This window comes from Salmonella sp. SG203 (assembly GCF_013350575.1).
In the GTDB taxonomy this organism is placed as follows: domain Bacteria; phylum Pseudomonadota; class Gammaproteobacteria; order Enterobacterales; family Enterobacteriaceae; genus Salmonella; species Salmonella enterica.
Genome location: NZ_SNMT01000001.1, coordinates 1 through 56084, shown reverse-complemented (window position 1 = coordinate 56084; position 56084 = coordinate 1). Strand labels below are relative to the sequence as shown.

Below are 56084 nucleotides of genomic sequence, written 5' to 3'. Positions count from 1 at the left end.
TGGAAGCAGGAATTCACATTCGCCGTTTAAATACGCCTCCCGCGCCCTACGGTTCTGGTGAATTAATCGTTCACCCTATTACGCCGCAGCCGATAGGCGTAGTGACGATTTATCCGGGGATTTCCGCCGAGGTAGTACGTAACTTTCTGCGTCAGCCGGTAAAAGCGCTGATTCTGCGCTCTTATGGCGTAGGCAACGCGCCGCAAAATAAAGCGTTTTTACAGGAGCTGAAAGAGGCCAGTTCGCGCGGCATCGTGGTGGTTAACCTGACGCAATGCATGTCAGGGCGAGTCAATATGGGCGGGTACGCTACCGGTAATGCGCTGGCGCACGCTGGCGTGATTGGCGGTGCCGATATGACCGTCGAAGCCACCTTAACCAAACTGCATTATTTGTTAAGCCAGGGTCTGGACACTCAGGCGATTCGTAGCGCGATGGCGCAAAACTTGCGTGGTGAATTGACGCCGGATGATTAAAAAATCCCGACGACAAGGAGAAGATAATGACAAACCGGGCCTTATTACTGGTCGACTTGCAAAATGACTTTTGCGCCGGCGGCGCGCTGGCTGTAGCGGAAGGCGACAGCACCATCGACATCGCCAACGCTCTTATTGACTGGTGCCAGCCCCGGCAGATTCCGGTGCTGGCCAGCCAGGACTGGCATCTCGCGCAGCATGGCAGCTTCGCCAGCCAGCATCAGGCGGAACCCTATAGTCAGGGAAAGCTGGATGGGCTGCCGCAAACGCTCTGGCCGGATCACTGCGTTCAACATACCGACGGCGCGGCGTTACATCCCCTGCTTAACCAACATGCGATTGACGCCTGCATCTATAAGGGTGAAAACCCGCTGATTGATAGCTACAGCGCGTTTTTTGACAACGAACATCGGCAGAAAACTACCCTTGATACCTGGCTTCGCGAGCATGACGTTACCGAGCTTATCGTGATGGGGTTGGCGACCGATTACTGCGTAAAATTTACGGTGCTGGATGCGCTAGAGTTGGGCTATGCCGTTAACGTTATCACCGATGGCTGTCGCGGCGTGAATATTCACCCGCAGGATAGCGCACACGCGTTTATGGAGATGGCGTCGGCAGGCGCGACGCTGTATACGCTGGCAGACTGGGAAGAAACGCAGGGCCAGGCTGTCGCCAGGTAGCGGAGCAGGTATCGTATCCGGTCAATACATCACGCAACGGTGAGACCATTGCACAGATCTTTGGGCCGGATACGTCACGTCAGCGTCGCTACCAGGCAAAGCTCAACGCAGGCTGGAGAGCGCTTCTAACGAAACTCTTCTCGTTTCAATGCCAAAACAAAATAATATCAGCGCGCACGCCGCCAGCAGCATACCCAGCACAACAAAAACGGTGACAGATCCATAGCGGGTCAATAAAACCGCCACGCCGTAGGGGGTAAAGACAGCGACGATCCGCCCTACCGCATTCACAAAACCCGATCCACGTAGTCTAAGGTGCGTAGGCCATAATTCGGGAACGTAAACCGCCGAGGCGAAGCAGACGTACATATACAGAAAGGAAATCATTACTAGTCCATAAAGCAGAATGGCCCATTCCTCAGTCTGTATTGAGTAAAAATATCCTACTACCGCAATAACGATAAGCAACAGCGAACCAAATAACCGTCTGGGGAAATGGTCAATAATGAGCGCGGCGATAAATATGCCCACCGGCGCACCAATCATAATGATGGCGGTCATGAAAATGGATTTTGTAACATCAATTCCTGAATTAACAAAAATTGTCGGGATCCATACCGTAATGGTATAAAGCGAAATGTTCATCGCAATCAATACAGTGATCGCCACTAACGTGCGCCGCAGCATTTGTCCTTTGAATAAGAGCCAGAATGTACCGTTTTCAAAGCGCGATTCCGTGGATTTATTGCTTTCCTGATGCGGCGGCAAAACAATACTTTTTTCTTTTTCTATTTGCGATTCAATCATGAGAAGCTGCTGTTCAGCCTCGCGTTGCCGCCCTTTACCTGCTAACCACCTGGGCGATTCGATAAAGTACTTTCCTGAAAGAGACCACGCCAGCAGCATCCCTATCCCGCCAAGAAGAAACATCATCCGCCAGCTTAAAAACGCAATGACCACTACGCCAATCCCCGCAGACAGCATCGGTGACCAGTTCCCTACAAAAGAGAGACGCGCGGACCATTTTCCTCGTACAATGGGAGGGATAAACTCGGTAAAAGAAGCATACCCTACCATAATCAATGCCCCCATGCCTGTCCCCATCAGACAACGAAAGAAAATCAGCCAGTACATATTGGGAACAAATGCGGCGGCCGTTGCGGAGATGCCCACAAGCAACAAATTAATGCGAAACGCTTTTCGACGCCCCAGGTAATCCCCAATAAAACCGCCGGTAAGCGAACCAATAAAATAGCCAAGCATCAGTGCCGATGTGAACGCGGCATTAAGATAATTATTCGACCAGCCATTGTTTATCAATTTGGCCAGAACCACATTTCCTGAATAACTCAAAAACCCCGTTAATAGCAGGCCAAAACTAATTATTCCAAAAATACGAAAATGAAACCGGGATAAAGGTAAGCGGTCTAGTCTGGCGCCGATATGATCATTGTCTTCCATCTGGATGGCCTCTAACGCAGCAAAATAATAAATTATTGTCTCGCGGCAAAGGGGTATTTGCCGCACTTGCTATCATCTGCCGTTTTTTTTGGCATAGTCCAGGCGAAAACAATCCAGGCAAGGATAATCTATCGATTAATAGACAAGCTGGATATTATTTTTATCGCAAAATGCGATCCATTCATCACCTGGCGTTTTATTCGTTATCAGGTAATGGATATGACTAAAATCGACCAACCGCACGAACGCTTTACGATCAAATTTTGAGTGGTCCACCAATAACGCCACCTCTGTGGCCTGGCGAATCATCGTTTTTTTGATTTCAGCTTCCGCCTCGTTAGAATCAAGCGCCCCGCTCGCCATATCCAGCCCTTTACAACTCATTACCATAATATCAACATGATAACGGCTGATTATTTCTTTAGTGATACGCCCCTGCAGCGATAGCGTATTTTTATTTAACTCACCGCCCGTAGAAACAAGATTAATGTCCGATTGCGCCAGTTCATGGAAAGCTTCCGCTGAATTAGTTAACAAAGTAAGATCGTTTCGGTCTTTCAGGAGTTTTAGCAATTCCATTACCGTACTGCTGGAGTCGGCGGCCATCGTTGTTTTGTTTTTAATAAACGGAAGCGTATTACGGGCTATAATTTGCTTCTCTTCATAGAACGATTTTGCACGCTTATAAAAATGGATATTGTCAGCCAGCACCGCCGAATTTAATACCGCACCGCCATAAGTTCGAGTCAAAAAGCCTTCATCTTCGAGTTTTTCCAGATCGCGTCGAATTGTCTCTTCGGTTACCTGAAAAATTGAACTCAAGTTAGAGACTGTTACTTTTTTATCATTAGCGACCATTTGTTTGATCGCCTGAATCCTGTCTTTCGCCGCCACGATTACACCTCTGTTTTCGACGTCATGATAAACGTTGAGTATCTCACAGACTATGTTTACTTTCAAAATAAGCCGTTTGAATAACAGATTTTATCTGCATTTCGCCAAAAAAGAGGTGTAATGTATTGCTTATGGATTGTCCAGCGCTTCCGCCATTTGTCTCATCAATAACGCATCGTCATCCGTTAAGGTGATGGACAGCGCAGCGATATTCTCTCGTACCTGCTCCGGCGACGTGGCGCCGCTCAGTATCGAAATCAGTTCGCTTTGTCGCAATATCCACGCCAGCGCCAGCGTCGGGACGGCGCAATGGTATTTGTCGCACAATGGCTGCCACTGCTCCAGCATATCAATAACCCGCAACATATTCTCACGCTGGAACCAGAGTTTATTCGCTCGTGCCCCGCCGGGAACATAGTCACGGGTAATGGTGCCGGTTAACAATCCCTGCTCCAGTGGCGAATAAACCTGTACCACGATGCCGTGCTCGCGGCATAGCGGCAGCAGCTCCGTTTCCAGCGCCCGGTCAAGAATGCTGTATTTCGCCTGTATGATGTCCAGCTCGCCATGTTTAAGGTATTCGCGGATATGGCTGACATCTACATTCGCCGCCCCGATAGAACGGATTTTCCCCTCTGCTTTCAGCTCATTGAGCACGCCAACGGTTTCCGCAATCGGCGTAAAAAACGGCGGTACCGACTGCCAGTGGGTCATATAGATATCGATATAATCAATCCCTAGTCGCTGGAGACTGGCATCAACTTCTTTACGAATAGAGTCCGGAGAAAGATTTTTATAAAGCTGGCGATCGCCGACTTTATTGAACAGGCTCCCTTCCCGCTCCCAGACGATCCCGCATTTGGTCTCCACCACCATCTCGTTACGCGGTAATTTTTTCAGCGCCTGGCCGACAATCACTTCGCTATTGCCAAAGTTATAGCCCGGCGCCGTATCAATCAGGTTAATACCGCAACGGTGCGCCTCAACGATAGTATCGATGCAAACCTGCATATCGAGGTTGCCATTCCATGCCGGACCGCCGCCGATAGCCCAGGTGCCGAGTCCCATACGGGAAAGCGTTATATCTGTATTACCTAAAGGTATCATTTTCATCTGCCGCTATTACCCTTCGTATTCATTCAGGAGTTGTTCCACTAGCATTCTGTTTTTCACGCCCGTTGTGGCGCCCACGCTGAGTACCGATATCGCGGCCGTCGCATTGGCGAACCGTGCGCATTCACGCAGCGTTTTTCCCTCCAGCAGCGCGGCGATAAATCCCGATGCAAAATTATCGCCGGCGCCAATAGTGTCGATGGCGGTAATGCCTGCCACCGCAGGCACCTCCATTTTTATATCGGCGCTTTTGATAAAGCAGCCTTTCTTGCCAGTTTTAATCACCACCGTTTTTACGCCACATTGCAAAAAACAATCGGCAATATCATCCAGCGTCTCTTTCCCGGTCAGCTTTTTGGCTTCATCAATATTAGGAAACAGATAATCGACAAAACTTAGCGCTTCGCGAATATCGTCCAGAGTTTCATTCAGCCGCGGTTTGATCATGTCAGCGCAGATAACCAGTTGATGCGCTTTCGCCTGCGTAAAAATAGCCGTTAATGCTTTGCCATCCAGCAGCGGGCTGTTAAAGATACTTGCCAGTGATAACAGCCTGACCTGAGAAAAACGGTCAAAATCGACATCGTTAATATTTAGCTTCCACAGACTGCCGTTACGGTTAGTGACAAAGGTGCGCTCACCATCATCAGTCACCAGCCCAACATTAATTGAGGTATCAATATCAGCATCCTGCTTCAGGCTCTGAATATCGATATTCTCCTTTCGACAGTGGTCGAGAATAAAATATCCTGCCGCATCGTCGCCAACGCGACTCATTAGCGCAGTGCGATGCCCGAGACGCGAAATAATCGTGGCTTCATTAATCGCATCTCCCCCTGTGGTCATGGCAATTCGTTCTAATGGATACGAATCGACATCAAAGATATTTTTACTAACCGGTTGCAAAGGAATGTCGACAATGGCCGCCCCTATGCAAAGAACTTCGATTTCGTCCATATCATCATTCCGCTTTACCATCTGAACCAAACAGTTTGATTTTTTCCAGCGCGCGGGCTTTTACCGCTTTGCGTACTTCGCGTTCCAGATGCAGGAACGGCTGATCCTGATTCTCTTTTACCGCAACCATCGCGGCCTGACACAGTTCGGTGTGGATATTGATTTTCGAGATGCCCAGCGAAATGGCTTTTTTGATATCCGCGTCGCTAATACCGGAAGCGCCGTGTAACACTAGCGGTACGGAAACTGCCTGGCGCACGCGCTCCACGACCTCAAAATTCAGTTTTGGTTCAGAGGTGTACACGCCATGCTGGTTGCCGATGGCGACCGCCAGCGAGTCACAACCGGTGCGCGCTACAAATTCCGCCGCCTGATCCGGGTCGGTATAGTGATACCCCGCCAACGCCTCTTCATACACCGTTTCGTTCCCTACGTGCCCTAACTCCGCCTCTACCGGAATACCCAGCGGATGAAAGAAATCAACGGCTTCTTTGGTCAGGCGAATATTTTCTTCAAAATCAAAGGATGAAGCGTCACGCATCAGCGAGTTCATGCCGTGCGCCCAGGCATTATGGATAATGTCCATGCTACGTCCATGATCCCAGTGGGTAATTACCGGCACAGAGGCTTTTTTAGCCATGGAAACCATCATATGAGAGAAGTCTTCAAATGAAGTATTGCCCACAAATCCGGTACCAAAGGAGATAATAACCGGCGAATTTGCCTCTTCCGCCGCATCAATCACTCCCATCAACATTTCCGCATTCCACACGTTAAAGTGCGCAATCGCGTAATGTTTATTTTGTGCATCATTTTCCCAATATTTTATATCTGCCAACATCGCTGTTTCTCCCGTTTTTTATTAATCGCAAACTTTAATAACGCCTTTAATAATGTCGCGTTTGTTATTCACCGATTCTTCAAATGCACGTTGCACGTCTTTGTAATCGTAAATATGCGTCACCATTGATTTCACATCGAAACGCCCGGAGGAGATGGCATCAATAGTCACCGGATAGCGGTTGGCATAGCGGAATACCGTCTGGATGGAGACTTCACGGTTAATTTTGAGGAAATTAATCGCTGAATCTCCCGCGACAGTGCCAACAATCATGATCTTCCCGCCGCGCATGACCAGATACGGCGCTTGCTGAGTTGTGACGGCGGAACCGGCGGTTTCAAACACAATATCGGCGCCCATATCGTCGGTGAACTGCTGGCAGCGCGCGACAGTATCTTCTTTCGCCCCATTGATAACGGTTGTCGCTCCCAGTCGTTCAGCCATTGCCAGCCGTTTTTCCAGCACATCCACTACCGCGATATTGGTCGCCCCCAGACACTTACACGCTTGCAGGGTCATTAAACCAATGTAGCCCGCGCCGAGAATGACGATTTTCTTACCCGGTTTAACATCCGCCAGCATTGCCGCGTGCATTCCAACAGCAGCAGGTTCCACCAGCGCACCTTCCATAGTGTCCATATTGTCCGGAAGCTTGTACGTAAAACTTTCCGGATGGCACAGATAGTGCGTTAAGGCCCCGCGATAATTCGGCTGCGTCGCCATAAAATCAACATCCGGACAAATATTGTATTTTCCTTCCAGACAATAGCGGCAGTGGCCGCACGGCACGCCCGGCTCGATATTAACCCGATCGCCTGGCTTAAATTTGCTTACCCGATTGCCGACCGCAATGACCGTTCCGGCACACTCATGCCCCAGGCCAATTTCCTGATTTGGATCCTTCGGCGGAATGAATGGCCCGGATTCAAAACCGTGAACATCTGAACCGCAAATACCGACATATTCCACTTTGATCAGCACTTCGTTATCTTTTGGCACCGGAATATCCGCTGCGATAATTTTCATGGTGCCCGGCGTTTTTAATATCGCTTTTGAATTTTTCATTTTTATTCCTTTATTTACTCGTGACCTTATCAATGCCCAGACTTTCGACCGAAACACCCTTGGTCTCGATTCCGATAGTCGCTATTGCGACGGCGACGATAATCGAGACAGCGCCCAGCAGGACGAAAACGCCCGTCACGCCATAACCGTTGAGTAATACCGCCACCGCATAGGGGGCAGCGATACCGCTGATTCTGCCGACAGCGTTCGCCAGGCCGGAACCGCGAAGTTTCGCTTCTGTTGGCCAGATCTCCGGCACATAGACTGCCGAGGCATAACAGACATACATATAGACAAAGGTAATCAGGAAAAAGCCAATTAAGGTGATGAGCAACATGCTGGTTTGCAGCGAATAAATATATCCCAGCACGGCAATCAGAATTAATAAACCGACACCCATGGTTTTGCGCGGAATTTTATCCATTACCAGCATAGCGATAAATATGCCAAACGGTGCGCCGAACATACTCATGGTATTTAAAACGATCGAATCTTTGAGGTTGATGCCCTGTGTCATAAAGATGGTGGGCAGCCAGTTAATTAACGTGTATTGCACAACGTTCATGGCAATCAGCACGCAGGAACCCAAAATAACGCGTTTCAGTAATACGCCAGTGAGCAACGCTGAATACGGTACGGAACGCGGCGGCTTGCCGCTGCTTTCAATAACAACCGGCGGCAGCGGTTTTCCTGTCTGACGTTCGATGCCTGCTTCAATGGCCTGCATAACCTTTTCGGCTTCCTGATAACGCCCGCGCGATTCCAGCCAGCGGGGAGATTCAGGGAAGTATCGCCAGGCAAGCGCGGTAGCAATCAGCGACAGCACAGCCGGGATCAGTAACTGCACGCGCCAGTTCCATTCCGCGCTAATTAGCGGCGTCAGCCCCATTGCAATCAGGGAACACAATGGATATGACCAGTTGCCAATAAACGAAACACGACTCGACCAGGTGCCGCGATTTCTGCCGGGCATGTACTCGGTAAATCCGGCGAACAGCGTGACCAGTAGTGCCCCTAATCCCACGCCCATCACAAAACGACAGGCAATCAGGAACATCATATTCGGTGAAAATGCGCCCACGACCATCGAGGCAATGTGAATCGCTTCATAAAGAATAAAGGCGTTCCTGCGTCCGGTTTTATCGCCGATAATGCCGCCCACCAGCGCGCCGAGAAACATCCCCGCCGTGGTAATGGCGGAGAAGGTGGCTGTCGTGGAATTATCGGTCCAGCCTAACTCCTTGAGCTGGGCAAGAATTAATCCGCCGACGGCATTACTCCAGCAAACAAGCAGACCAAAGGCGACGACGGCAAACATTGATGAATGCCAGCGGCAATCCGGCAGGCGATCCAGCCGGGCGCCGCAGTGCGGTTTTGTTATCTGTTCCATGCGATAACGTTCCTTTAGCAGAAGGGTTATTCATCAAAGTCGTAGGTCATGATCACTTTAATGGCTGTCTTATCGACCATTGCGTCAAAGCCTTCGCGCCACTGAGAAAGACCGATACGATGGGTGATCATTGGTTTTACTTTGATAGCGCCGCTGGCAAGCAGGCGAATCGCATTGCGCCAGGATGTGGAGTCATAGGCCATATGCCCAATGATGCTTTTGTTCCAGGAAGTAATGTCGTTAATGGAGAAATCGAGCGGCTTAAATCCCATACCGACGCGAACCACTTCACCATTTGGCCGCAGCATGTCGATGGCCTGTTTAAGCGCAATGTTGGCACCGGAGCATTCGATCACCAGACCGAGGTTGTCTTTGCCGCAAATCTCCTGGCAGCGTGCGACGACATCTTCCGTGGAGCCGTTAACAAACGCCGTCGCGCCGAGTTCTTTGGCCACAGGGAAACGGACAGGAACATCCTCATCCAGGCCAACCACCACGATATTTACCGCCCCCATAATGCGGGCCATTTGGACCGAAAACAGACCTAACGGACCGGTGCCGATGACTACCACGTCCTGGCCGGGTAAAAATTTGGATTGCTGGGCGATAGATTTATAGGCGTTGCAGATAGGGTCCAGTACTGCGGCTTCCTCGTAATCCACGCCTTCCGGGATCTCCCACAGGGCATGGCGATGGATTTTCAGGATTTCTCCCGGAACCAGGCAGTATTTGGAAAATCCACCGCCCCAGGTGTTGTTATCCAGACCCAGATTCACTTTTTCTGTACAACACAGAAAATCGCCTTGTTCACAGGCAGGGCAAACGCCGCAAACGTGTCCGCTGTTGTCAGAAACCACGCGCTGGCCGACTTTCCAGTCTTTCACTTTTTCGCCCACCCGCGCGATACGTCCGGCGAATTCATGACCGCGAACGGAGTTAAATTCGTCGGACCCGCTGTCAACGTTATAGTGCTTCATATCCGCGCCGCAGATCGCCGCCGCTTTGATTTCGATAATCACGTCTTCCGGACCGCATACCGGCTCCGGGACATCAATCATTTTGTAGCCGCCAAAGGCCTTGCCAAATCTCGCCAGTGCTTTCATTGCATCTTCCTTTGTGTTTGGTGTGCATCAATGCTCATCATACTTAACCATAAAATCTTTAAGGTCAACGACAAATCTTTAAAACACAGATAATGATCTGTATTTGCCAACCAAGATCACAAACTCAACGAAACAAACGGCGATAAAACCAAAAAGATGGAAGCCGTATCGCGAAAGACGGCGTGAACGCCTGCGCAGGTTTCCATGGATGAAGATGCTAATCTGCTGCGGTTATTTTTTCGCCACCCCATTCTGTGGCGTGTTTCTGTTTTAGATGTCGAAGAGGATCGTTAAAGAAGCCTGTGCGGTGTTTATTCAACCAGCGCAGAAGATTGTCGACAAATATGGTCTCGATGGGATCGATCTTGACTGGGAATATTCGTTTAACGTCGCATTTAAAAGCGCTTCGTCAGCTAATGGGCCCCAAAAATGGGTCACCCTCGTCGTCGGCGCGAATGCGGAAAGTCCGAAAAGCTGTCTGGACGTGAAAGCTATAGCCCCGTAGCTCGATTTTATCAATCTGATGACTTACGACATGGCCCTATGGCACACAGTATTTCAACGCCAATACGTATGACTCAAACGCCTGGCCTGCTGCTGTCAGTGAAGTCTGCCGGAGGAAGGCACTGCTTGCCCTCTCTTATGAAAATCCGCGCTCGGTGGCGATCGATCAACGCGGACCAGATTAAAAAGCGCGGGCTGGCTGGCGCAATGTTCTGGGAATAGGCCACCGATGACAATAATCTGTTAGCGAAACAGCTGGCGGACTCGCTGGGCATTAAGCGTTAATGGGTAAAAATATGGCGGGCCTGTGCCTGACAGCAATGTGCAGGCCCGGTAAGCACAACGCATTGGCAATGAAACCGCCGGATGGCGGCTACCTCTTATCCGGCTGCCGTTACTACATTTTCAATGTCGCAATCGGCTTTGACGTAATACCGAAATCCGCTTTGAGCTGCTGCTTGCTTTTCATCACCATCTGACCGTGAGTATCGATCGTCATATGTTGCGCTTCGGTATTGTGCCGCGCCTGCCATAGCATCACCAGTTGCAGGCTGTTTTCTTTCTGTTCCGGCGTCAACGCCACGCCATCCGGCCATTTACCCAGCTCAACGGCGGTGGATAAACGTTGATACACTTCCGGCGTCATGCTGTTAATGATCTCATCAAGATTCATGATGTGTCCGCTCCTGTGGAATAATTTGCTGAATCGTTTTTTCAGCCTTTCAGTTGATCGCCGTTTTTCTCGTCAGAAAAGGCCAGCGAGGCCGAGTTAACGCAATAGCGCTCACCGGTTGGCTGCGGACCGTCCGGGAAAACGTGTCCGAGATGCGCATCGCAGTTACCGCAACGAATTTCGACACGCTGCATGCCATGAGAAAAATCGTCTATGTAACGAATCGCCTCTTCGCTGACAGGCTGGTAAAAGCTAGGCCAGCCGCAGCCTGAATCGTATTTGGTGTGGGAGTGAAAAAGCGGCGTATCACAGACCAGACAGTGATAAACCCCATCGCGTTTATTATGTAGCAGGCGTCCGGTAAATGGCGGTTCTGTGCCACGATCCTGCGTCACGTAGAATTGCATTTCGGACAATTTTTTCTTGAGTTCTTCTGCTGAAGGTTGGTTAGCCATTTGCTCACATCTCACTTTAAACGTGCTCACATTGCCTGACCGATTCTAACAAAACATTAACACCTCAGTACCAACTTTTGTTCTAAACTTGATCATTGCGAAATGGCGGCTCACGAATCGTGACTGATGTCACATTATTATCTCGGTTGCCCTTTAAAATTCAGGGCGGCGCCCCCATGTGGTTTCAAGCCGAAAGGAAGAGTGAGGCGAATCAGCCGCGCAAAGGTTGTGCAGAGGATTGATTTGTCGCAATGATTGACACGATTCCGCTTGACGCTGCGTAAGGTTTTTGTAATTTTACAGGCAACCTTTTATTCACTAACAAATAGCTGGTGGAATATATGACTATCAAAGTAGGTATCAACGGTTTTGGCCGTATCGGTCGCATTGTTTTCCGTGCTGCTCAGAAACGTTCTGACATCGAGATCGTTGCAATCAACGACCTGTTAGACGCAGAGTACATGGCATACATGCTGAAATATGACTCCACTCACGGCCGTTTCGACGGTACTGTTGAAGTGAAAGACGGTCATCTGATCGTTAACGGTAAAAAAATCCGTGTTACCGCTGAACGCGATCCGGCTAACCTGAAATGGGACGAAGTTGGTGTTGACGTAGTGGCTGAAGCTACCGGTATCTTCCTGACTGACGAAACCGCGCGTAAACACATCACCGCTGGCGCGAAAAAAGTGGTTCTGACGGGTCCGTCTAAAGACAACACCCCAATGTTTGTTAAAGGCGCTAACTTTGACAAATACGAAGGCCAGGACATCGTTTCCAACGCTTCCTGCACCACCAACTGCCTGGCGCCGCTGGCTAAAGTTATCAACGACAACTTCGGCATCATCGAAGGTCTGATGACCACTGTTCACGCGACTACCGCAACCCAGAAAACCGTTGACGGCCCGTCTCACAAAGACTGGCGCGGCGGCCGCGGCGCATCTCAGAACATCATCCCGTCCTCTACTGGCGCTGCTAAAGCGGTAGGTAAAGTACTGCCGGAACTGAATGGCAAACTGACTGGTATGGCGTTCCGCGTTCCTACTCCGAACGTATCCGTTGTTGACCTGACCGTTCGTCTGGAAAAAGCGGCTACCTACGAGCAGATCAAAGCTGCTGTTAAAGCTGCTGCCGAAGGCGAAATGAAAGGCGTTCTGGGTTACACCGAAGACGACGTTGTATCTACCGATTTCAACGGCGAAGTATGCACTTCCGTGTTCGATGCTAAAGCAGGCATCGCGCTGAACGACAACTTCGTGAAACTGGTCTCCTGGTACGATAACGAAACCGGTTACTCCAACAAAGTACTGGACCTGATTGCTCACATCTCCAAATAAGTTGAGATGACACAGTCATTGGTAAGAGCGACTCAGGTCGCTCTTTTTTTTGCTTAAAGATATACCCGTCATACTTCAAGTTGCAGGTGTGTTGGCTATGCTTTCTCACCCGAATCACTGACGGAAGTCGAACTTATCGGGATGAATCAGGGATGTCCATGTCCCTGGCCGAAGGTTACCTACGGTTGTTCAAATTCGTTCCCGATGAATTTGTCGTCACTTGCCGCGTTACTCGGCCTGCGGCCTCGCCTCTACGGGCCAGCGCAAGCACTGGTCAAGGCACAAGCGCCTTGTCATGCAACTCGAATTATTTAGGGTTAAGAGGATTGCGTAATGATTAATAAAATTTTTGCCCTCCCGGTTATCGAACAGCTTACCCCTGTCCTTTCCCGTCGTCAGCTTGATGACCTGGATCTGATCGTCGTTGACCATCCGCAGGTTAAAGCCTCTTTTGCATTACAGGGCGCGCACCTTCTCTCCTGGAAACCCGTTGGCGAGGAAGAGGTATTGTGGCTCAGTAATAATACGCCTTTCAAAACCGGCGTGGCGCTACGCGGCGGCGTACCGATCTGCTGGCCCTGGTTTGGACCTGCGGCTCAACAGGGTCTGCCGTCACACGGCTTTGCGCGTAATCTTCCGTGGGCGCTAAAAGCTCATAATGAAGATGATAATGGCGTAATGCTGACATTTGAGCTGCAAAGCAGTGAGGCCACCCGGAAATACTGGCCGCACGATTTCACGCTGCTGGCACGTTTTAAAGTGGGTAAAACCTGTGAAATTGAACTGGAAGCGCATGGCGAATTTGCAACCACATCCGCGCTCCACAGCTATTTTAACGTTGGCGACATCGCCAACGTTAAGGTCAGCGGACTCGGCGATCGGTTTATTGATAAAGTTAACGACGCTAAAGAAGATGTCCTGGCCGACGGTATACAAACCTTTCCGGACCGTACCGATCGCGTTTACCTCAATCCTGAAGCATGTAGCGTGATCCACGATGCGACATTAAACCGCACGATTGATGTAGTTCACCACCATCACCTTAACGTCGTAGGCTGGAACCCTGGCCCGGCGTTGTCCGTCAGCATGGGCGACATGCCGGATGACGGCTATAAAACGTTTGTCTGCGTTGAAACGGTTTACGCTACTGCGCCGCAACAAGCCACAGAAGAAAAACCCTCTCGTCTGGCGCAGACTATCTGCGTCGCTAAACGCTAAAAGTGAATGGATAACGGCGTTGCTATAGGATCTGAAAGGCGTCAGCCGCCATCAGGCATGACCTGCCGGATGGCGGCGCTTACACATTTTATCCGGCGTCACACCATATCCAACGCGGTTTTCCCTTTTGGCGCAGGCCAGGCGTTGTCCAGTAAGGCAAGTTCGTTTGCTGACAAGGTAATCTCAAGCGCCGCCGCATTTTGCTTCACGTGTTCTGTACTTCCGGCTTTCGGGATCGCCATCACGCCCGGATGCGCAATCACCCACGTCAGTAAGATTTGCGCCGCCGTTGCGTTATGCGCTTGCGCAATTTCATTCACCACCGGATGATTCAGTAAACCGCTACGTAACCGGCCAGCCTGCGCCAGCGGGCTATAGGCCATCACTGGCATTCGCTGTTGTTGACACCACGGCAATAAATCATACTCAATACCGCGTGACGCCAGATGATAGAGCACCTGATTTGTCGCGCATTGCTGTCCCCCGGGGATGCGCCACAGCGCCTGCATATCGTCATAATCAAGATTAGAAACTCCCCAACGGCGAATTTTCCCCTGCGCGATTAGCCGCTCCATACCTTCAACGGTCTCTTCGAATGAAAAGTTTCCGGCCCAGTGCAATAGATAGAGATCGAGATAATCTGTTTTCAGACGACGCAGGCTTTCTTCACAGGCGGCAACTATCTTCTGGCCGCCAGCGTTCCACGGGTACACTTTTGACACCAGAAATGCCTCATCGCGTCGCCCTGCCAGCGCCTCGCCCACGACCTTTTCCGCCCCGCCGTCGGCATACATTTCCGCCGTATCAATAAGGCGTAACCCCAAATCCAGCCCCGCGCGCAGCGCCGAAACCTCGCGCTGACGTTGATCCGCGCGCTCGCCCATATACCATGTTCCCTGTCCGATGGCAGGAAGCGTCACCTGCCCGCAAAACGTTACGTTTTTCACTGATTTCATTTCCTTTTCAATGTCACTCGACGGTAAAACAATACAGGACTCTTAGACCCTACGGTAATGTCCGGCATCATACCGCGCAAGGGGGCGATTTTCTTGTCACTGACGAACGTCATCCGCAATCATGTCGACGATGCGGGTAATATGCGCGGCGGGTCGCTGATTCAGTAATAATTGACGCATCACATTCATATAGGGCGTCACATGTTGAAAGAACTCCAGATATCCTTTACAGAGATAATTTTGCCGTTCGCCGCCGTCCATACAAATTCGATGTTTCGGACAACCGCCGTGACAGGCAAAGCGCCACGTACAGTTCTGGCAGCGTGAGGAAAGGTTTGCTTTAGCCGCGCCAAACTGCTGCTGAAAAGGAGAGGCCGCCATTTCTTCTAAAGAGTGTTGCTGCAGATTGCCCAGTTTATAGGCGGGAAAAACAAAATGGTCACAGCTAAACACGTCGCCATTCTGCTCCACCAGCAAACTTTGCCCGCAGGTCGACTGCATCGTACAAAGCGTGGCGGGCTCCCCCATCCAGACGCCAAGTAAGTTGTCAAAAAGCTGTACGAATATGTGTCCGACATCGTGACGTATCCATTGTTCAAAAACATCGCACATAAAGGCGCCCCACCCTTCAGGCGTAACGGAAAAGGGCATCAGCGAAGGCGAATCCTCATTGTCAGATAACGTCAAAGAACGCTGCGCTTTTTGCGCGAGCGGCTCAACAATGGGAATAAATTGCAGGTGTTTACTTTCCAGTTCCTGCGTCAAAAAATGATAAATAGCGTTGCCATGACGGCATGACGCATCATTCACGACAGTGAGCGTGTTGAACTCGACATCATTTGCCTGCAGAAGGCGGATAGCATTAACGACTCGGGAAAAAGACGCCCGCCCTGACGGCGTTTTCCGGTAATTATCATGAACGACTTGCGGCCCATCAATCGATATACCAATCAGGAACTGGTGCTGCGCAAAGAAAGCCGCCCACTCTTCATTGATTAATACGCCATTGGTTTGCAGACTGTTGTAGATAGTTTTGCCGTTGGCATAGCGTTGCTGCAAGCGCACCACTTTTTGGTAAAAAGAAAGACCGCATAGCGTCGGCTCTCCTCCCTGCCAACAAAACGAGACCTCTGAGGATGGCGTATCATCAATTACCCGGCGGATATACGTCTCCAGCACATCGTCAGACATGACGCGCTGTCCCCGGGGTTTATCAAGATAGAAACAGTACTTGCAGGATAAGTTACACAGACTGCCGCTGGGCTTGGCTACGGTATTGAATACTATGCTCATTCGTCTTACTCGCTGTGAAGAATGGGTATAGCATAAGCGGGACGTGACAGGGCGATATCAGCCAGCATTGCAACAATTATTACGCTAATTGTTAGCGCAGTTGTAATCACCTGGATTTTTCATATAAAAGGCTAGTTTTTTAAATTGATGTAACAAAGTATAAATCACGTAAGGCTGTGCCATACCCGGTCAACAGCGCATTTATGCAAGCCGCCATGTTCGCGTTTCAGACAGCACAAAGCCTGCATAACGCAGGCTTTGTCATGGTCTTTCCGGCAAATTCAATCAATCAGAATCTATAGGTCACGCCAGTAGAAAGGATACCGGTCCAGGATTTATCCACCATCGGGCTGTCGGTAATTTCATCCGACAGGCGGGTGTAGCGCGCAGTACCATATACGCTCCAGTTACCGGCGAAATTATAGTTAGCGCTAAGTTCAAGATACGGGTTCCAGCTATCGTTCGGGTTATAGCCGCGCAGGCCGCTACGCGAAGATTCTTTACGTGATACGCCGTAATAGTAATCGTTCTGGTTCTCGCTATTCCATTCAACCCCGATACCTGGCGTTAAGGTCAGCCCGCCATTGGTATACCGATACAGCCAGGCCAGATCCCAGACAATACCGTTACTGTTATCCAACGTATCCCCTGCCAGTGAGGTACGCAGGAATCCATACTGGGTGTGATGCGCGTAAGAAACGCCCGCCATCATAGTACTTTTACGCCTGTCCAGACGACGCAACTGATGGTCATCGCTGTCGCCCGGTTTGAAGTACATCGGGGACCAGTATGCCATGATTGACAACTTATCGGCATTGTCATTCCACAAGTAGTACCCGCCGCCCAGACCACGGAACCAGAAGTTTTCGCTTTCATAAGCGATGACCGGTATCGGATAAACATCGCTATCGTAATCTTTATAAGGGTGTTCAACCACACCAACGCCTGCGCCCAACGTCAGGTTGCTTTCAGCGTGCGCGACGCTGGCGGATGTTGCAATAAACACGCCAAGAGCCAGAAGTTTAAGTTTGGTCACAATCCATAATTCCTTATTCAAATGTTCTGCGGCAAAAGTGTAACCGCCAATACCTGTAAGCCCAACTATTTTACACAATGTAACCGTTTAATATCACCACCACCGATTATTTTCAGATGATCGGCTGATGATCGTTATGTGACCGGGAACGCTTTTTCTGATATCCACCAGCCTTTTCTACCTGATGAGTTATTGATATGTCATCGAAATCCACTGACGCGTACAGGCAAGTTTTGCAAATGCCATCTACGCTTAATGTTAAGAAGGTGTATCACCGGACACGTTAATCTTCTGACCAATAAAATGGCATGAGAGTTGCTTTTTTTTTCCCTTAGCAGAGACGGCGTTCAGTCTACTTCTTCCGGGAGCCTCTACTATTCATATGAACGGCTCTTAACATGTGCGAAAAAACGAAAGGATGGCATATCATGAATATATTCGATCACTATCGCCAGCGTTACGAAGCTGCCAAGGACGAAGAGTTCACACTGCAGGATTTTCTTACCATTTGTCGGCAAGATCGCAGTGCTTATGCCAACGCGGCAGAGCGGCTATTAATGGCTATCGGCGAGCCTAATATGGTCGACACTGCCCAGGAACCCCGACTTTCCCGACTCTTCTCCAACCGGGTTATTGCTCGCTATCCTGCGTTTGAAGAGTTTTACGGCATGGAAGACGCGATTGAACAGATTGTCTCTTATCTGAAACATGCGGCGCAAGGGCTGGAAGAGAAGAAGCAAATTCTCTATTTGCTGGGACCTGTGGGGGGTGGCAAATCATCGCTCGCTGAACGGCTGAAATCGCTAATGCAGCGCGTGCCAATTTATGTTTTAAGCGCCAACGGCGAGCGTAGTCCGGTCAACGATCATCCGTTATGCCTGTTTAATCCGCAGGAAGACGCGCAGATTCTGGAAAAAGAGTACGGTATTCCGCGCCGCTATCTCGGTACGATTATGTCCCCGTGGGCGGCCAAACGCCTGCATGAGTTTGGTGGCGATATTACTAAATTCCGCGTGGTGAAAGTCTGGCCCTCCATTCTGGAGCAGATTGCCATCGCCAAAACGGAACCCGGCGATGAAAACAACCAGGATATTTCGGCGCTGGTCGGCAAGGTGGATATTCGTAAACTCGAACATCACGCCCAGAACGATCCGGATGCGTATGGTTACTCTGGCGCGCTGTGCCGCGCTAACCAGGGGATCATGGAGTTCGTCGAGATGTTTAAAGCGCCTATTAAGGTGCTGCACCCCTTGCTGACCGCAACCCAGGAAGGTAACTACAATGGTACGGAAGGTATTTCCGCCCTGCCCTTTAATGGCATCATACTTGCCCACTCAAACGAATCTGAATGGGTGACTTTCCGTAACAATAAAAATAACGAAGCGTTCCTCGACCGTGTCTATATCGTGAAGGTGCCTTATTGCCTGCGAATCTCCGAAGAGATCAAAATCTACGAGAAACTACTTAATCATAGCGAGCTGGCTCATGCGCCCTGCGCGCCGGGCACATTGGAAACGCTTTCGCGCTTCTCGATTCTTTCCCGCCTGAAAGAGCCGGAAAATTCCAGTATTTACTCGAAAATGCGCGTTTATGACGGTGAAAGCCTGAAAGATACCGACCCCAAAGCTAAATCGTACCAGGAGTATCGCGACTATGCGGGTGTGGACGAAGGGATGAACGGTCTCTCCACCCGATTCGCCTTTAAGATCCTCTCCCGCGTATTCAACTTCGACCATGCGGAAGTGGCGGCAAACCCGGTACATCTGTTCTACGTTCTGGAACAACAAATTGAGCGTGAACAGTTCCCGCAGGAGCAGGCTGAGCGTTATCTGGAGTTCCTGAAAGGCTACCTGATCCCGAAATACGCCGAATTTATCGGCAAGGAGATCCAGACGGCCTATCTCGAATCTTATTCTGAGTACGGGCAGAACATTTTTGATCGTTACGTGACTTATGCGGATTTCTGGATTCAGGATCAGGAGTATCGCGACCCGGATACCGGTCAACTGTTCGATCGCGAGTCGCTGAACGCCGAACTGGAAAAAATTGAAAAACCAGCGGGTATCAGTAACCCGAAAGATTTCCGTAATGAGATAGTAAATTTTGTCCTGCGCGCCAGAGCCAACAATAGCGGCCGTAATCCAAACTGGACCAGTTACGAGAAGCTGCGCACGGTGATTGAGAAAAAAATGTTCTCTAATACTGAAGAGCTGTTGCCGGTCATTTCTTTTAACGCCAAAACGTCGACTGACGAGCAGAAAAAGCATGACGACTTTGTCGATCGGATGATGGAGAAAGGGTATACCCGTAAGCAGGTTCGTTTGCTGTGCGAGTGGTACCTGCGCGTGCGTAAATCGTCGTGATGTTAATGCCCGGTGGCGCTTGCGCTTACCGGGCCTACAAAGTAATGTTCTGTAGACTGGCTAAGCGTTAGCGCTATCCGGCACTGACAGAACAGGCGCTCAGTTGGCAGTACGGGGGGCATATGACCTGGTTCATAGACCGACGTCTTAACGGCAAAAATAAAAGCACGGTGAATCGCCAGCGCTTTTTGCGCCGTTATAAAGCACAAATTAAGCAGTCGATTTCCGAAGCGATTAATAAACGCTCTGTGACCGATGTCGACAGCGGAGAGTCCGTCTCTATTCCAACCGATGATATTAGCGAACCGATGTTTCATCAGGGGCGCGGCGGTCTGCGCCATCGCGTCCATCCGGGTAACGATCACTTTATCCAGAATGATCGCATTGAGCGTCCGCAAGGCGGCGGCGGTTCCGGTAGCGGTCAAGGTCAGGCCAGCCAGGACGGCGAAGGCCAGGATGAGTTTGTTTTTCAGATTTCAAAAGATGAGTATCTGGATCTGCTCTTTGAAGATTTAGCGCTGCCTAATCTGAAAAAAAACCAGCATCGCCAGCTTAACGAGTATAAAACTCACCGCGCCGGTTTCACCTCAAACGGCGTGCCGGCCAATATCAGCGTGGTACGTTCGCTACAAAACTCTCTGGCGCGCCGTACAGCAATGACGGCAGGAAAACGCCGCGAACTGCACGCCCTGGAAACGGAACTGGAGACCATCAGCCACAGCGAACCAGCGCAACTGCTTGAAGAGGAGCGATTACGTCGGGAGATTGCCGAACTACGGGCTAAAATCGAGCGAGTGCCGTTTATCGACACCTTTGATTTACGCTATAAAAATTATGAAAAACGGCCTGAGCCCTCCAGCCAGGCGGTGATGTTCTGTCTGATGGACGTCTCGGGTTCGATGGACCAGGCAACCAAAGATATGGCCAAGCGTTTTTACATTCTGCTCTATCTGTTTTTGAGCCGAACATATAAGAACGTAGAAGTGGTTTATATCCGCCACCATACCCAGGCGAAGGAAGTGGACGAACATGAGTTCTTTTATTCGCAAGAGACCGGGGGGACGATTGTCTCCAGCGCGCTTAAACTCATGGATGAAGTAGTTAAAGAGCGCTACGACCCCGGTCAGTGGAACATCTATGCGGCGCAAGCGTCAGACGGTGATAACTGGGCCGACGATTCACCGCTGTGCCATGAGATTCTGGCGAAAAAGCTGCTGCCGGTAGTGCGCTATTACAGCTATATCGAGATTACCCGCCGCGCCCACCAGACCTTATGGCGCGAGTATGAACATCTGCAGGCGACGTTCGATAACTTCGCCATGCAGCATATTCGCGATCAGGAGGATATTTATCCGGTATTCCGCGAATTGTTTCAGAAACAGAGCGCCAATCAAAGCGCATAACCATAAATCAGCCCGTAATGCGTCACGGGCTGATTTATCACTAACAAGGCAATTATACATACTACCACTACAATAGCCGTAAACCTGTATATCTCCTGACTGGATTAACCTTACATGCGCCGACTTATCACTAAAATACTATGGATTTATTAATGCCAGCAATACTCACCAAAAGGTGGCGGTAATTGCAGAGAATCAGGTTTTTGCAGCTTACAAAAAAGCCATGGACCCGAAAAATCAAAATCCCACGGGCTATCACTACCCGACGCTGCCATAGCAGACGACGTGAACCCCGCAGCCAGCAATGCAAAAAGAAAAATTGTTGCCATTTCTTTAAATCGTTTCATAGTGCCTCCGAACGGAAGTACATTATTATCCTTACCACTTCACACTCCTTTCACGTAATAATAAAGGCTATTTTATTTTCGTTAGTGTTAAATCGATGCCGTTAATTAACAATTTACTTTTTGCGACAATAGTCACGACTGAAAATATCAACACCATATATTATTGAATTTATTAAATCGAGAATGATTTTTATTCCATAACATCAACACGTTTTATTTTTAAACAGTCTATTAGAGGAATTCTCATCGCTATGGTAAACTAACGCATCCGACTTTCAGGGCTGTAGTTCATCATGAATTTGCATCATAAAGCGCTCAGGCACTTTATCTCGGCAAGCGTCATCGTTTTGACATCGTCCTTCCTGATTTACGAACTTATTGCCAGCGACAGGGCAATGAATGCCTATATGCGTTATATCATGGAGAGAGCCGATTCGTCGTTTTTGTACGATAAGTACCAGAATCAAAGCATCGCCGCACATTTGATGCGAACTTTTGAAGCGCCGGGAGACCCCGTCACCGCAGAAAAACGCCGCGCGTTTTGCGACGCCTTTGAGGCTATTAACGGTACGCACGGCGTCAACCTGACCCGGCATAATTATCCGGCGCTACATGGTACCCTGCAAACCGCCGCTACACAGTGTACCGATAATCTTGATGACGCCCTTTTACTGCCTGCATTTGATCAGGCGGTAAGCATCAACCGTTCGCAGGACGACCACAGTCACGGGCTGGGCACACTGGAGCTTAAATTCCGTTATTACGTTGATTTAAATAAACATTATGTCTATTTCTATGATTTAATCAACTCACGGCGCTTCGCCATGCATCGTTGGACTTTTTTACAAAAAGGCACAATGGGTATTAACAGAAAAGATATAGATAAACTTTTTACCGGCCGTACGGTTATTTCAAGTATTTACATGGATGATATTACCCAGGAAAACGTCATGAGCTTTTTAACGCCAGTCTATCTGGCGGGAACGTTAAAAGGTATCGTGATGGTGGATGTTAACCAGGATAATTTAAAAAATATTTTTTATACCCAGGACCGTCCGCTGGTTTGGCGTTATCTTAACGTAACACTAAAGGACATGGACTCCGGAAAAGAAATTATTATTAATCAAAGCAAAAATAATCTGTTTCAATATGTGAATTATAGCCATGATATCCCTGGTGGACTGCGCGTTTCGTTGTCCCTTGATTTAACCTATTTCCTTGTCTCGTCCTGGAAAGCGCTGGCCTTTTACTTACTGGCAACGGCGCTCCTGCTTAATATGGTACGGATGCACTTTCGGCTTTATCGCAACGTCACACGCGAAAATATTAGCGATGCCATGACCGGGCTTTACAACCGTAAAATATTAACACCGGTGCTGGAACAGCGACTGCAACGCCTGGTCAATACCGGGACGCCGGTGACATTTGTCGCTATTGATTGCGATAGGTTAAAACTGATCAACGATACCCAGGGGCACCAGGAAGGCGACCGAATTATAACCCTGTTGGCGAAAGCGATTAAAACATCGATTCGTAAAAGCGATTACGCCATTCGCCTCGGCGGCGATGAGTTCTGTATTATTCTTGTTGATTACGCGGCGGATTTGGCTATCCATCTGCCGGAGCGTATTATTCGTAACCTGCAAATTATCGCACCGGATAAGACAGTCCATTTTTCTGCCGGGATTTATAATATGCAGCCCAATGATACGATTAATGATGCCTACCAGGCTTCCGATGCGCAGCTCTATCTGAACAAACAACAAAAACAACATCGTTCATCATAGTGCTTCGCAGTAAATGTTCATATTGCACCAGGAGTGAGAAATGGCCGAAATGACTGAAGTCGCGAAGGGTGTCGCTACACACCAACGTTTAGTGGCTTTATTAACCCAGGAGAACGCGCGCTATCGTGTGGTGAACCATGAAGCGGTAGGGAAATGCGAAGCGGTATCTGAAATACGCGGTACTGCGCTGGGCCAGGGCGCAAAAGCGCTGGTCTGTAAAGTCAAAGGCAACGGCGTCAACCAGCACGTTCTTGCTATTCTGGCGGCCGATCAGCAAGCCGACCTCTCTCAGCTTGCTTCACATCTGGGCGGCTTACGCGCTTCCCTTGCCAGCCCGGCGGAAGTCGATATGCTGACCGGCTGCGTTTTTGGCGCGATCCCGCCTTTCAGTTTTCACCCCAATCTGAAACTGGTCGCCGATCCGCTCCTGTTTGAGCGTTTCGATGAAATTGCCTTTAATGCCGGCCTGCTGGAAAAATCAGTCATTATGAATACACAGGACTATCTGCGCATCGCCCGACCAGAACTGGCAGTCTTCCGCCGCTTTCAGTCATCGCCAACGGCTTAGTCCCCTCCCCCTTCAAGGAGCAATACCGACACAACGATAATGATAAAAATGGCGAAAAACGACGCCGTAATCATCAGCGCTTCAAGAAACGGTGGATCGTACATAGTTGTATCCTCAGGAAGACAACAATGACGGTTCACCTGTTAGCAATACGCGGCGTTGATGGCAATTTAATGACAACGCCGTTTTTCACGTAGAGATTGTCTTTCAGGCAGTTGCCTGAAATCCGCATCAATCGTTAAAAAGGCCTGTGCGCTTTGCCGTTTGGGCGTAAAGTAGTCAGGCTTACTTTTTGGCAAGGAAACCATAATGTTTGATGTCACTCTGCTGATCCTGCTCGGACTGGCAGCTCTGGGATTTATCAGCCACAACACCACTGTCGCCGTCTCAATTCTGGTGCTGATTATTGTCCGCGTAACCCCGTTGAATACCTTTTTTCCCTGGATTGAAAAACAGGGACTCACCGTCGGGATTATCATTCTGACCATCGGCGTAATGGCTCCCATCGCCAGCGGAACCCTACCGCCCTCCACATTGATCCACTCTTTTGTGAACTGGAAATCGCTGGTCGCGATTGCCGTCGGCGTTTTCGTCTCCTGGCTGGGCGGTCGCGGCATTACGCTGATGGGAAACCAACCGCAGCTCGTCGCCGGGCTGCTGGTCGGTACGGTACTTGGCGTCGCGCTGTTTCGCGGCGTGCCGGTCGGCCCACTGATTGCGGCGGGGCTGGTCTCTTTAATTGTGGGAAAGCAGTAACTCGCCCGTCAGATACTGGCCTGGCGTCTGCCCCAGGCCTTTTTTAAACATGGTAATGAATGCCGTGGTGGAATCATAACCCAGCATTTGCGCCGTCTGTTGTACATTACGCCCCGCGATCAGCGCTTGTAGCGCCAGAATTAATTGCAACTGATGACGCCAGCGACGAAAGCTTAGTCCCGTCTCTTTGACGACCAGCCGGGCAAGGTTACGCTCGCTCATCGCGAATACGCTGGCCCACTGCCCTAATGTATTCCATCGCGCGGGCTCCTGCGCCATTGTCTCAACCATTTGGCGGATTTTCGGATGCCCCGATACCGGTAATTGCAATTGTTCCTGCGGCTGCTGCGGCAGTTCATCAAACAACACCTGAATAAGGCGCTGCGTTGGCATTTGCGCTCTTTCGGGATCGGTTCTGCGCGCCAGCGACAAAATCAACTCCCGGCATAACGGCGAAATTTTCAGCGTGCAGCAACGCTCCGGCATGACGACCGCCGCAGGTTCAATAAATAAAAAGCACAGCTCCGCCCCTGCGGTCACATGATTACTGTGCGGCAGCGAGCCGGGGAGCCAGACGGCATACTGGGGCGGAACCATCCACATCGCATTTTCCACCTCGCAGGTAATCGCGCCGTGCAGAGCGAGAATCAACTGTCCCTTGCGATGCTGATGGCGAGGGCTAAACAGTTCATCATCCCTGGCGCGAATACAAAAGGCCACAGCGGCATCGTGGTGAAGGTCGGGATCGTAACCATCCAGTCTCAGGCCAATCATTATATTGTCCGATTTTAGCGATAAATTGTCATTTTAGCTTGATTCATCCAAACAGTAAAAACTGTTAAGGTATCGCCTCGCCTGACGAGATGAGAAAACGATGACGACAGCCCTTTCACCACGCGGCAAACAGGGCGCTTTACTGATTGCCGGTATTTTGATGATAGCCACTACGCTGCGCGTAACATTTACCGGCGCTGCGCCGTTGCTGGAGACAATCCGTTCGGATTACGGTCTTTCCACCGCCCAGACGGGCCTGCTAACAACCTTGCCGCTTCTGGCGTTTGCACTGGTTTCACCACTGGCGGCCGGTATTGCGCGCCGGTTCGGGATGGAACGTAGTCTGTTCGCCGCAATGCTGCTGATTTGCGCGGGTATTGCCCTCCGCTCCCTGCCCTCCGCTGCATTGTTATTTGCCGGAACTGCCATTATTGGGTGCGGGATCGCGCTGGGTAATGTGCTGCTACCAGGATTGATTAAGCGCGATTTTTCACAACATGTCGCCAGGCTGACGGGCGCGTACTCATTGACGATGGGTGCCGCCGCCGCGTTGGGGTCTGCGCTGGTGGTTCCGCTGGCGTTGCACGGTTTTGGCTGGCGCGGCGCGCTGTTAATGCTGATGCTGTTTCCGCTGTTGGCGTTTCTTATCTGGTTGCCGCAGTGGCGCACTACCCGCTCAGCTAACCTGAGTAGCTCCCGGGCATTACATGAACGCGGTATCTGGCGTTCGCCTTTAGCCTGGCAAGTTACGTTGTTTCTGGGACTTAACTCACTGATTTATTATGTGATTATCGGCTGGTTACCAACAATACTCATCAGCCACGGTTACAGCGAAGCACAAGCAGGATCGCTACATGGCCTGCTGCAACTGGCGACCGCGGCGCCTGGGTTAGCTATTCCGCTTATTTTGCACCGCTTTAACGATCAACGCTGGATTGCCGCGCTGGTCTCACTATTGTGCGCAGTGGGCGCGGCGGGGCTTTGGTTTGTGCCGGGCCAGGCGATCATCTGGACGCTACTGTTCGGCTTCGGTTCAGGCGCGACGATGATCCTCGGCCTGACGTTTATCGGCCTGCGCGCCAGTTCGGCGCATCAGGCGGCGGCGCTTTCCGGCATGGCGCAGTCGGTCGGGTATTTACTGGCGGCATGTGGGCCGCCCGTCATGGGAAAACTTCATGATGCCAGCGGTAGCTGGTATCTGCCGCTATCGGGCGTAACGGTTCTGGCTATCATCATGGCGATTTTCGGCCTCTACGCCGGACGCGATCGAGAGATAGCGTCATAAATAAACCTGATACCCACTTGAATGCCTGATGACGCTTCGTTTATCAGGCCTGATCCATTAAAATCATTACCGCTATCCGACAAAAGTACCGTAAGCGACACCATCACAGGAGGGAAAAATGCGAATCCAGTGTAAGCGCGTCTATTTCCCGGCGGAAAAAGACGATGGTTATCGGGTATTGGTTGACAGGCTATGGCCGCGAGGCATTAAAAAATCGGCGCTGGTCTATGATGAATGGAACAAGGCCATTACGCCCTCCACCGAATTGCGCAAAGCCTTTCATAGCGAACTGATTGATTTTAACCACTTCGCGCAGCAATACCGGGCAGAACTTGCGCAACAGCATCACGAAGGCAAACGGCTGGCGGATATTGCCCGACACCAGCCGCTAACGTTGCTATACGCCGCTAAAGATACTCGCCAGAACCATGCCATTGTGCTGGCAGAGTGGCTACGAGAGCTGTGATTGTCGTGCCGCCGCCTGGCCTGGTTGTCTGTCCGGGGACAACGGCATCAAATGTTCTGCTCGCACCCAGGCAAAACCGTGCTGACCATCGGCGGAGGCTACGTCGCCCGTAACCAGCCACAGCGCCCGAGGCGCTTCTTTCGGCAGTAAGGTGACGTGTCCATTTACCGGATTAATGAATTCATCTCCGGGTTGGCACAGGCAAAATAGCTCAACCGATTTACCAATATTCCGCCGTCCGGCGGGTGTCTTAGCGCCAATAACTATTGCCAACGCGCCCGGCTTTAACTGAAACATATTTTCTTGCGCCGCATGAAACTCATTATCAGATTGTTCTTAATCATATCCCGTCGGACCGCAGGTTGTCACTTTTTCGTATCAGGGTGCTCTCTGCGCCATAATGTCCACTCATCAATGATTTCGCCATTGGGCAATTTGCAATCGGAACGCACGCCTTGTGGGGTCTGCACCGGCATCAGCGTACCGCCCTGTTGCTCACAGTAGACGGCTGCCGGATTAGGCATCCCAATGCGCGGTGGCCTGGGGGCGTTGGGTTGCGACGATGAACAAGCGCTCAGCAGCAATACGCCTGGCAACGCAATCCACGTAAATTTCATAACGACTCCTTAAAGCGATATTTTATCCAGGATAACCTGGCGGGTACGCTATTTCCATACTTTCTGTCAGCGCTTTAGCGGGTGTTTATCCCGGGTTAAGTCAGTAATAGCCACGCCCTGTCACAAAGCAACCGACCTTTTGTCGCTGAGAAAACCCTGCTATTCTGGCGCCCCCTGAACAGTGAAGGTAATAGCATGAGAGTGGGTATCCTCTTCCCTGTCGTCATTTTCATTACGGCAATATTATTTTTGGCATGGTTTTTTATTGGCGGTTACGCCGCGCCGGGAGCATAACCATGAGGAAAACAACGATGGTGTTGATGGGCATCGCGCTAATTGCGGCGGCGGGTACCGAACTGGGCTGGTGGTAAATTCATTTTGAATAATAAAGGCTACCTGTCGTAGCCTTTATTATCTCTGAAATTTCTGCGTTTAGCTTTTGATTTTTCTGTAGATTAACAGCACGACAATCGCGCCGATCACCGCGACTGCAAAGCTGCCGAAGTTGAAACCATCCACTTTGCCAAAGCCAAAGAACGTACTGATCCATCCTCCGACTACCGCACCAACGATCCCCAGAATGATCGTCATAAAGAATCCGCCGCCATCTTTACCTGGCATGATCCACTTAGCCAAAATACCCGCAATAAGTCCAAAAATAATCCATGAAAGAATGCCCATTTTTTCCTCACTTATGTCTTAACGTTAGCGGTTTATTTGCCGTTAAAAAGAATAGCACATCGTCAGGAAAGTGAAGTTTGTGATATCCATCACCTTTTAGCGTCGTGGATAAAAGCGCATAAATATCAGGGTTGCAATCATTAATGATAACGATTATCTTTATCAACACCGAGTGGTTGAGTTTATAACCCACCTGTTCGGTACGACATTGCTCACATTGCTTCCAGTATTATTTGCCCGCCTCACCGAGTGCGGGCTTTTTTTGCTAACCGCTATCTATCCCATGTCGAATTCATGGTCTTTTTCAGCCGCGCTATTTTGCGTGATACGGGGTCATCTCCAGCGCCGTACATTCATCCTGCTTGTCCTGCTGCATAAACACCACGGTCACCATAAACAAACCGATCATAAATGGCACTTCATAAAGCTCTTCAATCAAATCTGTGTAACGAGCGTTATGCAGGAATATCGGCGACAACCACCGATGATGCTCGACAGTGTCGGAAATCAGATATGAACATGCTGTCACGGTAAACAGCCACAATGGCAGAGGAGCGTCCCGTAGGCGACGAACAATCTCCTTACGGAGCCCGGCAGAAAACAGGACTGGCAAGACTAACGCAGCAATTAATAGCACTGAAATCGTTCTGAACAGCATACGCGGCTCGTCAGGGAAATAGTCACGCCCCCAACTGGTGCTTCTACCCAATAGCACCACCCACCAGACAACAGCCCATAGCCAAAACTGCTTTGCCCCTTCGGGACGGGAAAGTGGCCGTATATACCAGGCGGTAAATAGCGCCCCAAACAGTAACCATAACGCTTGTCCGTTTTCAATCCATCGGACCACCACGCCGTTAAGCAAAGGCAATTGCCAGTCCGCCGTAAACGGGATGACCACAGCGGCAAGCGCAAGAGTAAGTGCTGACGAAGTTAATCGGGTATCGAGTTTCATGATTATAAGACTCTTCTGGTTTTTAATACCCAATCATAAGTTTTATGAATACGCTCTCATTAGCAAACAATGCGATATTCTTAATGTTTTCTTAATGTTTCTTTTCAACCCATGTCTGATGTAAATAAACAGCGCTTTTCAATACGCAAAAACCGCATCACGCTGGCCACGCGCGATGCGGCTTCTCATTTAAAGAATCATTTTATATCAAATAGATACTACAGCATCTTTACCAACCGCAAACGTCGTGTTCGTTTTCGGTATCGTAGGAACGCACGGTATTGACCAAATCCTTCACAACTTCTGCTGCAACTTCAGGTACCAGCAACGTCATCGGTGCTTCCGTTTCATAGTCCACAGAGACGCCGTTGCTATTATTCGTGACCGTGACGGTATAAGTGGCTTTTCCCATTATTATTCTCTCCCGGCATGAATGACTTTTCGTGAGGTCGCCCCTTCCATCAGTACTTCCGGCGCGACAAAAAAGTCGATGTTAAAATAGGTATCATCCGTCATGACCTCAATATTGTGCCACTTTTCCGGAGGAAACACGCCAAACTCGCCGGCATTGATCACCATGATCTCTTCCGGCTCAGAGCAATGTTCATCAGCGTATCCGAGATATTTGACCGCCCCCTGCATCACCGAGAGGCGAGGATAAACGCCGGGTCGCGTTCCCTTATCAAGGTGGCGTTCGAAAATTCCGGCAGGCGCCGTCTCTTTGTTCCAGAAGGGCGTGGAACGTGTATGGATATGATTTTGTGGAATTTGCCGCATTTGCTTCCCTCTTCCCGCAGGTTACTCAGCGATAATCTCATCGCTGACGTAAAAAGGTTACGCTCCAAAAACAGCATTTTAAATACCATTTATTGGTTACTATTTTGCTGTTTCCACGCCATAAAACCGAAAGGAGAGCAATGACCCGCCGTTGTCGACGGGTCCGGGAGGGTTAAGACTGGAGCGTTGCCAGCCGGGCGGCAAACCCGACGAAAAGAAGGCCAATCAACGAATTGCCCACTTTTGCCAGTTTCTTTTTGGTACCAATATAGTGGGTTACAAAAGCGCCAGAAAGAATTAAAAAGCTCAGATAGCAAAAACTGACGATTTCAAGGGTGGTGGCCAAAATAAAAAATGACACCCCAGTATGCGGCGCAGTAACGTCAATAAATTGCACAAAAAAGGAAACATAAAAAAGTATGGCTTTAGGATTCGTCAGGCTAAGAATTAAAGCACGCTTAAAAATAGCGCCAAAAGGAACTACCGTTTCCGTCGCCGCACGCCCTTTTGAGGTCAGCGTGGCGTAAAGGATTTTTGCGCCAAGGTAGAGCAGATAAAACGCGCCGAGATAGCGAACAATGTTAAACAGAACCGGCGTTGTTTTGATCAGCGTCGCCACGCCCGCATACGCCAGAAACATTAATATCGCATCGCCGATAAACACGCCGCATGCGGCAAGATATCCTCCTTTAACCCCGCGTCCCACGCTGTTTTTAAGCACAAAAAGCGTATTCGGCCCCGGCACCAGAACGATAAAAATCGCCCCAACCAGGTACGTCCAATAATTCAGAACACCATACTCCGCGAACACATTAACCTCTTCCTGAAAACATTTACGCTTAGCTGCGAAACAGTATGCTAACGAATGCACCGGAAGATGGGAAGCGAAACCACGTCTCTCCAGCCGCTATTCCGCCACGCTTATATCCACATCACCCAAAAACGTTCTTGTATCGCGCCCCCCGCAGGCAATCACCAGGTAGTGGCCCACGTTTCCTCATGGGGAATTAACGCGCGCGTCGCACCAAAGACAGAGATGCCAACACATCACTGATATCGCTCTCATTCAGATTCGGCGCATTAAAGTGCGTTCTCAGCCACACCATATCCTCATGGCTGAAAGCGCCGACCATCAGGCGCTGGCTGATAATGATCAACATTTGATTATCAAGTTGTCGAATACGTTGCCGGGTGACCGACAAGGTTTGTATCGGAAAGGAGGGTTCTGGGCCGGTTCGCCACTGCGCTAAATAGCGGTACTGTATCGCTTTACTGGCATCCATTAGCGAACGAATAAAAGGGGTTATCGAATGCGGGTCCAGACCGTTATTTTTCGCTTCTTCTTCAGCCTCGGCAAAAACATTTTGTTCACGCGTGAAATCCTCTATCGGCAGATGGTGCTTCATTTTATAAGCAGCCACATCTTTCATTAATAACATGCGTTCATTGAGCGCGGTTAAGAGCGCGCCAAGCGATACCGACGTTACCGAATCGGCAAAAGTGGTGCTGCACATCAATAAAGAACAAAGAAAAATGGCGATATGACGAATCATTAATCAACCTCCTTTTACGGAGGCCTGACAGTAATTTACCTTTATTAAGATAACATTAAGTAATTATTACAGATTGGTATTAATGCTTATTCGTTTAAACTGGAGTGATAAAAAGAACAGGCCGTTGATTCTACGGAATCTTCACCTTCACTTAAAGTGCATAAAATATACAACAAATCACACAAATGTGATGCACATCACGTTTTTATGATTTTTTATTACGGTTTTATGATATAGGTCTAATTTTAATAGGTCACTAATTTCTCTCCCCCGCTCAGGGAGATCGGCTTCAATTTACATCGAATATGGTGAAATATGACTACCATTACACTAGTCAACGAACAAAATAGTACTGGCAATCCTTTTTCTGCACATATGTTATGTGAACAGCGAGCTATTCAGGAAATTACTTACGAACTATTGCAATCGCAGCAGCATGTCTCAAATAAGGATATCATCGCCAAACTTATTGAAAAACTGGAAACAGAAAAAGACGTAGTGCAGCTTGATATTTACCGTAATGCCTTAGAAGCCGTTTTGTTTCAGACACCTGACGACATCTAATATATACCCAAAATAATTCGAGTTGCTTAAAGGCGGCAAGGGAGTGAGTCCCCAGGAGCATAGATAACTATATGACTGGGGTGAACGACAAATCTGCCGGGAGCAGATTTGAACGTCGCTTGCGACGGCCCGTCAGGGCGAGGCCTATGGATGGGCCGAGTAATCCGTAGCTAACACATAAGCAACTTGAAGTATGAAGAGTATAAACAAGGGAGGGGTTTACTCCTCCCCTGTTCGTTAATAATGCAGATGCCTCAACGTGCGGTGCCTGATTTTTCGTAGCCGTTTGCATGGATTTGCGGTGCAACATGCTGCATGCTTTCTGGCATCTCATGCTGCCGGTATACGGCTGGCAGTAATGTTAAGCCTGAGCCATTTTTCACATGAAGACTAAATTTACCCGATTCTTTTAAAGCCTGAATAAGATTTTCCTGCGCGGGAGTTAATGTCTCATCATGCCACAAAACAATATGCTCGAAAGACGTTGATAAAAGATCGGGCATCGGCGCCTGCCAGGGGATGACTTCAACTCGCATACCTTCACTACAATATTTAATCGTTTCCAGCCATAGCTCAATGGGGTCGTTCAGCGAAAACGCAGCAATAAGCATTGTGCCTGCTGGCGCCTTTCGTACGCTACTTAGCTGGAACGTGGCGTATTCAATAATCGCAGTATCCAGTAATGCCTTTTCAAATCGGCGTGCATCATCATCGCCTGCGGACAACCACAGCCGTAAAGGACGCAGTATTGACTCAATGACGATACACGGCGGAATTTCCCGACCATAACGCCAGAGTAATTTTCGCAATTTGGCGGGTTCGAATTTTCTACACTGCGCTAAAATCTCTTCCTGGTAGAATAACCATCCCGAGCGGCAATGCGTTTCTTCACCATAGAGGGCAGGTTTAATCTCTTTTAATGAGAAGCCTTTGCTTAACGCGTCGATAATATGCTGTATTCTGATAGCATCTTCTATGCAATAAAAACGATTGCCAGCTTCATCTTTGGTAGGTTGAAGCAGGCCATAGCGTTCCCAGGACCTGATATTTGCTGTTGTGACACCACACTGCGCCGCCATTGCGCTAATACTAAAAGTAGCCATGCCTGTCTGGCCTCATGATGATGTAAGAAAGCATAGTGAACCTAAACGCCATCAGAAGCAAATCATTATTAAGCAATGACCTTACTATTTACATGGGAAATTACATTATCAACATTATTTATTGTAAGCCAGTGCGTAAAGGCTTTAGAAACGGACAGTATTTGATAGTCCAGAACTGTTCTACAACCTAATTTAGTCAGAACATGGTAGCGTACTGAGTAAATAGTTTTTAAATGTACATTCAGCTCACAGCTTATTTGTCGGATATCCATTCCTTTAACAAGCATCGCCAAAACATTTCTTTCATTCGCCGTTAATCTGACTTTCTCTGACCTGGGAAAAAATTGACCAGCAGCGGCCAAAATCAGTAATTCGCGCCACTCAGCAATAGAGGCATCGACCTTTATTCGATATATAGCATGATGTTCATCAATAAAGTTATATTCATTATGGGTAACAATCCCAATGAGTACCGTTTTAAATGCGGAAGTAATATACTGCTGTACGGTGTAGTAATCATTGATATCAAAAATAATATAATTTACGTTGCCAACTATTATTGCGACGTCCTTAAATAAGGACTCAAGACCATAATTAAGAAACAGGTTTTCGCTCAATAGTCTTGTATCTGTCTTTAAAACAGATGATGCGGAACCAGTCATATCCACCTCAACAAAACGAGAGCCATGTGGGAATATCCATTCGATGGCCCGCATAAGATCATCTGCTTACTTCAGCGATGAGAACCTATTAAGTAGTAGTTGAGGAACGCCGTTTGCGCAACCTGACAGACGTCCTGGGGCATCTTATGTGAACTGCGTGGGGATGTGCGCTTTGGCAAAATCCACAAAGCGTACGACCGCAGGCAGCAAAATATGCCAGTCCTGCTGCTCCAGACCTAAATATTCACGCTGCGCCGCACGCAACGTAGCAGCATAATCTTCCGGCAACTGAGGTAACAGCCAGTCAGCCGCCGCATCCTTAGAGGTAAATCTCCCGGTAGAAAGGGTGTACCAGATACGCGCCAGGGTTAAAACAATATGATACTCATCTCCCTGCACATCTGCAGTGGATTGCCAAAGGTCGAGGGGATAACGCAAGGCCTTCAGCAACTGCGCCGCAGGGGCTGGCGTGAACAGCCGTTCCGCGCGTTCGCCCTTTAGCGGTATACTGGTTTCCAGAATCTGGGTTATCAGTAACACCATGTCCCAGTCCTGTTGCGCTGGTTCATAAATCCCCTTATAAATGTCCTCTCTTAGCCACTCGCCAAATTGCATTTCCCGGGAAGGTGGAAAACACCAGGGAACCAGCTGCGAATAAAGCACGACAGTGACCTCCAGAGCGCGTTTTTCTGCTGACGCCCCCGGCGGCGATGAAAGCGCCAGCAATTCCTGCATCAGCGTTGCGCGTTGGGCCTCCGTCAGCGGCTGGCATATTGTCACCAGCAGATCAATGTCGCTGTTTGGCTTCAGACCGCCCGCGACAGCGGAACCATATAAATGAATAGCACGCAACGTATCGCCTGTGACACGAGTAATCAGGCGACATGCCGCTTCCGTTTGGCATTGAATCGAGGGCGGTATGGACAGTGTCATCATCGCTCCGGGGGCGCAGGTATTTTTTATATTGGTTGCCAGAAATATGGCATAACGGCAGAAAAAAAGCTCACTATTCATAGCGAGCTTTTAACATTGCAATCAGACTTAATGATGTAGCATTTCGTCAACGACCTCATTCGCCTTTAACTGATAAGGATAATAGGTAGGCCAGTTTTCCATCTCTTGCAACAATGCCTGTTGCGAGGTATTTCCCATAAAGATATGGAAGTGCGCCGATTTGCGCGGGGCAATGATATGATCGCTAAACTGAACATATTTAGGCGCTTTGCTATTCGCATCTTTACATTCGAACAGATAGCGCACCCCTTTTTTACCCGATGCGTAAGTCAGAATTTTATAGCCGGCATAATTGTATTTACAGGATGCAACGTTATTGTCGCGATGGAATTCTATAACGCCATTTTCAATACCGATAGTCTCAACATTCGTCGCGTATCCTTTGCGATAATACGCTTTAATATCCTCAAACGTTTTCTCCGGGTCTTTCTTCGCCTTTTGTCTGAAGACAGGGTCCAGCTCGCCGCTGACCAGATAAGGATAGACGGATTGCCACATACCATCCCAGTCGGTGAGCGCGCGATCGCGTACATTCGCGTCATCAAACACGCCCGCTGCCGCTTTTTGCTCAACCTCCGTCATCGGCGCGCCATGAGCATGATGACCATGCGCGAAGGCAGGACTATTGACCAACAGCATTCCCAGAAGCATTGTCAGTTTTTTTAAATGAATCACCAAAACGTTACCCTCATCTTTCTTTGAAAGATGATTGTTATATTATAACATTACACTTATTTCAACAGAAACTCAGCGGCCACCGCGCAGGTGGCCTTTTTTGATATCAACTGGTCCGCCATCGAGGAATTGAACCCCGAACCTTAGAGGTAGAAGCTCTATGCTCTATCCGGTTGAGCTAATGGCGGAAGAAAAATTACGCGGCCATTTTAAGGCAGGCGTCCGCGCATTGGCTGCATGCCCGCGCGCAATTCTGGCAATGATCGTGATCGTGCCTTGCACACTCTTCGGCGCAGGCTTTGCAGATATCCGCGCACAGGCGGCATAATTTTTGTGAGTACTCGCTTTCCAACGCCATAAATTGCGCCGCCAGGCGACAAATGGCCGCACATTGCATATCTAACTGGATGCAGTGCTTCATCATTTCGACGTTATCTTCACGCAGACAAGAAGAGGCGCAGATATCACACGCCGCCGCGCATTCATAACACTGCTCAATACACTCACGATGTTCTTGTTGCATAAATGACTCCTTATTTTATTAAGAGGAGTAGATAAGTCTGCACAGAAACGCCGGGATAGCCAAACGGCTACCCCTCTTTTTCATACTTTTTGAACAAAAGTGCTGAATAAAACAGCAATAGTAAAGCCGGAAATCGGCCTCCGTGATGTGACGTCTATACTGTAATGTTCATCTGCTTTTCATCGGAGGTAAAATGGAGTATTTAGCACGACTAAATATCGTTGCGATGCTGATGTCAACGACGTTCTGGATCAATCTGGCGGTCGTTTTTTTCGTCACCCTCATTACTTACTGGCTCATCAACTGGCTACTTAATGTGGTCTATAAAGCGCTACAACGCCCGGATAAAAAGGATGATGCTCATGGGCGGCTGCGGCCTATTGTTTTCGAGATGCTGAAAAAGACCAGTAAGATGCTCATCTTTTTTGCCGCATTTCTCTTTAGCCTGCGCTTTGTCGCCCTGCCCGACCGGTTATTCTCCACCCTCTCTCACGCCTGGTTTTTAGTGGTTGCGATTCAAATGGCGATTTGGCTTGATCAGGGCGTACAGTCATGGATGCGTCATTTACTGTATGCCCCAGGCTCCAATAAAAACCCGGTGACGTTAGTCATTCTTGGTATGATTTTGCGCGTGCTCGTCTGGTCTATGATGTTGCTCTCCATCCTGGCGAACGTCGGCGTGGATATTACCGCACTGGTAGCCAGCCTCGGCGTGGGCGGTATTGCTATTGCCCTGGCGGTACAAACCGTTCTGAGCGATGTCTTCGCTTCGCTGTCGATTGGTTTCGATAAGCCCTTCGAGATCGGCGATTTCGTTGTCTTTAATGATGTAGCCGGTACGATTGAACATATCGGTTTGAAAACCACTCGCATCCGTAGCCTCAGCGGCGAACAGATCGTTTGTGCGAACGCGCAGTTGTTGCAGCAAACCATACACAACTATAAGCGGATGCAAACGCGTCGTATCGTGTTTACTTTTGGCGTCGCCACTGCGACACCGCCGGAAAAGTTACGCCTCATCGGCGATATGGTGAAAAAGATTATTACCGATGTCGGCGAAACACAATTCGACCGCGCCCATCTACTGGCCTTTGGTCAGGATCGGCTGACCTATGAGGTGGTGCATATCGTCAATACCGCGGATTACAATAAATACATGGATATTCAGCAAGAGATAAATATCCGTATTATTGAAAAACTCATTGAGAATGATATCGAACTGGCGCTGCCAAGTCTGGTCGTCAGAGCCCCTGTACAGGTTGAAGAGACCAGGGACTACAGTGATACCGCTGATGCAAAAAACGCAGATAAACGCGTCATGCAGTAAAATCTCTGCCGACAATAACGGGAACCCATGGGTTCCCGGTGCGTTAACGGCGACACGGCAATGCGGAGAAACGACTTGCGGCTATTCCACCTGTAAATGGCGGGTACAGACTTGATCAAGTAGCGCAGACTGATGACTAATCACCAACATCCCTAATGAACGGCTGCGGCACACCTCAAGCACGTATCCCCATATCGCTTTTTGAATAGACGGATCGAGTTGCGCCGTCATTTCGTCGGCAATCAGAAAACGCGTTCGCGGGTCAAGCGCGCGCAGTATCGCAATACGCGCCAACTCCCCGCCTGAGAGCTGCATTGGCCGACGCGTCAGCCACTCGGGCTGCACATGCAAACGCCTCATCGTTTCCGGGTCAGGCTGCCAGGCATCACGTACAGCGTCTCCGGCGCTTCGCCAGGGATTAAACGTCAGTTCAGGATGCTGGGGGACCAACTGTACCGGACAATACTGATGCAGGGGTAACGGGCTGCCGTCCAGCAGAACATCGCCCGCCGTCGGCTTTTGCCATCCGGCCAGGACGCGCCCCAACGTTGTTTTCCCCGTTCCGCTTGGCGCATGAATTCCTACCCGTTCACCGGCAGAAATCGTAAACGTCAGGTTCTGCCATAAGACTTTCCCGCCCTGACGAATAACGAGGTCGCGGCAGCTTAGCATTCTATTCCCTCTCCGGTCGGCATAAATAACGGGTTTAGTTCAGGCAATGCTTGCCATTGCCGTTTTAACGGTTCACTCATCTCTTCCGGCTGTAACTGCTCGCAGCGGATATTGTCCGTGATATAACCCTGATGCAGCGCCACAATGCGATCGGCATACCGCGCCGCCAGCAGCAGGTCATGAGTCACCCACAGCACGCCGCATCCCCGCCCGCAAAGACCTCGCAAGTGCTCAAGCAACTGGTTTGCCAGTGCGGTATCAAGCCAGGCGGTGATCTCATCCGCGAAAATATAACGTGCCTGGCTGAGCGAGGCGTGGCACGCCAGAATTCGTTTAGCCATCCCACCGGAGAGCTGGCGGGGAAAGCGTTCCAGGACTGTCGGTTCAAGATCGCTTTGCTGTAATAGCTGTACCATTTGCGTCTCATCCCAGGCGCGTCCGGTCAGATGACATGCTCTGTTCAAATGTTTTCTGATATTCAGCATGGGATTAAGCGCCTGTACCCCCTGCGGCACGTAGCTAAACGTATTGCCCCTAAGCTGCCTGATGGTATGTCTGTCCAGCCGGTTGCCATCAAGCGTAATCTCCCCCCGAAAGCGTAAATTTTCCGGCAGCAGATCGAGCAGGCATTGTAGCAGCAGACTTTTGCCCTCCCCGCTGCCGCCAACCAATGCCACCATTTCGCCGGGCGCGATATCAAAAGAGACATTCTGTAATAACGGCGACCAGCGTCTCGCGCCATACCAGCGATAACGCGCGCTTTCCAGCGTAACCTGTTGTAAACTCAGCATACGTCACTCCTTAGCCACAGCCGCTGAATGGCGCGCGCAAACTGATCGAAGAGCATCACCAGCGTGAATAACATTAGGCCGGGAAACAGCACCAGCCACCAGTTTCCATGGCTAATAAACCGTAACGCATCCGCCAGCAACAGCCCCAGCGAAGGCTCATGCGGCGCCAGCCCAAACCCCAGAAAACTTAACGCCGCGCTGTGCAATACCGCATGAGGAAACATCAATAACGTTCCCGTCAACCATTGCGGCAATAGCGCCGGAAAATAGTGATATCGCCAGCAATAAAGGTGTCCATGCCCCAGACGATAGGTCAATGTCAGGTAGTCACTCTGCGCTACCCGCTCCGCGTCGGCGCGCAGAATCAGCGCCAGACGGGGCCAGTGCGTTAACGCCACGGCCGCAATGACGCCGCTTTTACCGCCGCCGAGCGTAAAACAGATAAGGATCAGCAAAAGTAAATGCGGCATGGCGAGCATAGCATCGGTTATCAGCCGCACCAGGAGGTCCAGCCGGGGATGAATGCGCGCCGCTGCCGCCATCACTAGCGCGATAACGCCGCTGCACAGCGCGGCGCCAACGCCAATTTGTAAACTGGTGAAGGCCCCCTGAAAGCAACGAAGCCATACATCGCGCCCCAGATTATCGGTGCCAAACCAGTGCTGGATATCAGGCGACAGATGCCGGGCAAGCAGATTAACCTCTGGCGGCTGGCTCAACGTGGCATAACCGTATCCGGCAATAAACAGCAGACAGGTAACGGAGAGGAGCAGACGAAACAACGTCGGGGCAGGATTATAGAGCATCGGGACGCTCCAGCGATCGATTAAGCACCACCACAAGCCAAGCTGAAATCGTATTTCCGGCAAACACTAATAGCGTACAGAATAAAACGATCCCCATGAGTAGCGGGACATCGCCACGCAGGCCGGCATCGATAGTGGCCTGCCCCAGCCCCGGATACGCAAAGACTTTTTCTGCCAGTAACGCCCCCCCCATCAGTTCGCCCAGAGAAGCAAACTGTAAGCAGAGCGCTGGGGTAATCGCATGACGTAACACCTGGTGACGTAACAGCGACCATCCTTTATCCCCCTGAGCGCGCGCAAAACGAATAAATTCGCTCTTCATTACGCTGGCTATTTTTTCTCGCGTATGCAGCGCAATTTGCCCCATGCCCAACAGACTTAACGCACATACCGGCAACACAAGATGGCGTAAACGTTCCGATAAAAGAGCTGTTCCTGCATTATTCCCGGGGTCCCAGGCGCAACAAACAGGTAATACCGGCCAGCGGACGGCAAACAGCGCCAGCAACAACATGGCTATCCAGAAAGTGGGCAACGATGACAATAAGTAGCTGATACGGCAAATCATCTTATCCGGCCAACGGTGGAGAAAACGTCCGGCCAGAAAACCCAATGTTACGCCCAGCACACCAGACAATAGCCAGGCGCCTGCCAGCAGCGCGAATGACGTCGCAAAACGTTCCCGGATCACGCTGGCGACAGGCATGTTGAACAGCATGGAATACCCCATGTCGCCCTGGAGCAGACGCCAAAACCAGTGACCGAAACGCTCCCACAGCGGCTGGTCAAGCCCCCAGCGCGCCGCAATCCGCGCATATTGTTCTGGCGGAACATGGAGCAGATCGTTGCCAATATAAGCGCGGATAGGATCAACGGGCGAAAAGCTAAGCAAAATGAAGGTGCCGGCAGCCACCAGCACCAACAGAATAATCAGCCGCAAAAAATGACTGAAGAACAATTTCATCACCGACAGGTCCAGGTCCAGTCATCAAGATTGTTTAACACCGACCAGCTACCGTGGATTTCTGGCGCGCCTTTTCCCAGATCAATACAGGGGTTGGCCAGATAGGTATGCTGAATATTAAGCAGCCATGCCCATGCCGCATCGCCCTGGACGCCCGCGCCCTGCTTCCCATCCCACTCAACCTGCTGCCAGAAAGGAATCGCCTTTTGCCAGTCAGGCGCATCTATAGCCTGTTTCAGATGTGCTTCTACCGCAGGGTTGCTGTAATAGCCCGGGTTATAATATTCCACACCAGCGGCTTTCCCACTGTAGTGATGGAAGAGTTCCATCGGGTCCAGACTTCCCCAGCCAAACAGCGTAGGGTTAGCGTGCATATGGCGCTCTACAGTTTCCCAGCTTCCCGATTGCAACGAGACGACAATGCCTAAAGGCTGCAACATGGCGCGCACCGCCTCGGCCAGATCCCGTCGGGTGCTGTCGCCACTGGCATACCATAAGGTCAGACGCGCTTCTTTACCTGCTTTTTCACGCACGCCCGCACGGTTTATCTTCCAGCCAGCCTCTTCCAGGATGGCGCGCGCTTTTGCAATATCGCCATCGCTGAATATCACTGAAGGATTTTGCCACGGCAATCCCTGCACCGCGCTATAGGCGGGTATCGCATGGCCTTCCATCACCTGTTCCGCCAGTTGCTTACGATTAATGGCATAGTTAATTGCGCGTCTGATAGCGACATCAGCGGTCACATCGTTGCCGACAGGATAACCGTTAGCATCCTTTTTACCGGCAGGCACCATCGGGAAGACAATGCCCCGGTTTTCAACGCTATCGCGTACCCAGAGTTTAAGATTATCCTGCTGCGGGGCCACCGCCATAGAAGGGGCAATGCGCACCAGACCTAACTGTCCGCTGCGCGCGGCGGCATAAGCATTATCTTCATCCAGAAAGACAAAAACCAGCCGGTTAAAGTCATTCTTTTTACCCGCATACCAGGGATTAGCTTCAACGATCAGTTGCTGACCCGGCTGAAAGCTGACCAGTCGGTATGGACCGGCGCCTATCGGTTCACGGGCGAACGTTTTTTCATCATAACGGCTGGCCGGAACAATCCCTAACGATCCGAGTACATTCACAAAGGTGCTCTGCGGATGGCTCAGCGTCATCTCAATTCGGCGCGCATCCAGCGCTCGCGCATGACTAAAGTTGCCCATGTCAATTTTACCGCCGCTCTTCGCCGCTTTGTTATATGTAAAAACGACATCTTCGGCAGTTAATGGCGAGCCATCGGAGAATTTCAGCCCGGGTTTTAAGGTCAGTATCCAGGTTTTACCATCGGGGCTGGTGTCCACTTTTTCCGTCAGTAAATTACCCCAACTCATATCGGCGTTTTGCTTGAGCAACGGCGCATGAAGCAATAAGTAACTGCCGTGGCTCCAGCCCAGCATAGGATCAAATCCTTCCGTTGGCTCAGGGCCAATGGCCAGCTTTAAGATATGGCCATCTGCCGTGTCCGACGCGGCGAAAAGCGGCGAGGTGAATGCCAGAGTCAGCGCGCACGTTATGAGCGCCAGTTTGCCTTTAATCATCAGTTTACCCCAGATTATACGTTGTTTTTGTTTCTCCCGGCGCAGCATAAACGTCGGGAGACCTCCTGAGGACGGCATTATGGCGAGCATTTGTAAGGAAAAAATTGATGCAGAACAGAAAGTATGACGATCTTTTAAAAACATCATACGCACAAACGTCGGGAGCGCCAACGTGGGCTAAAGGCCGCTTTTGACGGGGATAAAACGCAAGGGAAATGACGCCAGGAATACCGGGTTAATTAACGCCATCTTATTCTCTTATTTCCTTTCTATTCTGTATTACGTCTTCCCATCCGACGCTGTTCATTTTCTCAACGTTATTAGTCAGTACTGAAACGTAAGAAGGTATCGTAATTAGCGCTTCATGGCTTTAAACCTAAACCAATATTAAACGAACCGGGCATTAATGAAACTTACCAGCAGAACGCCAGTCATATGGCAACCCGATGAAATGACATGCTATGGAGTCCAACCGAAAAATGTTAACGCCGCCAGGGCTCGTGATGATTTTTTTAGCCGTACTGTTCTCATTGCTGACAGGATGCGCAAGTTATAAAAACACGGCGTGGGGAATATATCCGGCTTCAACGGATATTTGTCCATCAGGTACGACATCAACAGGAGGGTGCAAAGAGTAATACCGCATATTTAATATACACCACTTTTTAAATGACTGTCCGGACATTTTCGGACGGTAAGTTTTCTATTAATTTATAATGGACTAATCCCATGACAAATAAAAAACACATTTTTTCAATTATCTTTATTGGTTCTCTTTTAACGGGGTGTGCTACAGGACCATCACCGACAGGGATTGGCTTATATACGGATGTTAAAGGGCCAATTACTGCCACGAGTCTCCCGGCAACCAAAACCGGTAAAGCGTGTGCGCAAACGGTATTGGGTATTGTAAATACCGGCGACGCATCTATTGATTCAGCGAAAAAAGCGGGCGATATTTCTTTAGTGTCGAGTGTTGATTATGAAACTACAGGCTCATATCCGTTTTATGGTAAAACCTGTGTTGTCGTAAGAGGACAATAACAACAGTAAGCCGGCGATGCCGCCGGCTTTTTATCCCATTTTACGTGCCGCTATCTCTGTCTGTTCCTTGCGACTCAGCCCCCGCTTTAAGGTTCTGTTAAGATTTTACGCATACCCTACAAGCAGTTGTTAATAAAGGATAATAATAATGGCACATTTCTCAAGACTGCAAATAACGCTTCACTGGTTAACACTGCTCCTGACAGGCATCGCATATGCGGCTATTGAGTTACGGGGGTGGGCGCCAAAAGGCTCCAGCGTTTACCTGTTTATGAAAGACATGCACTATGACATGGGCGTTCTGGTCTGGGCGCTGATGTTTTTACGGTTATATCTTAAACACAAATACCCGAATCCGGTCATTACGCCTCCCCCTCCTCACTGGCAGCACGTGGCCGCTAAATTAATGCATATCGCGCTTTATCTCACTTTTCTCGCCTTACCGCTGCTGGGCGTCGCGATGATGGCGTCAGGCGGGAAAAGCTGGAGCTTTTTTGGTTTTACTGTACCGGTATTTTTGACGCCAGATAGCACCCTAAAATCGGATATAAAGCGTATTCATGAAATGCTGGCCAATATCGGCTATTTCCTGATTGCCATGCATGCAGCAGCGGCGTTGTTTCACCATTACATACAAAAAGACGATACATTTTCAAGGATGTTACCCGGTAAATCATGACTATTTCGGCCATCCCGACGTGAGAGAGCACGCCGGGCAAGGCATTATTATTCCAGCGCTATCGGTTTCGACTGATAGCGCCTTATACCGTTTGTAATCGACAATATACGATATTTTTCCGGTTCCACGTGTAGGTGATATGTACGACGCCGCCCTCGCTAATAATAGCGGGATAAGAATACTCACCGTGGTCACTTTCCAGGTCCAGTAGCGGTAGCCATGATTCGCCATTATCCTGGGAAGCAATCAGTGAAAGCGGATAGCGCTTTCCCCAGTTGCCGTTGACCGGATTTAACGCAAGAATCAGCGTACCGTCCTGCATACTAACCAGATCGATACCACTATTATTATTCGGTAAAGATGTCGCGCGGGCAACAGACCAGGTAGCGCCATAGTCGATTGAATCACTGCGAAAAATTGCCCCGCGTGTGCTTCGTAACAACATATGGATATGCCCCGGAGAAGACTCCCACAGCGTAGGCTGAATAACGCCATCCCAGCGCAGGAGGTTTTCCAGACAACATTCCCACAACATCCCCTTTTTTACACCATCCCACAACGCTACGTTTGTCCCGGAAATAGCGTTATCAGGCTCCAGCGGAACAAAAGAGATATTCCAGTGTTTTCCTTCGTCAGAGGATCGATCCACAAATGCCCTCCACCGTTCAGGACTTTCAATCGACCCTGGCGCAATCCAGGCGCCATTTGATGCCAGCAGGAGTTTATTTTTCACGGGACCGCGCGGCAAAATATCACCGTTGACCAACGGAGCTGGCGTACTCCAGGTAAATCCTCGATCGCTGGAGGTGATAAACCAGGTTTTCCACACGTGTACGCCGCTGCCTACTTTATAAAATAACCACAATTTATCCGACGGGTAAAATAACACCGGATTCCAGTGCGCTTCCCCCTCGCGTGCCGCCACTCGCTGCGGTGTTGTCCAGATATTATGTTCATAGCGAGATAGCCAGATGGCTGTATCTTCGCTTCCTTCGCACAACCCCGCGAACCATGCGGCCACGAGCGTACCGCACGGTAGGCGAACAAGCGTAGAGGCATGGCACTGGAAGGACTCGGTTCCGCTTTCCGGTAAAATGACCTGTCGATTGACGAGCGCTAATTTCATACCTGCCTCTATTAAATAAGGTAAAAAGCATCAGCTTTTTTACGTATGAAAGTAGTGTTAGCAGAAATAGCATCAACGCGGTGAAAACGATCAACCGCTATACGAATTTATGTTCAGGTATCGCGCCCATAACAGGCAGAATGTCGAGAGTGGACAAAAATTGGACTGACCTCGCGGATAATTCCAACTTACCGCCGTCCAATGGCGACGAGGTCAGTGGCACGGGATAATATAGAGGTCAGGGCTATAATATTTAGCGATCTGTGCCTACAAGCATGACGGGATACTTTTCGCTACAGACAATGAAGGCCCGTCTAAACGGGCCTCCATTAATGCTTTTATGATTTATGTTCAATCGCCTTTGGTTTGCTTTCTATGGCAATTTTTTTCGGTTTCTCGCTTTCAGGGATTTCCTGGTAAATCTCTACCAACAAGAGGCCCTGTTCCAGTTTTGCATTATTCACCTTAGCATGTTCAGGCAAAGAAAAACTCAACTGGAAATCCGCCTTACGAATACCACGATAAATCCAGTGCGTCTGATCCTCTACCGTCTCTTCAGTGTGTTTACCCGTAATATTCAGGTTGCCGCCAACCGTTTCAATTTCAAGCTCTTCCTCTTTCCAGCCAGGAACGCTCACGGTAAGCAGATAGTTATTCGCATCGCGCTTTTGCAGATCGTAAGCTGGCGTCGCAGTGACTGGCGTATCTCCTGTTAATTGACTGAAAAGTCTATCAATACGGTTGAAACGGTCAGAGAAAAGAGAATCAGCAAACACGGGAAGTGCTGACAAGGTTCTGAGTGCCATCATTAACCTCCTGAATCACTATTCAAAAGTTCAACATCAAGGCAAGCATTGCTTGTCCACTGACTACATAGGGACGGGAAAAACATTTTCAAGTCTATAAAAGCCTTTTTTTAGTCACGAATTTAAGTGGTTAACGAAAAATCTCATCCCGTTCATTGCCATTTCCGCTGTCCCTTCATCTTTACAATTTTTCTCCACCAGTACAATTGATAATGATTATCAATTGCATTAATGTATACAGGTTGGTTATGGCAGTGACCAACGCCCTTCTCCATTATCAAACCCAGCGCCGCCTTCGGGCGGCCTTTTGGGAGGAAATATGGTCGCCAAAAATAAAATTCACGGTCGTCGTATTCGTCAGTCTCTGCAACAGTTACATCATCGTTGTCTTTTTCAGCAACTGGCGGTAAGCCCACCAGGAGCAAAATATGTTTCAGTCACCGCTGAAACAAAAAACTGGCTTATTCATCTTGTGACTTCAGAGGGTCGCTAGCACGCGGTAGTGACTGTCCATGTTGTCGCTAAAATTTTAATGAAATGACATTTATACACCTACAATTTGCGCCCGGCTGCTCCGGGCGCCATACCTGAAGATATGACACCCGTTGCCAACTGACAGGAGTTTTAGTTATCGTCTCCGGCGTAGAAAACTTCGATATCTTTATTAAACCATTTATCAATGTTGTGCCACATCAGACAACCGGTCAGAAAACTTGCGATCAATATCCCTCCTATAAGCCACTTTTTCACATATACTCCTGAATAACCCCTGTTGATGCCATTATCTGATCGATAATAAAAAGACCATCATTTGAAGAAATAGTTTCACTGACAGATACCGTATGAAACGAGACAGTGAACAGTACCGTTTTCTTCGGTTTTTATGCCATAGTATTGAGCAGTGGTGACAATCATTTTCCATCGCGCCATAATGATTTGCAGCCTATAGTTTATGATTTTAAGATTTGTCTACTCATCACATATGTCAGTGATGGATAAATTATAATACGCTTTTCTGGCGCACTTTTCGTCAGTAAACAGGAATACTACAGCATTCATCGTATTGATGCCGCTTTATCTCCCGCTCTTCAGGGAATTAACGACAATTTTATGCACAAAGGATACTAATGATGAAACGTAAATTAATCCCATTTACCCTCTTTCTCGCTGCGCTTAGCGCCAGTACCACCTCTATAGCAGCTTCGCAGGAGATTTCTAAATCTATATACACCTGTAATGATAACCAGGTTATGGAGGTGATTTACGTCAACACCGAGGCTGGAAACGCCTATGCGATTATCAGTCAGGTAAACGAGATGATCCCGATGCGGTTAATGAAAATGGCCTCCGGAGCAAATTACGAAGCCATAGACAAAAATTATACTTATAAACTTTATACCAAAGGCAAAACGGCTGAACTGGTGGAAGGTGATGATAAACCTGTTCTCAGTAACTGTTCCTTAGCTAACTAACCTTCAGAAATGCCTGAAGGCTCATCAGGCATTTCCACTTCAACCTTCCTGTAACGTAACGTTAAAGAATATGTGAATCACTACCGTAGTATAATGGCTAATTAGTAACCACTTTTAAGCATGGTTAATCCTATTTTTAAAGAAAAGTTCGAACTGTCTGAATTGTCGTTGTTGAGCGTTTAAATGTTTTGCTTTATTAAGTGACCCAGGTAGAATTCGCAGCGGCTGGTAACCATTCATATTCGCACTATTGAACGATCACCGGCCAACCGCGCCAGGGTCTTGCATACGCTCTGGCGCGGTTAAATCCCCAGGCCATAAACGAAATCACTGGTTTCTGCTATTGATCATATCTTTCAAGTTAACCTGCATTATGCTTGCCCACCTGATGTAAAAAGACACCGCTCTGAACCATAGGGTGTGAATTTTATTTTATAAAAAATTGCGGTGCCGGGTGCCTCCCGGTGAACCATACCACAGTCAATATGGTTCGCGAGGAACATTAACTATTTGACTGGACGCCCCGCCGCAAAGGGGGATTCACCGCATAAGAAAAATCTACAACTCACAAGTAATAAAAGACAATAACATTTTTGTGCATTTTTTATAAATGACTATCTTGTCACGTAATAAATGAAATTATTCTGTAACAGGATTGCAAGACAATACTTATTCAAAACTGAAGTGGTCAGTGGGAGTCGAACCCACATCATCAGCCTGACACTGAGGTAATAACATTATACGATAACCACATTGGACCGCCACCGAGGCCTCGAACCTCGCACCATCAACTTAGGAGGTTGATGCTCTATCCAGCTGAGCTAGTGGCGGCTGGGGACTTCTGCCAGGCGCAAAAAAGGTGCTCTCCTGGATAAAATACATACCTTGCTACTTTTCAGTAGTCGTTCAACGGCAGGTACAATATGCGAAGGCGGTCACAAAATCTTGATGACATTGTGATTAATTCCAGGAAAATTTTTCAGAGTGAATCTTGTGAGATCTGGCGTTATTTACACCAGATTTTCCTTCCTGCTTATCACCTACCTGAGCAACCTTGATTGCTTACCACAACCCCTTATCTGTGCTTATGCTGGTGAGATGTTATGTACAGCGTCACTATGACGAAGAGAGAAAAGACAGGCAGGTACGTGTTACTGGTAAAGAAGCCCTGTTTTGTGAATGGCGGTGCGGAAGGCGAACCTTCCGCATAGCTTATGCTTTTCAGAAACGGTATCCAACCCCGACGTTGAAGCCGTTTATTTTTGTAGAGGAGATGTTGCTTCCTTCATACCCAACATCGACGACGATATTCTCCAGCGGATTCATCTGTACACCCGCGCCCCAGGCAAATCCCGTTTTCCTTGAGGAAATTTTGTTAGAAAAAGAATCGCCATCCTGAGTGGAATGTTCTTTAAATGTCGCCTTTACCGTGCCGACACCCGCCAGCGCGTATAACGAAAAATTGTCAGACAATCGATAGGCTGGCCCAACCATTAAAGAACCGTACTTCACCTCAAACTTGTCATGGTAATGAATACCTTCAGGCTCAACAGACCCGGAAGCCTGTCTGTCTCCATATAAGTAACTTAGCGAGGAAATAAAACTTACCGGAGAGTCATCCTCATAACGGTATTTCACATTTACCCCTCGGATATTTTTGAAATCCTGAACTTTACTTTGTGCATACCCCACGGAAAAGGCGTTAGTATCGGCCTGTGCAACATTTACAACCAAAACGCTTGTAGTAATAACTAAAGTGGATAAAATAATATTTTTCATAACAACTCCTTAATACTACTTATTATTTACGGTGTGTTTAAACACCTGCAGTACCGATCCGGCATTCAGTTATCGCCACTATGCCGAATCGACAAAACCACGAATAATTCACCGCTATCGCTCCTGATGTGTTTACTTCCTGAAAGATATTTTTACTACCGAAGCACTCTATCGCTCATTTAGGTAACCGGTTCTACAATGTCATCTAACTTTTATAGATTTGAATGCTAATTTTTCTCACGCATATATATTTAACAGAAACCATAAAGTGTTTAGCCACTATAGAACAACAAATCACCCATGCAACATTTTGATATTTAAAGAGAAAATCTCACAACCACATTAAGAAACTTGACACCGTTCGGCTAAAAACATGTCATTAAGCAAACTCGCCATATAATCAGAACATATCGCATTGTGCTTCACAGTCCTCACGTGACGCTCCAGCCGCAATACGGTTATATGCCATCGCAGGCGCTGTAATCATATGCACGATGATGCTTAGCACGCTTTATTCCCGCTCCGATTTAATCTTTTAATATATCTATCAGTTACAACATTTCTTGTTATATTATAAGAATAGAATCAACACCACAATTCCAACATAAATATCACCTGTGTTTAGAGAGAATTTACATTCCAAAAAAATAATAACTAACGCAAATATTGAACACGCGATAAAAAAGTCTATTTCGCTATAAAATCCATTATTATTAAGAGTGGTTAACTCTTCGTTGAATAAAAAATGTCAATGACGTTCCATAATTCAGGAAATGAACTTCACAAGTCATTATATATAACAGGAGGTGCTATGAAACATCATGCTTTTATGCTTTGGTCATTACTTATTTTTTCATTCCATGTTTTGGCCAGTTCAGGCCATTGTTCTGGTTTACAACAGGCATCATGGGATATTTTTATCTACGATTTTGGTAGTAAAACCCCGCAACCACCTACAAATACTGATAAAAAGCAAGCCAGGCAGATTAGTTCACCGTCCTGCCCGACGACAAAACCCATGATGTCCGCACCAGTCAATGACGCCAGGAAAGGGAATACTTTCTCCAGAACATAATGTTATTTATCTACAATGGTGCCGAACGACTACTTTTAGCCATCCGGAAATCTTGATTGCCATCAAATATAGCTGGCATTATTTTTCCTGACGTGTATAGTGCGCCTCGTTATCCCCATTAAGGAATTTGTTTGTCTCGTAAAATGACAGGAATTGTCAAAACCTTTGATTGTAAGAGCGGTAAAGGTCTCATCACCCCCTCCGATGGACGCAAAGATGTTCAGGTCCACATTTCAGCATGTCGCCAACACGAAACAGAAGCGCTTATCCCCGGTATACGCGTTGAGTTTTGTCGTATTAATGGCCTCCGCGGACCTACTGCCGCCAACGTTTATCTTTCATAATTCGTCACTCTGCATTTTTTCAGAAAAATTTAGCGAGCCCGTATACCTCCGCAGTCTGCTATGAGGCTTTGCCTGAAAGGCTGCAGAATGTTTTCAGTGGCGAAAATCTAAAGGATTTATTTTGCTAATGACTCCTGTGACCTCTTTTATCATATATCGGGTGTCCCTCCCCTTTTCACTTTATTTAACGTGAAGAAATGTACAGCCGTTTTTCACTGTGATAGCATCTAATATTGCAAAAGTATTTAACGCTATATACCCATCGTCACAGGAGTGGCTGGCTGCGCGCACTTAACCGAAGTATTTATGTGATTCTATCGGAATTATCTCTATTGCCGCTCAATGCTACGTCATATTCAGTGGGTATAAATCGCCAATATAGTTGTAACGCTATTTATTTTTAGGGTAATAATTGAATGACTTTGCTTTCAGGAAAAACCACTCTGGTTCTCTGCCTCTCCTCTATTTTATGTGGATGTACGACGAACGGCTTACCCGCACCTTATAGTATTAATTTGTCGTTCCCGGTCATTACACAAAACCAAATCAATTCCGGTGGTTATTACATAAATGACGCGGAACAAATTCGGACAACTGATGGTCTGTGCCTTGATGCAGGCCCAGATCAACAGAATCGTTTGACGCTGCGGGAGTGTAAGCATGTGCAATCTCAGCTTTTCTCATTTCACCGAGACAGAATCACGCAGGGTGAGAAATGTCTGGATGCCGCAGGACAAGGTACAAAAGAAGGCACACCAATCATTCTTTATTCATGCACGGGTAATGATAACCAGCGCTGGCTCACTGATGATAACAAAATTAAGGGGAAACAGAGCCGAAAATGCCTGGGCACAAATAGCATTATTGTCAGAAAAGGCGACCCTGTTGTGTTGGCCGATTGCGATTTTAGTCGCGCCCTGGAATTTACCATCAGGTAGCAGGACACCGCTGTGAAGAGAGAGCCGCTAACCTCATGACACGCTAACAGGTTAGCGACCTTTACTTCCATATACGGTCAATTTCATTTACGTCCGCAACGTCAGGATGACAAAACGGCGGCTAAACCTTGACACGGGTTGTATACCCAGATTAAATACTGGTCATCCAACCAGTAAAAAGGAAATGGCGATGTTCGTCGAACTCGTTTATGACAAGCGAAATGTTGAAGGTCTGCCAGGCGCACGCGAAATCATCCTCAATGAACTCACAAAACGCGTACATCAACTTTTTCCCGATGCGCAAGTGAAAGTTAAGCCAATGCAGGCGAACGCATTAAACAGTGACTGTACAAAAACCGAGAAAGAACGGCTGCACCGTATGCTGGAAGAGATGTTTGAAGAGGCTGATATGTGGCTGGTCGCCGAATAACGTCCCCTCCTGCGAAAGCGACATGTCCGATCGAAAACAGCGCCCTGAGGCGCTGTCTGTGACGATATAACGCAAACGCTACCACTCAGAACATGTTGTTGTTGATACCTCAGACCGGTATGTGGAACCGACATTCATCGCTTCACTGGCCTGTCGGTATGAGTAGCCCTTATCAACAATCAGCTGTGCGCATTCCAGCCTGAAATCTGAAAGTACGTTTGGTTTTGTTGTTTATTAAGAGCCTATCCCATTAGACTCTTTTATTCGCCAAACTGGCTTTAACGATTACGCCTACTGGGATAGGTTCTAAACTTATCATCAATACGTAAAATACCTATTTACGAACAAAAAGTAACAGGTAAAAATCCGAAATAAAACCAGCATAACTAAAACTTACTGCAGATATGCACACGCATTATTACTATGTTTCCAGGATAGTCTCGACCAGTCAAGACTATCTATTTTATATAAAAAAGGGAAATACTTCACATGAATAAAATACATGTTACATATAAAAATCTCTTACTTCCGATTACCTTCATCGCGGCAACTCTAATTAGCGCCTGTGATAACGATAAAGATGCCATGGCGGAAGCTGAAAAAAATCAAGAGAAATACATGCAAAAAATCCAGCAAAAAGAGCACCAGCAATCAATGTTCTTTTACGACAAAGCCGAAATGCAAAAAGCTATTGCCAATATCAACGCAAAAGGTGGAGCCAATCTTGCGATTATTGAAGTCCGTTTCTTCAAGGGCGGGTATTCATTCATTCGACAAAGCGTTAACACCCCTGCTAAAGTAGAGATGTTTAAATTTAACAACGGCTACTGGGGGGGACCTTCGCCTGTCAACTTAACCATCTTTGGCACTATAACAGAGGAGCAAAAACAAGAAGCACTAAAAGAGGCTTTATTCAAATTCGACTCGATCAATTTCAGCATTATACCAGAGCGTATTCAGGAAACAATTAAACGCGCTAACGCCAGTGGCATCATTTCCGTTACGGAAGATAGCGATATCGTTGTACGAGCAGAGATAGCTCATAATGGCGAATTCGTCTATGACATTACCATCACTGCTAAAAATACAGCACGTGCGGTAATGACCTTAAATAAGGATGGTTCTATTGCCGGATATGAGATCAAAGAACCTTTCGACCCAAAAAAAGAAGCCGAAAAAGCACAGCAACTTGTTGAACAATCGAGAAAAGACATTGAAAGTCAGCGTAAAAAAGCAGCTGAAAAGATGAACGAAATACAGCAGACATTTAAAAAATAGCAGGCGATACAAACATTGATAAAAATTATAGCGCGAAAGAGCGCGTGCCAGGTACTAAGGCACTGCTTGAAGACAGCGAATCGCTATTTCATTCTCTGACACTGTAATTTTTCGTACTCAAGATGTTTATTTATTGAGTCTTTTGTGGATAACCAGGTGAAGTTATGTGACGCCAGGAATCTATTCCAGCGGGCGTACTTGTTGGAGCCAGTGTGAAGCCGGGCAGCGCGCAGAAACCGGAGCGTATACGTTGTACGTGAGAATTTCGAGCACTGCCCGACCTAAAGATGATGAATAAAATAGATATTTTAAAGAGGTAATATGAAGAATTTTTTCAAAATAATTACTGATTTCATCGCGGATATTTCCCTTGATCTATTTGCTATATTTTTATGCATGTTATTCGTATACAAAACAGGACCATCAATTGGTGTGATATCATTTTTTATTGCATTAATTATTTATATCATTCTTCATTTTGTTTTTTACTCATTTCGTGAAAAAATCATAAAAAAAATATTCAAATAAGTATTTAAAATTATTGTTTTGAGGTACAAATTCAGCGCAATAAAACAGAGCAACTAAAAAACAAAAAATTAGGCGTAGCGAAGTGGAAAAGGACTGTCATGTACTGGACCGTGAGCTGGTCGGGAGAGCAATGTACGGGAAAGAGCGAAATACTGTCATTGATATGAGCAGGAATATCGATAGCCAGTAAATCACTCCTGTGGTAATGCAGGACACCTGATGACTGTGAAAGTAGCTTCATCTGTATCTGTAGCGCCGGTGAAGTCCAGCATTTTAAGTGAAAAGCAGCCAGCAGGCGCTTCTGCTGATCCATATTCCTCTATTTTGCCAGGCCATACTGGAGCGCCACCCAGGTATCTGCCAGAACGGTCCTGAGATAATAAATATAAAAGCAGTTACTGCCTACCTCAAGAAGTATGCGCTCATGATCATTTAAAGCTCTTTTAAAGAGACTGATAATAAGCTTGTCAATATAATATTATGCAGTCTCTATTAAGCGCCTGGTTTATTTGTTTTGCATAATCATATAGTTGACTTTCCGAGTAAGAGTTTTCTTGCAAAGACAAATAAACGTGTTTTATATCTCTAAATAAGCACACATCACCATGGATATGAGCCTCTATATAATTCCCTTCATAGCCTGTACCATAATTAGAATGAGCTAAAAATTTTTCGCCCTTAGCCATTTTAACCAAACTCTTAAAGCAATTATAACCAAAAAAATCATTTTGACAGGATGCAATCAGGTTCTCCATATGCCAAAATGTAGATAATTTACTCGTATCCAGGCCAAATCTGTGGCCGTAGATATCAAAAGGTGATAATGTACAATTTGTTTTTACATTATCATTTAATTCAAAAAATGATTTCCCATAGGCGCTGGCACCTCCATTTTCACCGTTCAGAAAGTCCAGTGCAGCATAAATTGGTCTGCTTGTAGGGCTAAAAGTTCTACTGTTGGGAGTATATGCTACGGAAAAACCGCCTGTCTGACCATATGGGGCATAAGGTGAATCTGCAAGCCTCTCCAGTTCAAATGCTTTAGTTTCAACTGAATCACGTCCGACATTATAAGCAGGTAAATCTCCTGGTCTGCAACCTAATGCATAAGAGTTCAGATATTCTTTATTTTTTAAGAGAGAGACAAAGTCAATTTTTGCCGCATTAAAATTTATTGTCAGCCGGGCATTTTGTAAAATATCCACCATCTTATTTAGCAAGAGAGTGCAATCTATTTCGGTACCACACTCACGACTTATCCGCCTGAGCGCTTTTTCTCTTATTATGTCAGCGTCGCGCTGACACCTGGAATGAATATGCGCAAGTACTTGTTTTCCAAAAAGGCGACCATACACCTTTTTACGCTCTTCATTGCTGAGACCGCAAAACACTTCGTCAAAAGAAAGCCTGTACGCTGCGCTTACAGAACCTCTCGCCGTTCTGCTTTCTGGAAATGGCGGAACATCTTCAACAACATTTCTAACTTGCTGAATGTCTGAAGACAGTGGAGTACGTCCGGCATTTTTTTCCTTATCTGTTTCCAGATATTCCGGAACCTTTATACTTCCACTATGGCAGATAGGTTTGAGCATATGTCTCCTGAATTTTTATGACTAATATAGCATTCACTTTCGCTGACGTATTCTTTATCAGGCTGATATTTCAACACTTCTTAGCAGCCTTGTAGAAAAGCAAATAAAGCATGCTAATAATTTTATAAAATACTTAACCTACCCACTATTGTAGTCAATAAACCATCACTTTTTATTAAAAAATTATCCTGATAATAACAATAAATCTGGTAAGGCACTTTCAAAAAATAGCCAAACCACACATTATAAAGAAAACCACTACAATCAAAATCGGTAACTATCAGCTTTCAGGGGGGTCTCAGGTTATCATGACGATCGGGGTAAAGGATGAACTACTATTGCGGTCTGAATTAAGGGAGTTTTGATAAATTTTTTTGATAAAGTTTTGATAACCGTTCGAATACTAATAATAAATATCCTCCGGCATAGCCGGAGGTTTTTCAGATGCGCCTGTAAGGCTCTCTTACCAGCCGCGCCCTAACAGGCGCATACGATCTGACATTTGCATCAAACTTCGTT

General features: G+C 48.1%; 63 protein-coding genes, 2 tRNA genes and 2 pseudogenes (1 of these 67 running past the window's edge). 25 read left to right on the top strand and 42 right to left on the bottom strand.

The window, feature by feature from the left end; all coding sequences use genetic code 11:
- Together ansA and pncA are read left to right on the top strand one after the other, a co-directional pair.
- Positions 1-476, top strand: the final stretch of a protein-coding gene (ansA, locus tag HV477_RS00325) for an asparaginase (RefSeq protein ID WP_001170134.1). The gene continues 541 nt to the left of window position 1, outside the view; only the last 476 of its 1017 coding nucleotides appear in the window; the start codon falls outside the window, past its left edge; the stop codon is at positions 474-476.
- 26 nt (positions 477-502) lie between these two features.
- Positions 503-1159 carry a bifunctional nicotinamidase/pyrazinamidase gene (pncA, locus tag HV477_RS00320; protein WP_079898953.1) on the top strand — a complete coding sequence of 219 codons (657 nt, stop codon included), beginning with the start codon at positions 503-505 and terminating at the stop codon, positions 1157-1159.
- 102 nt (positions 1160-1261) lie between these two features.
- Here the strand turns inward: pncA and HV477_RS00315 are convergent, their stop codons facing one another.
- The 8 genes from HV477_RS00315 to HV477_RS00280 all read right to left on the bottom strand — a co-directional run bounded on the left by HV477_RS00315 (position 1262) and on the right by HV477_RS00280 (position 9983).
- The gene (locus HV477_RS00315; protein ID WP_079898952.1) at positions 1262-2620 is read right to left on the bottom strand and encodes an MFS transporter; all 1359 of its coding nucleotides are present in this window, start codon (positions 2618-2620) and stop codon (positions 1262-1264) included.
- Positions 2621-2755: 135 nt separating this feature from the next.
- A complete protein-coding gene (locus tag HV477_RS00310) occupies positions 2756-3514 on the bottom strand; it encodes a DeoR/GlpR family DNA-binding transcription regulator (protein WP_000719104.1) in 759 nt (252 codons plus the stop codon).
- Positions 3515-3643: 129 nt separating this feature from the next.
- Positions 3644-4627: an aldo/keto reductase gene (locus tag HV477_RS00305; RefSeq protein WP_020839397.1), complete on the bottom strand. Its 984-nt coding sequence runs from the start codon at positions 4625-4627 to the stop codon at positions 3644-3646.
- A 9-nt stretch (positions 4628-4636) separates the two neighbouring features.
- The gene (locus HV477_RS00300; RefSeq protein ID WP_000343332.1) at positions 4637-5584 is read right to left on the bottom strand and encodes a sugar kinase; all 948 of its coding nucleotides are present in this window, start codon (positions 5582-5584) and stop codon (positions 4637-4639) included.
- Between the two features lie 4 nt (positions 5585-5588).
- The gene (locus HV477_RS00295; protein WP_000878867.1) at positions 5589-6425 is read right to left on the bottom strand and encodes a ketose-bisphosphate aldolase; all 837 of its coding nucleotides are present in this window, start codon (positions 6423-6425) and stop codon (positions 5589-5591) included.
- A gap of 21 nt (positions 6426-6446) precedes the next feature.
- Positions 6447-7490 (bottom strand): NAD(P)-dependent alcohol dehydrogenase, encoded by a 1044-nt coding sequence (locus HV477_RS00290; RefSeq protein WP_079898951.1) that lies wholly within the window; start codon positions 7488-7490, stop codon positions 6447-6449.
- Positions 7491-7500: 10 nt separating this feature from the next.
- Positions 7501-8880 carry an MFS transporter gene (locus tag HV477_RS00285; protein ID WP_000435326.1) on the bottom strand — a complete coding sequence of 460 codons (1380 nt, stop codon included), beginning with the start codon at positions 8878-8880 and terminating at the stop codon, positions 7501-7503.
- 26 nt (positions 8881-8906) lie between these two features.
- Positions 8907-9983, bottom strand: coding sequence for a zinc-binding dehydrogenase (locus tag HV477_RS00280; RefSeq protein ID WP_000645183.1), 1077 nt, complete (start codon positions 9981-9983; stop codon positions 8907-8909).
- A 292-nt stretch (positions 9984-10275) separates the two neighbouring features.
- Here HV477_RS00280 and HV477_RS28880 point away from each other — a divergent pair.
- A pseudogene (locus HV477_RS28880) lies at positions 10276-10772 on the top strand (glycosyl hydrolase family 18 protein); the annotation flags it as partial.
- Between the two features lie 112 nt (positions 10773-10884).
- Here the strand turns inward: HV477_RS28880 and HV477_RS00270 are convergent.
- A complete protein-coding gene (locus HV477_RS00270) occupies positions 10885-11160 on the bottom strand; it encodes a YeaC family protein (protein ID WP_079898949.1) in 276 nt (91 codons plus the stop codon).
- A 41-nt stretch (positions 11161-11201) separates the two neighbouring features.
- Positions 11202-11615, bottom strand: coding sequence for a peptide-methionine (R)-S-oxide reductase MsrB (gene msrB / locus HV477_RS00265; protein WP_001519539.1), 414 nt, complete (start codon positions 11613-11615; stop codon positions 11202-11204).
- Positions 11616-11956: 341 nt separating this feature from the next.
- On the opposite strand from msrB, the gene gapA reads away from it, so the two are divergent.
- Together gapA and HV477_RS00255 are read left to right on the top strand one after the other, a co-directional pair.
- Positions 11957-12952 (top strand): glyceraldehyde-3-phosphate dehydrogenase, encoded by a 996-nt coding sequence (gene gapA / locus HV477_RS00260; RefSeq protein WP_000153505.1) that lies wholly within the window; start codon positions 11957-11959, stop codon positions 12950-12952.
- Positions 12953-13285: 333 nt separating this feature from the next.
- Complete coding sequence (locus HV477_RS00255) at positions 13286-14170, top strand: D-hexose-6-phosphate mutarotase (protein WP_000608657.1); 885 nt, start codon at positions 13286-13288, stop codon at positions 14168-14170.
- A 98-nt stretch (positions 14171-14268) separates the two neighbouring features.
- Here HV477_RS00255 and HV477_RS00250 read toward each other — a convergent pair whose 3' ends face one another.
- The 3 genes from HV477_RS00250 to HV477_RS00240 all read right to left on the bottom strand — a co-directional run bounded on the left by HV477_RS00250 (position 14269) and on the right by HV477_RS00240 (position 17455).
- On the bottom strand, positions 14269-15126 hold the full coding sequence (locus HV477_RS00250; RefSeq protein WP_023226922.1) for an aldo/keto reductase: 858 nt from the start codon (positions 15124-15126) through the stop codon (positions 14269-14271).
- A 96-nt stretch (positions 15127-15222) separates the two neighbouring features.
- Positions 15223-16419 (bottom strand): anaerobic sulfatase maturase, encoded by a 1197-nt coding sequence (locus HV477_RS00245; protein WP_079898948.1) that lies wholly within the window; start codon positions 16417-16419, stop codon positions 15223-15225.
- Between the two features lie 289 nt (positions 16420-16708).
- On the bottom strand, positions 16709-17455 hold the full coding sequence (locus HV477_RS00240; protein WP_000163762.1) for a MipA/OmpV family protein: 747 nt from the start codon (positions 17453-17455) through the stop codon (positions 16709-16711).
- Positions 17456-17883: 428 nt separating this feature from the next.
- Here HV477_RS00240 and yeaG point away from each other — a divergent pair, with 428 nt between their 5' ends.
- Positions 17884-19818 (top strand): protein kinase YeaG, encoded by a 1935-nt coding sequence (yeaG, locus tag HV477_RS00235; RefSeq protein WP_001518010.1) that lies wholly within the window; start codon positions 17884-17886, stop codon positions 19816-19818.
- A gap of 122 nt (positions 19819-19940) precedes the next feature.
- The gene (locus HV477_RS00230; protein WP_079898947.1) at positions 19941-21221 is read left to right on the top strand and encodes a YeaH/YhbH family protein; all 1281 of its coding nucleotides are present in this window, start codon (positions 19941-19943) and stop codon (positions 21219-21221) included.
- A gap of 149 nt (positions 21222-21370) precedes the next feature.
- Here the strand turns inward: HV477_RS00230 and HV477_RS00225 are convergent, their stop codons facing one another.
- A complete protein-coding gene (locus HV477_RS00225; protein ID WP_001805136.1) occupies positions 21371-21568 on the bottom strand; it encodes a hypothetical protein in 198 nt (65 codons plus the stop codon).
- Positions 21569-21861: 293 nt separating this feature from the next.
- Between HV477_RS00225 and dgcJ the strand changes: the two genes are divergently transcribed.
- Together dgcJ and HV477_RS00215 are read left to right on the top strand one after the other, a co-directional pair.
- Positions 21862-23355 carry a diguanylate cyclase DgcJ gene (gene dgcJ / locus HV477_RS00220; protein ID WP_001048658.1) on the top strand — a complete coding sequence of 498 codons (1494 nt, stop codon included), beginning with the start codon at positions 21862-21864 and terminating at the stop codon, positions 23353-23355.
- A 49-nt stretch (positions 23356-23404) separates the two neighbouring features.
- Positions 23405-23923 (top strand): YbaK/prolyl-tRNA synthetase associated domain-containing protein, encoded by a 519-nt coding sequence (locus tag HV477_RS00215; protein ID WP_010989016.1) that lies wholly within the window; start codon positions 23405-23407, stop codon positions 23921-23923.
- Here the strand turns inward: HV477_RS00215 and yoaI are convergent.
- Positions 23920-24027 carry a small membrane protein YoaI gene (gene yoaI, locus HV477_RS00210; protein WP_000272241.1) on the bottom strand — a complete coding sequence of 36 codons (108 nt, stop codon included), beginning with the start codon at positions 24025-24027 and terminating at the stop codon, positions 23920-23922. The genes HV477_RS00215 and yoaI overlap by 4 nt on opposite strands.
- 205 nt (positions 24028-24232) lie before the next feature.
- Between yoaI and HV477_RS00205 the strand changes: the two genes are divergently transcribed.
- Positions 24233-24679, top strand: coding sequence for a DUF441 domain-containing protein (locus tag HV477_RS00205; protein WP_000460698.1), 447 nt, complete (start codon positions 24233-24235; stop codon positions 24677-24679).
- Here HV477_RS00205 and HV477_RS00200 read toward each other — a convergent pair.
- The gene (locus tag HV477_RS00200) at positions 24659-25453 is read right to left on the bottom strand and encodes a helix-turn-helix transcriptional regulator (RefSeq protein WP_048590774.1); all 795 of its coding nucleotides are present in this window, start codon (positions 25451-25453) and stop codon (positions 24659-24661) included. The genes HV477_RS00205 and HV477_RS00200 overlap by 21 nt on opposite strands.
- Before the next feature lie 100 nt (positions 25454-25553).
- Here HV477_RS00200 and HV477_RS00195 point away from each other — a divergent pair, with 100 nt between their 5' ends.
- A complete protein-coding gene (locus tag HV477_RS00195; protein WP_000205341.1) occupies positions 25554-26738 on the top strand; it encodes a CynX/NimT family MFS transporter in 1185 nt (394 codons plus the stop codon).
- A gap of 118 nt (positions 26739-26856) precedes the next feature.
- Complete coding sequence (locus HV477_RS00190) at positions 26857-27204, top strand: DUF488 domain-containing protein (RefSeq protein WP_001222530.1); 348 nt, start codon at positions 26857-26859, stop codon at positions 27202-27204.
- Here HV477_RS00190 and HV477_RS00185 read toward each other — a convergent pair.
- A complete protein-coding gene (locus tag HV477_RS00185; protein WP_000487129.1) occupies positions 27190-27501 on the bottom strand; it encodes a hypothetical protein in 312 nt (103 codons plus the stop codon). The genes HV477_RS00190 and HV477_RS00185 overlap by 15 nt on opposite strands.
- Positions 27502-27569: 68 nt before the next feature.
- Positions 27570-27821, bottom strand: a complete 252-nt coding sequence (locus tag HV477_RS00180) for a DUF333 domain-containing protein (RefSeq protein ID WP_000673492.1) — start codon at positions 27819-27821, stop codon at positions 27570-27572.
- 195 nt (positions 27822-28016) lie between these two features.
- Between HV477_RS00180 and HV477_RS00175 the strand changes: the two genes are divergently transcribed.
- Positions 28017-28115 carry a YoaK family small membrane protein gene (locus HV477_RS00175; protein ID WP_001589065.1) on the top strand — a complete coding sequence of 33 codons (99 nt, stop codon included), beginning with the start codon at positions 28017-28019 and terminating at the stop codon, positions 28113-28115.
- 138 nt (positions 28116-28253) lie between these two features.
- Here the strand turns inward: HV477_RS00175 and HV477_RS00170 are convergent, their stop codons facing one another.
- The 6 genes from HV477_RS00170 to HV477_RS00145 form a co-directional block, all read right to left on the bottom strand.
- Positions 28254-28502 (bottom strand): GlsB/YeaQ/YmgE family stress response membrane protein, encoded by a 249-nt coding sequence (locus tag HV477_RS00170; protein WP_000512149.1) that lies wholly within the window; start codon positions 28500-28502, stop codon positions 28254-28256.
- Positions 28503-28815: 313 nt separating this feature from the next.
- A complete protein-coding gene (locus HV477_RS00165; protein ID WP_001576139.1) occupies positions 28816-29457 on the bottom strand; it encodes a hypothetical protein in 642 nt (213 codons plus the stop codon).
- A 229-nt stretch (positions 29458-29686) separates the two neighbouring features.
- Entirely contained in the window at positions 29687-29869 is a 183-nt protein-coding gene (locus HV477_RS00160; RefSeq protein WP_000513733.1) for a DUF1869 domain-containing protein, read from the bottom strand.
- A gap of 2 nt (positions 29870-29871) precedes the next feature.
- A complete protein-coding gene (yeaR, locus tag HV477_RS00155) occupies positions 29872-30234 on the bottom strand; it encodes a DUF1971 domain-containing protein YeaR (protein ID WP_001248993.1) in 363 nt (120 codons plus the stop codon).
- A gap of 172 nt (positions 30235-30406) precedes the next feature.
- Positions 30407-31045 (bottom strand): leucine efflux protein LeuE, encoded by a 639-nt coding sequence (gene leuE, locus HV477_RS00150; RefSeq protein ID WP_000457190.1) that lies wholly within the window; start codon positions 31043-31045, stop codon positions 30407-30409.
- Between the two features lie 196 nt (positions 31046-31241).
- Positions 31242-31787: a chorismate mutase gene (locus HV477_RS00145; RefSeq protein ID WP_000617984.1), complete on the bottom strand. Its 546-nt coding sequence runs from the start codon at positions 31785-31787 to the stop codon at positions 31242-31244.
- An 82-nt stretch (positions 31788-31869) separates the two neighbouring features.
- On the opposite strand from HV477_RS00145, the pseudogene HV477_RS28330 reads away from it, so the two are divergent.
- Together HV477_RS28330 and HV477_RS00140 are read left to right on the top strand one after the other, a co-directional pair.
- Positions 31870-32024, top strand: a pseudogene (locus HV477_RS28330) (hypothetical protein).
- Positions 32025-32102: 78 nt separating this feature from the next.
- Positions 32103-32351 (top strand): biofilm/acid-resistance regulator YmgB/AriR, encoded by a 249-nt coding sequence (locus tag HV477_RS00140; protein ID WP_000208086.1) that lies wholly within the window; start codon positions 32103-32105, stop codon positions 32349-32351.
- A gap of 254 nt (positions 32352-32605) precedes the next feature.
- Here the strand turns inward: HV477_RS00140 and HV477_RS00135 are convergent, their stop codons facing one another.
- From HV477_RS00135 to HV477_RS00110, 6 genes are all read right to left on the bottom strand, one after another.
- A complete protein-coding gene (locus tag HV477_RS00135) occupies positions 32606-33454 on the bottom strand; it encodes a MerR family transcriptional regulator (RefSeq protein ID WP_000190263.1) in 849 nt (282 codons plus the stop codon).
- A 68-nt stretch (positions 33455-33522) separates the two neighbouring features.
- Entirely contained in the window at positions 33523-34116 is a 594-nt protein-coding gene (locus HV477_RS00130) for a helix-turn-helix transcriptional regulator (protein ID WP_079898993.1), read from the bottom strand.
- Positions 34117-34260: 144 nt separating this feature from the next.
- Complete coding sequence (gene aadA, locus HV477_RS00125) at positions 34261-35049, bottom strand: cryptic aminoglycoside nucleotidyltransferase ANT(3'')/ANT(9) (RefSeq protein ID WP_079898946.1); 789 nt, start codon at positions 35047-35049, stop codon at positions 34261-34263.
- 108 nt (positions 35050-35157) lie between these two features.
- Complete coding sequence (gene zinT, locus HV477_RS00120) at positions 35158-35805, bottom strand: metal-binding protein ZinT (protein WP_001537483.1); 648 nt, start codon at positions 35803-35805, stop codon at positions 35158-35160.
- A gap of 111 nt (positions 35806-35916) precedes the next feature.
- A tRNA-Arg gene (locus HV477_RS00115) sits at positions 35917-35993 on the bottom strand.
- Between the two features lie 8 nt (positions 35994-36001).
- Entirely contained in the window at positions 36002-36328 is a 327-nt protein-coding gene (locus tag HV477_RS00110) for a four-helix bundle copper-binding protein (RefSeq protein WP_001183699.1), read from the bottom strand.
- Between the two features lie 193 nt (positions 36329-36521).
- On the opposite strand from HV477_RS00110, the gene HV477_RS00105 reads away from it, so the two are divergent.
- Positions 36522-37655 (top strand): mechanosensitive ion channel family protein, encoded by a 1134-nt coding sequence (locus HV477_RS00105; protein ID WP_079898945.1) that lies wholly within the window; start codon positions 36522-36524, stop codon positions 37653-37655.
- An 81-nt stretch (positions 37656-37736) separates the two neighbouring features.
- Here HV477_RS00105 and HV477_RS00100 read toward each other — a convergent pair whose 3' ends face one another.
- Genes HV477_RS00100 through HV477_RS00080 form a run of 5 tightly spaced genes read right to left on the bottom strand, consistent with a single transcriptional unit; the run spans position 37737 to position 42522 of the window.
- Positions 37737-38327 (bottom strand): ATP-binding cassette domain-containing protein, encoded by a 591-nt coding sequence (locus tag HV477_RS00100; protein WP_000947459.1) that lies wholly within the window; start codon positions 38325-38327, stop codon positions 37737-37739.
- Positions 38321-39118, bottom strand: coding sequence for an ATP-binding cassette domain-containing protein (locus HV477_RS00095; protein WP_079898944.1), 798 nt, complete (start codon positions 39116-39118; stop codon positions 38321-38323). Before HV477_RS00095 ends, HV477_RS00100 begins: the two co-directional genes overlap by 7 nt.
- Positions 39112-39924 carry an ABC transporter permease gene (locus HV477_RS00090; RefSeq protein ID WP_079898943.1) on the bottom strand — a complete coding sequence of 271 codons (813 nt, stop codon included), beginning with the start codon at positions 39922-39924 and terminating at the stop codon, positions 39112-39114. The genes HV477_RS00095 and HV477_RS00090 overlap by 7 nt, the downstream gene beginning before the upstream one ends.
- Complete coding sequence (locus HV477_RS00085; RefSeq protein WP_001520270.1) at positions 39914-40888, bottom strand: ABC transporter permease; 975 nt, start codon at positions 40886-40888, stop codon at positions 39914-39916. Before HV477_RS00085 ends, HV477_RS00090 begins: the two co-directional genes overlap by 11 nt.
- Complete coding sequence (locus HV477_RS00080) at positions 40888-42522, bottom strand: ABC transporter substrate-binding protein (protein WP_079898942.1); 1635 nt, start codon at positions 42520-42522, stop codon at positions 40888-40890. Before HV477_RS00080 ends, HV477_RS00085 begins: the two co-directional genes overlap by 1 nt.
- Before the next feature lie 681 nt (positions 42523-43203).
- On the opposite strand from HV477_RS00080, the gene HV477_RS00075 reads away from it, so the two are divergent.
- Both HV477_RS00075 and HV477_RS00070 read left to right on the top strand, forming a co-directional pair.
- Complete coding sequence (locus HV477_RS00075) at positions 43204-43518, top strand: TRL-like family protein (RefSeq protein ID WP_000182479.1); 315 nt, start codon at positions 43204-43206, stop codon at positions 43516-43518.
- Positions 43519-43666: 148 nt separating this feature from the next.
- On the top strand, positions 43667-44197 hold the full coding sequence (locus HV477_RS00070) for a cytochrome b (RefSeq protein ID WP_000929978.1): 531 nt from the start codon (positions 43667-43669) through the stop codon (positions 44195-44197).
- 82 nt (positions 44198-44279) lie between these two features.
- Here the strand turns inward: HV477_RS00070 and HV477_RS00065 are convergent, their stop codons facing one another.
- From HV477_RS00065 to HV477_RS00050, 4 genes are all read right to left on the bottom strand, one after another.
- Positions 44280-45323, bottom strand: a complete 1044-nt coding sequence (locus HV477_RS00065) for an exo-alpha-sialidase (RefSeq protein WP_079898941.1) — start codon at positions 45321-45323, stop codon at positions 44280-44282.
- A 338-nt stretch (positions 45324-45661) separates the two neighbouring features.
- Positions 45662-46129 carry an Hsp20 family protein gene (locus HV477_RS00060; RefSeq protein WP_001218120.1) on the bottom strand — a complete coding sequence of 156 codons (468 nt, stop codon included), beginning with the start codon at positions 46127-46129 and terminating at the stop codon, positions 45662-45664.
- 152 nt (positions 46130-46281) lie between these two features.
- Positions 46282-46554, bottom strand: coding sequence for a hypothetical protein (locus HV477_RS00055; RefSeq protein WP_000927827.1), 273 nt, complete (start codon positions 46552-46554; stop codon positions 46282-46284).
- Between the two features lie 199 nt (positions 46555-46753).
- Complete coding sequence (locus tag HV477_RS00050) at positions 46754-46879, bottom strand: lipoprotein (protein ID WP_000758947.1); 126 nt, start codon at positions 46877-46879, stop codon at positions 46754-46756.
- 377 nt (positions 46880-47256) lie between these two features.
- On the opposite strand from HV477_RS00050, the gene HV477_RS00045 reads away from it, so the two are divergent.
- Positions 47257-47601: a c-type lysozyme inhibitor gene (locus HV477_RS00045; protein ID WP_000977725.1), complete on the top strand. Its 345-nt coding sequence runs from the start codon at positions 47257-47259 to the stop codon at positions 47599-47601.
- A 754-nt stretch (positions 47602-48355) separates the two neighbouring features.
- Here HV477_RS00045 and HV477_RS00040 read toward each other — a convergent pair.
- Positions 48356-48432, bottom strand: a tRNA-Arg gene (locus HV477_RS00040).
- 390 nt (positions 48433-48822) lie between these two features.
- Positions 48823-49380 carry a virulence membrane protein PagC gene (gene pagC, locus HV477_RS00035; protein WP_000789471.1) on the bottom strand — a complete coding sequence of 186 codons (558 nt, stop codon included), beginning with the start codon at positions 49378-49380 and terminating at the stop codon, positions 48823-48825.
- A gap of 811 nt (positions 49381-50191) precedes the next feature.
- Here pagC and pagD point away from each other — a divergent pair.
- The 6 genes from pagD (at position 50192) to HV477_RS28875 (ending at position 53973) form a co-directional block, all read left to right on the top strand.
- Positions 50192-50455 (top strand): virulence protein PagD, encoded by a 264-nt coding sequence (pagD, locus tag HV477_RS00030; RefSeq protein ID WP_001535993.1) that lies wholly within the window; start codon positions 50192-50194, stop codon positions 50453-50455.
- A gap of 131 nt (positions 50456-50586) precedes the next feature.
- Positions 50587-50799, top strand: coding sequence for a cold shock-like protein CspF (gene cspF / locus HV477_RS00025; RefSeq protein WP_001537306.1), 213 nt, complete (start codon positions 50587-50589; stop codon positions 50797-50799).
- Positions 50800-51215: 416 nt separating this feature from the next.
- Positions 51216-51737, top strand: coding sequence for an RICIN domain-containing protein (locus HV477_RS00020; RefSeq protein ID WP_023195340.1), 522 nt, complete (start codon positions 51216-51218; stop codon positions 51735-51737).
- A gap of 190 nt (positions 51738-51927) precedes the next feature.
- Entirely contained in the window at positions 51928-52167 is a 240-nt protein-coding gene (gene msgA, locus HV477_RS00015) for a virulence protein MsgA (RefSeq protein ID WP_000497451.1), read from the top strand.
- A 489-nt stretch (positions 52168-52656) separates the two neighbouring features.
- Positions 52657-53445: a hypothetical protein gene (locus HV477_RS00010; protein ID WP_001033398.1), complete on the top strand. Its 789-nt coding sequence runs from the start codon at positions 52657-52659 to the stop codon at positions 53443-53445.
- Between the two features lie 321 nt (positions 53446-53766).
- The gene (locus HV477_RS28875; protein ID WP_000787625.1) at positions 53767-53973 is read left to right on the top strand and encodes a hypothetical protein; all 207 of its coding nucleotides are present in this window, start codon (positions 53767-53769) and stop codon (positions 53971-53973) included.
- 467 nt (positions 53974-54440) lie between these two features.
- On the opposite strand, the gene sopF is transcribed toward HV477_RS28875, so the two are convergent.
- Positions 54441-55565, bottom strand: a complete 1125-nt coding sequence (sopF, locus tag HV477_RS00005; protein ID WP_079898940.1) for a type III secretion system effector SopF — start codon at positions 55563-55565, stop codon at positions 54441-54443.
- Between the last annotated feature and the right edge of the window lie 519 nt (positions 55566-56084).

Bases quoted from the DNA above. Each gene is read 5' to 3' on its own strand.
- pncA (WP_079898953.1), top strand. From the start codon at position 503: ATGACAAACCGGGCCTTATTACTGGTCGACTTGCAAAATGACTTTTGC.
- HV477_RS00315 (WP_079898952.1), bottom strand. From the start codon at position 2,620: ATGGAAGACAATGATCATATCGGCGCCAGACTAGACCGCTTACCTTTA.
- HV477_RS00305 (WP_020839397.1), bottom strand. From the start codon at position 4,627: ATGAAAATGATACCTTTAGGTAATACAGATATAACGCTTTCCCGTATG.
- HV477_RS00300 (WP_000343332.1), bottom strand. From the start codon at position 5,584: ATGGACGAAATCGAAGTTCTTTGCATAGGGGCGGCCATTGTCGACATT.
- HV477_RS00295 (WP_000878867.1), bottom strand. From the start codon at position 6,425: ATGTTGGCAGATATAAAATATTGGGAAAATGATGCACAAAATAAACAT.
- HV477_RS00290 (WP_079898951.1), bottom strand. From the start codon at position 7,490: ATGAAAAATTCAAAAGCGATATTAAAAACGCCGGGCACCATGAAAATT.
- HV477_RS00285 (WP_000435326.1), bottom strand. From the start codon at position 8,880: ATGGAACAGATAACAAAACCGCACTGCGGCGCCCGGCTGGATCGCCTG.
- HV477_RS00280 (WP_000645183.1), bottom strand. From the start codon at position 9,983: ATGAAAGCACTGGCGAGATTTGGCAAGGCCTTTGGCGGCTACAAAATG.
- HV477_RS00270 (WP_079898949.1), bottom strand. From the start codon at position 11,160: ATGAATCTTGATGAGATCATTAACAGCATGACGCCGGAAGTGTATCAA.
- msrB (WP_001519539.1), bottom strand. From the start codon at position 11,615: ATGGCTAACCAACCTTCAGCAGAAGAACTCAAGAAAAAATTGTCCGAA.
- gapA (WP_000153505.1), top strand. From the start codon at position 11,957: ATGACTATCAAAGTAGGTATCAACGGTTTTGGCCGTATCGGTCGCATT.
- HV477_RS00255 (WP_000608657.1), top strand. From the start codon at position 13,286: ATGATTAATAAAATTTTTGCCCTCCCGGTTATCGAACAGCTTACCCCT.
- HV477_RS00250 (WP_023226922.1), bottom strand. From the start codon at position 15,126: ATGAAATCAGTGAAAAACGTAACGTTTTGCGGGCAGGTGACGCTTCCT.
- HV477_RS00245 (WP_079898948.1), bottom strand. From the start codon at position 16,419: ATGAGCATAGTATTCAATACCGTAGCCAAGCCCAGCGGCAGTCTGTGT.
- yeaG (WP_001518010.1), top strand. From the start codon at position 17,884: ATGAATATATTCGATCACTATCGCCAGCGTTACGAAGCTGCCAAGGAC.
- HV477_RS00230 (WP_079898947.1), top strand. From the start codon at position 19,941: ATGACCTGGTTCATAGACCGACGTCTTAACGGCAAAAATAAAAGCACG.
- HV477_RS00225 (WP_001805136.1), bottom strand. From the start codon at position 21,568: ATGAAACGATTTAAAGAAATGGCAACAATTTTTCTTTTTGCATTGCTG.
- dgcJ (WP_001048658.1), top strand. From the start codon at position 21,862: ATGAATTTGCATCATAAAGCGCTCAGGCACTTTATCTCGGCAAGCGTC.
- HV477_RS00215 (WP_010989016.1), top strand. From the start codon at position 23,405: ATGACTGAAGTCGCGAAGGGTGTCGCTACACACCAACGTTTAGTGGCT.
- yoaI (WP_000272241.1), bottom strand. From the start codon at position 24,027: ATGTACGATCCACCGTTTCTTGAAGCGCTGATGATTACGGCGTCGTTT.
- HV477_RS00205 (WP_000460698.1), top strand. From the start codon at position 24,233: ATGTTTGATGTCACTCTGCTGATCCTGCTCGGACTGGCAGCTCTGGGA.
- HV477_RS00200 (WP_048590774.1), bottom strand. From the start codon at position 25,453: ATGATTGGCCTGAGACTGGATGGTTACGATCCCGACCTTCACCACGAT.
- HV477_RS00195 (WP_000205341.1), top strand. From the start codon at position 25,554: ATGACGACAGCCCTTTCACCACGCGGCAAACAGGGCGCTTTACTGATT.
- HV477_RS00190 (WP_001222530.1), top strand. From the start codon at position 26,857: ATGCGAATCCAGTGTAAGCGCGTCTATTTCCCGGCGGAAAAAGACGAT.
- HV477_RS00185 (WP_000487129.1), bottom strand. From the start codon at position 27,501: ATGTTTCAGTTAAAGCCGGGCGCGTTGGCAATAGTTATTGGCGCTAAG.
- HV477_RS00180 (WP_000673492.1), bottom strand. From the start codon at position 27,821: ATGAAATTTACGTGGATTGCGTTGCCAGGCGTATTGCTGCTGAGCGCT.
- HV477_RS00175 (WP_001589065.1), top strand. From the start codon at position 28,017: ATGAGAGTGGGTATCCTCTTCCCTGTCGTCATTTTCATTACGGCAATA.
- HV477_RS00170 (WP_000512149.1), bottom strand. From the start codon at position 28,502: ATGGGCATTCTTTCATGGATTATTTTTGGACTTATTGCGGGTATTTTG.
- HV477_RS00165 (WP_001576139.1), bottom strand. From the start codon at position 29,457: ATGAAACTCGATACCCGATTAACTTCGTCAGCACTTACTCTTGCGCTT.
- HV477_RS00160 (WP_000513733.1), bottom strand. From the start codon at position 29,869: ATGGGAAAAGCCACTTATACCGTCACGGTCACGAATAATAGCAACGGC.
- yeaR (WP_001248993.1), bottom strand. From the start codon at position 30,234: ATGCGGCAAATTCCACAAAATCATATCCATACACGTTCCACGCCCTTC.
- HV477_RS00145 (WP_000617984.1), bottom strand. From the start codon at position 31,787: ATGATTCGTCATATCGCCATTTTTCTTTGTTCTTTATTGATGTGCAGC.
- HV477_RS00140 (WP_000208086.1), top strand. From the start codon at position 32,103: ATGACTACCATTACACTAGTCAACGAACAAAATAGTACTGGCAATCCT.
- HV477_RS00135 (WP_000190263.1), bottom strand. From the start codon at position 33,454: ATGGCTACTTTTAGTATTAGCGCAATGGCGGCGCAGTGTGGTGTCACA.
- HV477_RS00130 (WP_079898993.1), bottom strand. From the start codon at position 34,116: ATGACTGGTTCCGCATCATCTGTTTTAAAGACAGATACAAGACTATTG.
- aadA (WP_079898946.1), bottom strand. From the start codon at position 35,049: ATGACACTGTCCATACCGCCCTCGATTCAATGCCAAACGGAAGCGGCA.
- HV477_RS00110 (WP_001183699.1), bottom strand. From the start codon at position 36,328: ATGCAACAAGAACATCGTGAGTGTATTGAGCAGTGTTATGAATGCGCG.
- HV477_RS00105 (WP_079898945.1), top strand. From the start codon at position 36,522: ATGGAGTATTTAGCACGACTAAATATCGTTGCGATGCTGATGTCAACG.
- HV477_RS00100 (WP_000947459.1), bottom strand. From the start codon at position 38,327: ATGCTAAGCTGCCGCGACCTCGTTATTCGTCAGGGCGGGAAAGTCTTA.
- HV477_RS00095 (WP_079898944.1), bottom strand. From the start codon at position 39,118: ATGCTGAGTTTACAACAGGTTACGCTGGAAAGCGCGCGTTATCGCTGG.
- HV477_RS00090 (WP_079898943.1), bottom strand. From the start codon at position 39,924: ATGCTCTATAATCCTGCCCCGACGTTGTTTCGTCTGCTCCTCTCCGTT.
- HV477_RS00085 (WP_001520270.1), bottom strand. From the start codon at position 40,888: ATGAAATTGTTCTTCAGTCATTTTTTGCGGCTGATTATTCTGTTGGTG.
- HV477_RS00080 (WP_079898942.1), bottom strand. From the start codon at position 42,522: ATGCTGCGCCGGGAGAAACAAAAACAACGTATAATCTGGGGTAAACTG.
- HV477_RS00075 (WP_000182479.1), top strand. From the start codon at position 43,204: ATGACAAATAAAAAACACATTTTTTCAATTATCTTTATTGGTTCTCTT.
- HV477_RS00070 (WP_000929978.1), top strand. From the start codon at position 43,667: ATGGCACATTTCTCAAGACTGCAAATAACGCTTCACTGGTTAACACTG.
- HV477_RS00065 (WP_079898941.1), bottom strand. From the start codon at position 45,323: ATGAAATTAGCGCTCGTCAATCGACAGGTCATTTTACCGGAAAGCGGA.
- HV477_RS00060 (WP_001218120.1), bottom strand. From the start codon at position 46,129: ATGGCACTCAGAACCTTGTCAGCACTTCCCGTGTTTGCTGATTCTCTT.
- HV477_RS00045 (WP_000977725.1), top strand. From the start codon at position 47,257: ATGATGAAACGTAAATTAATCCCATTTACCCTCTTTCTCGCTGCGCTT.
- pagC (WP_000789471.1), bottom strand. From the start codon at position 49,380: ATGAAAAATATTATTTTATCCACTTTAGTTATTACTACAAGCGTTTTG.
- pagD (WP_001535993.1), top strand. From the start codon at position 50,192: ATGAAACATCATGCTTTTATGCTTTGGTCATTACTTATTTTTTCATTC.
- HV477_RS00020 (WP_023195340.1), top strand. From the start codon at position 51,216: ATGACTTTGCTTTCAGGAAAAACCACTCTGGTTCTCTGCCTCTCCTCT.
- msgA (WP_000497451.1), top strand. From the start codon at position 51,928: ATGTTCGTCGAACTCGTTTATGACAAGCGAAATGTTGAAGGTCTGCCA.
- HV477_RS00010 (WP_001033398.1), top strand. From the start codon at position 52,657: ATGAATAAAATACATGTTACATATAAAAATCTCTTACTTCCGATTACC.
- HV477_RS28875 (WP_000787625.1), top strand. From the start codon at position 53,767: ATGAAGAATTTTTTCAAAATAATTACTGATTTCATCGCGGATATTTCC.
- sopF (WP_079898940.1), bottom strand. From the start codon at position 55,565: ATGCTCAAACCTATCTGCCATAGTGGAAGTATAAAGGTTCCGGAATAT.